Raw genomic sequence first — 57,214 nt, 5'->3', positions numbered from 1 at the left:
TGTGCCGTTCTGTGTGCAAAAGTGCCTGTATTGCGATTTTACTTCCTATGACAATATGACGGATCTCTTTTGGTCTTATACCGATGCATTGCTTCAGGAAATCGCCAAAGAAGGCGCGGCGCTGGCAAAAGATGGCGTTCAAGTGAGTACGGTTTATTTTGGCGGCGGTACGCCGACTGCTTTGCCGATCGAATGTTTGGAGCGTCTGCTGTTGCAGGTTAAGAAGTCCTTTTCATTGTTGCCTGAGGCGGAAGTCACGATGGAAGTTAACCCTGGTACGGCGGATGCGGAAAAATTGACGTTGTTGCACAGTTATGGCGTGAATAGACTGAGTTTCGGCGTGCAAAGCTTTGATGACGATGTTCTCGAGGCCTGTGGACGCATCCATCGCAGCAAAGAGGCGATTGCCGCATTGGATGCGGCAAAAGCGGCGGGCTTTAGCAATGTAAGTCTCGATTTAATGTACGGACTGCCTCGCCAGACGTTTGAATCATTGAAAGAAAGTTTGGCGCAGGCAGTGGAACTCGATGTGACGCATGTTTCGGTCTACGGCTTGAAAGTGGAAGAAAACACGCCGTTTTTCTATCTGGAAAAACAGGGGAAATTAGAATTGCCGGATGAAGACGTGGAAGCGCAGATGTATCAATTCGTGAATGAGTTTCTGCCAAACAAAGGATTTCGCCGTTATGAAATCTCTAATTATGCGAAGCGCGGCTACGAGAGCAGGCATAATCTTCGTTACTGGAGATACCAGTCTTATCTGGGATTGGGTGTGGCCGCACACTCGTTTTTGGAGGGGCGGCGCTTGGCGAATACGCAGGATGTGCACGAGTATATCGAAATCGTCTCACGCGGCGGATCGCCGCGCGTCGAATACGAAGAAAGTGATGTTTGGACGGCGATGGCAGAGTTTGTCTTCTTGGCGCTGCGCACGGCAGACGGATTGGAAACCGCCGAATTTACGCGCCGCTTCAGCGTTGTCTTCGACGATATTTACGGACAAGTGACCGCAGAGCTGATCGAAAAGGACTTGGTGCGTCACGCAGGCGGGCGAATCTGTCTTACTGAACGCGGAATGCAATTCGGCAATCAGGTGTTTGAAGAATTTTTGCCGGAATAGGTTTCGGCTTGACAGCGGCGGGCGGGAGTGGTATTTTGTTAGTAGGTGTTAGCACTCTATAACGAAGAGTGCTAACAACAGGAGGTGTTGTACGATGCTGGATAAACGGAAAAAGATCATTTTGCATGCGATTGTAGATGATTATATTTCTACGGCAGAACCTATCGGCTCACGGACCATTGCGCGAAAGTATGACTTGGGCGTCAGCCCGGCTACGATCCGCAACGAAATGGCTGACTTGGAACTATTGGGTTATCTCGAGCAGTTACACACCTCTTCGGGCCGGATTCCCTCCGGTAAGGGCTATCGCTTCTATGTCGATTCACTGCTGGCGCCCACGCAAATATCAGATAAAGAAGTCACGCTGGTCAAGAATTGGTATCAGGCGAAAGCAAGACGACTGGATGAGGTGTTTCAGGAAACCGCGCGTTTATTGTCGCGCATGACGCGAAACATATCCTTAGTTCTGGCGCCGCAGTTTGGGCAATGTAATTTTAAGTATTTACAGTTTATGCCGTTTGATGAGACTAGGGCCATCTTACTGATTGTTACCGATACCGGCATGGTTGAAAACAAAGTGATCGATTTACCACAAGGTATGCGGGTCGAAGACTTGCAACGCCTGGCCAATATGATGAACCAAAGGCTATCGGGTCTTTCTCTCGACCAAATTGAATCATCGATCCTACGTGAAATTAAGGAGGATCTGCTGGCGGAGGCCAAGGTCGTCGATGACGCGATGAAGGTTATCCGGCAAGCGCTGCGTGGCGAAAAGCAAGACCGCGTCTATCTGGGTGGGACGACGCAACTTTTGAATCAGCCCGAGTTTCGTAACCTCGAGAAGGTGCGGATGTTGCTTGACATGCTGGAAGAAGAACCTCTTCTCTGCGATTTGTTGCAGCAGCGTCAGCAAGAGACGGACAGCGGCGTAGTGGTTACCATTGGTGAAGAAAATAGTTACCGCGGCATCCAGGATTGCAGTATGGTGCAGGCTACATACCGTATTGGCGGACAGGTAGTCGGCTCGGTGGCGGTTCTTGGCCCGACACGGATGGATTATGGGAAAATTATGTCGATCATGGATTATGTGCATACGCATTTGGAAGAAATGCTAAAGGATTATAAAGCATAAGCAAGGAGGGATGTCCGTGAACCTGAAACAGGCAGGGGGGGGCGCCGACGTAGATGAACGTATGGCGGCTCTATTGACGAATGCGAATGCGGTCCGCGCGATTACGGCGGCTGTGGAAGGAACGATCGGCCCTAAAGGCTTGGATACGATGCTGGTGGATCGGTTTGGCGAAGTCGTCATTACCAACGACGGCGTTACGATCCTCGACAAGATGGATGTGAACCATCCGGCAGCCAGGATGTTGATTAATATCGCCAAGGCGCAACAGGCGGAAGTCGGTGACGGAACGACCACGGCGACGATCATGGCCGGCGGTCTGGTTTCCGAAGGTGTCAATCAGGTCTTGCGCGGCGTGCCGGTTGCAAAAGTGATTGAAGGGGTTCGCTACGGCGTGGCCAAGGCGCTCGAGCAAGTGAAGGAACGCGCGCGTCAGGTACACGATTTGACGGAGCCGGTTTTGCATAATATTGCGATGATTGCCGGGCGCGAATATCAGGACATTGCGGAGCTTGTCGTTAAAGCGGCGGAATTGATCGGTCGCGATAAGCTGGCGGAAGATCATTTTAAACTCTCGGATACGATTATTGCGCAGGAAGGCGCTGCGAATGAGGTCTTTATGGGTGTCATTGTCGACCGCGAGCGGATGAACCAGGAAATGCCGAAGCGGGTGACGCAGGCGAAGGTGCTGGTCATTGACGATGCGCTCGAGCCGGAAGAAATCGGCGGCGAAGCGCTCAGCACCGAAGCCGGATTTAAACGCTATGTGGATCTGCAGGATGAGTTCAAAACCAATCTGCAAAAGATTATCGAACTGGGTGTCAAAGTGGTTTTAGTGGATCGCGGTGTGCATGATTCGGCGGACGAATTGTTGGCGGATGCCGGCATTCTTGTCGTGCAGCGTGTAGCAAACAAGGATTTACGCCGCGCGGCGGAGCATGTTGGCGCAAGGATGATCAAGCGAACTGGCTTGAAGAAAGACGCCTGCGATATTGCAAGATATCTCGGTATGGCCGATGCGATCTTTGAAGATGAAAAGCTCAATCATATCCGTTTGCTGGGCGGTTCGGGAAAACCGATGGCGACGATTCTGGTCGGCGCATCGACGGCAGAGGTCGTCGGAGAACGGGAACGGATCGCTAAAGATGCGGCATCAAGCGTTCAGGCGGCGATAAAAGGCGGTTATGTGCCTGGTGGCGGTTCGCTTGAAATTGCCATCAGCCGTGAAGTGGCGGCTAGTCGTGACGGACTGAAAGGCATGTCTACTTACGGTGTCGATTGTGTGGCCAGTGCGTTGCGCTGTCCGCTGGAACAGATTGTTGAAAATGCAGGCTATAATCCGCTGGAAAAAGTCGAAGAAGTTGTGCTAGCGCAGCTTGAACAGCAGACGGATTCTCTAGGCATCGATTGCGACAGCGGGCTGGTCGTCGATATGCTGGAAAACGGCGTCGTTGATCCGGCGCTGGTTAAATTGCATGCGATTAAGGCGGCCGGTGAGGTGGCGATCGCGATCTTGCGCATCGATACGATCATCAAGAAGCGAGATGAGAATTCCGGAGCGAATACGGCCCCGAATACTGAGGCCGTCATACCGGATTTTTGATTGAGACAGTGAGTAGATAAGGGTGAAGGACCCATAAAACGAGGTGAAACAGTTGACGAAAAAGAAAATGGAAGAAGCGAAAGCGATGGAAGAAACAGTCGATTTAGTGGATGAAGAACAGGCGACGGTTGAAACAAAAACCGTTCCGGGCGTTGAAGAACTGACGTTGGAGGTCGCTGAAAAACAGCGTTTGCTTGATGAGCAGGTGAATCACTATAAACGCCTGCAAGCGGATTTTGAAAATTTCCGTCGCCGGACAAGACAAGAAAAAGAGGAAATGTCAGCTTTTGTGACGCAAAATCTGATCTTGGATCTCTTGCCGGTCGTTGATAATTTTGAAAGAGCGATGGCGGCGGCAGGCAATCAAGATGCGGCCAACCTGTTGACGGGAATCGAGATGATCTACCGTCAATTGGCGCAGACGCTTGAGAAGGCAGGGCTGACGCCAGTAGAAGCCGTGGGAACCGCGTTTGATCCGCAAAAACATGAAGCTGTTATGCAAGTTGCCGATGACAGTCAGGAAGCGGGGATCATTCTGGAAGAGTTTCAGAAAGGTTATGCCGTAGCCGGCAAAGTGATCCGTCCGAGCATGGTAAAAGTGGTAGGATAAGAATAAGGCGGTTGACAGTCTGCAAAAACTGTTCACAATAAATAGGCTTAATTTTGAGGAGGAATGAACATGGGTAAAGTAATTGGTATAGATTTGGGAACGACAAACTCCTGCGTAGCGGTGATGGAAGGCGGCGAACCGATTGTTATTGCTAATGCGGAAGGCAGCCGCATCACTCCGTCCGTTGTCGGTTTTTCGAAAACCGGCGAACGCCTAGTTGGCCAGCTGGCTAAACGACAAGCGGTTTCCAACACCGATGGTACTGTCAGCTCAATCAAACGTCATATGGGAACCGACTATAAAGTAACAATTGAAGGCAAGGGGTATAGCGCGCCGGAAATTTCGGCGATGATTCTGCAAAAACTGAAGACCGACGCCGAAGCATATCTGGGCGAGTCGGTAACGCAAGCGGTCATTACGGTTCCGGCTTATTTCAATGACAGTCAGCGTCAAGCTACGAAAGATGCCGGCGTCATTGCCGGACTTGAAGTCTTGCGCATCATCAATGAACCGACCGCGGCTTCGCTCGCCTATGGCATGGATAAGGGCGAAGATCACACGATTTTGGTATTTGACTTGGGCGGCGGCACGTTCGACGTTTCCATTTTGGAACTTGGCGACGGCGTATTCGAAGTAAAAGCGACCAGCGGCAACAATCGACTGGGCGGTGATGATTTCGACGAACGCATTATGAATTGGCTGGTAGCCGAATTTAAAAAAGAAAACGGTATCGATCTGTCCGGCGATCGTATGGCGATGCAGCGTCTGCGCGAAGCGGCTGAAAAAGCGAAGATCGAGTTATCGGGAGTTTTGACGACCAACATCAACCTGCCGTTCGTAACGGCAGACCAAACGGGACCAAAGCATTTGGACGTCACGTTGAGCCGGGCTAAATTCGACGAACTGACGGCCGATTTGGTCGAAGGTACGATGGGGCCGACTCGCCAAGCGATGAGTGATGCGGGACTGAGCCCGAAAGATATTGATAAAGTAATCCTGGTTGGCGGTTCGACCCGAATTCCGGCAGTACAGGAAGCAATCAAAAAAGCGATGGGCAAAGAGCCGCATCGCGGCGTGAATCCGGACGAATGCGTGGCGGTTGGTGCGGCGATTCAAGCCGGCGTATTAGTCGGTGAAGTCAAGGATGTTTTGTTGCTTGACGTAACGCCTCTGTCGCTGGGCATTGAAACCCTGGGCGGCGTGTGCACGAAGATCATTGAACGCAACACGACGATTCCGACCTCTAAGAGCCAGGTTTTTTCGACGGCTGCGGACAATCAAACTTCGGTGGACATTCACGTGCTGCAAGGCGAACGTGAAATGGCATCGTACAATAAGACGTTGGGACGGTTCCAGTTGAACGACATTCCTCCTGCACCGCGCGGTATTCCTAAGATCGAAGTCAGCTTTGACATTGACGCCAACGGCATCGTTCACGTTTCGGCTAAGGATCTGGGCACCGGTAAGGAACAGAAAATTACGATCACGTCTTCCGGCGGCATGAACAAGGACGACATTGAGCGCATGGTCAAGGATGCCGAAGCACATGCGGCGGAAGACAAGAAGCGCAAAGAAGAGGTAGAAGTACGAAATAATGCAGATTCGCTGGTCTACCAGGCCGAAAAAACCGTGAAAGACATGGGCGATAAAGCAGATGCTGCTTTGCTTGAAAAGGTGAAAGCAGGAATTGAAACCTTGAAAGAAAGCTTAAAAGGCACGGACAATGAAAAAATTAAGGCGGACACCGAAGCGCTGACGCAGCCTTTGTACGAAATGACCAGCGCGGTATACAACCAGCAAGGTGCCGAAGGACAGGCTGAGCATGGTGCGGAAGCGCATGCGCACGGCCAGGAATCGGGCACCAAGAAAGATGAAAAAGTGGTTGATGCCGAGTACAAAGTAGTGGACGAGGACAAGAAATAAGCGATAGTGCGCAGCGTTTGGCAGGGACGATACTCCCTGCCAAACCTTATTTTATGATTTATGTCTGGCGACTTGCTAAAAATATGATATTATCTTATTATTAGACAAGCTTAGGCATGAAGACTATTTCTGTAGGATGGTGCAGACGTGAGTAAACGTGATTATTATGAATTGCTTGGTGTGAGTAAGTCCGCCTCGGAAGATGAAATAAAAAAGGCGTTCCGCAAGCAGGCGCGTAAATATCATCCGGATATGAACCGCGAAAACCCAAAAGAAGCAGAAGAAAAATTTAAAGAAATCAATGAAGCGTATGAAGTGCTATCCAATGCGGATCGGCGCGCGCAATACGACCAGTTTGGCCATGCTGCCTTTGACGGCTCCAGCGGCGGTCAGGGCGGATTCAGCGGCGATTTTGGCGGTGGATTTAACGATATTTTCGACATGTTTTTTGGCGGCGGCGGTGGTTTTGGCGGTCGACGTCAACCAGGACCAGAACAGGGCTCTGATTTGCGCTTCGATATGGAAATCACTTTTGAGCAGGCTGCCTTTGGCGTTGAAACAGAAGTGCAAATTCCTCGGACGGAGGATTGCAAGACTTGTAGTGGCACAGGCGCTGCGGCTGGGACGCAGCCGGAAACTTGTCCGCAATGTAAAGGAACAGGACAGGTGCAGGTCGTGCAGAATACTCCGTTTGGCCGAATGGTCAATGCGCGGGTTTGCGACCGGTGCCATGGCGAAGGACGCATTGTACATACGCCGTGTAAGGATTGCAGCGGCCGCGGCAAGGTCAAGGTAAAACGCAAAATCAAGGTTAAAGTTCCTGCTGGTGTTGACAATGGCTCTCGTTTACGCATCTCGCGTGAAGGGGAGGCGGGGATGCGCGGCGGTCCGCCCGGCGATTTATATGTATATTTATATGTCAAGAAGCATGCGTTGTTTTCGCGTGAGGGCAATGAAGTCATTTGTGAAGTGCCGATCAGTTTTGTGCAGGCGACGCTTGGTGATGAAATCCAGGTGCCGACCCTTGATGGAAATGTTAGCCTAAAAGTGCCGGAAGCGACGCAGTCGGGAACCGTCTTTCGTTTGAAGGGCAAGGGGATTCCTTTCCTGCGCGGCAATGGGCGCGGTGACCAACATGTCAGAGTTAAGGTACTGACGCCGCAAAAGCTTACGGAGCGACAAAAAGAGTTGCTGAAAGAGTTTGCTCAGATCAGCGGTGAAAACGTCAACCCGGAGCAGAAAAACTTTTTCAAAAAAGTGAAGGATGCGTTCGGGGTATAAAGGGGCGATGAAAATGAAATGGGCAGAAATTAGCGTGCAAACGACTCATGAAGCCACGGAAGCGGTAGCGGACTTGTTTCATGATTTGGGAGCCAGCGGTGTGGTTATCGAAGATCCGGATTTGATCAATTCGTACCGGCAATCCGGCACCTGGGATTATTGTGATATTCCCGAGGAACTGGAAACGGAAGTCGTAACGGTATTGGCCTATTTGCCGGTCGATGAAGAACTGGAAGATAAGTTGCGTCGTTTTGAAGACTCCTTTATGGGCCTCGTTCACCATGGTATCGAACGCGGCCGCGGTCAGATCAAATGGAAGGAAGTCTTGGAGGAAGACTGGGAGTCATCCTGGAAAGACTACTTTCATCCGGTAAAAGTCGGTGAAATCATTGTTATTAAGCCCTCCTGGGAAGAATACCAAGCACAAGAGGGAGAGATCATCATTGAATTGGACCCGGGCATGGCTTTTGGTACGGGGACGCATCACACCACGGCGATGTGTTGCCGTTTGCTCGAAGAAGTGATTCACAAAGGCGAAACGGTCTTTGATGTTGGAACGGGTTCAGGAATTTTGGCGGTAGCTGCTGCAAAGCTCGGTGCTTCACATATCAGGGCGGTCGACTTTGACGGCGTTGCGGCAAGAGTGGCGCAGGAGAATGTCGATATCAACAAGGTGGGCGATGTTGTTACCGTGTCACAAGGCGATCTGCTGACGGGAATTGAAGGACAGGCGGATGTCGTGATTGCAAATATTGTAGCTGACATTATTATCCGTTTGTTGCCGGAGATCCCTAAACGTTTAAAAACCGGCGGTCGTTTCGTTGCCAGCGGTATCATCGAAGAGCGCTTGGCTGATGTCACGGCGGCGGTCTTGGCACAAGGCATGACGGTGGATAAAGTCGTCGAAGAAGGCGGCTGGGTTGCCATGGTCATGACTGTGGAGGCTTGATGACGTGAGACGGTTTTTTATTGCGCAACCAGTCGAACCGCGAGTGAGTATCAATGGTTCTGATGCGCGTCATATTGCGAAAGTGCTCAGACTCCAGCCGGAGTCTGAAGTCGATGTGGTCGGTAATGACGGTCGCGCCGCACGCATGATTATTACTGCGCTTACGTCGCAGCAGATTGAACTTGATTTTAAGCAGTGGTTGGTTGAAGAAAAAGAACCGCCGGTAAGGGTGATTCTGGCTCAGGGACTGGCTAAAGGCGATAAAATGGATTATATCGTACAGAAAGCGGTCGAACTTGGAGTGAGCGAAATCGTTCCTCTGGCGCTCGACCGCTGCGTCGTGCGCTATGAAGGAAAAAAGCAACAGGACAGGGTCGCGCGTTGGCAAAATATTGCCGTTGAGGCTGCAAAACAGTGTCGACGCAGCGCAATTCCTGAAGTGAGGGACATTATCGCTTTACGGGAATTATTGACGGAATTGCCGCCGGATACGGCGGCAATTATGCTGTACGAAGCGGAGAACAAACAAGGATTGAAAGACATGTTGCGCAGCTGCGCCGCTAAGGAGTATTTGTTGCTGATCGGTCCGGAGGGCGGTTTTACGCCGCGAGAGGCGGATTTATGCCGGGAATACGGCGTCTCGTCCGCGACGATGGGACCGCGTATTTTGCGGACGGAAACGGCCGCGTCGGCTGCTTTAGCAGTGCTTATGTATGAACATGGAGATCTGGGGGGCTGAATGTGCCACGCGTTGCATTTACAACATTAGGTTGCAAAGTGAATCAATTTGAGACCGATAGCATGGCGGGACTTTTTCGCCAGCGCGGTTATGAACTTGTCGATTTTGATGCGGATGCGGATGTCTATGTGATAAACACCTGCTCGGTCACACATTTGGGAGAAAAAAAATCACGCCAATTGATTCGCCGCGCTATTCGACGAAATCCGACGGCTGTTGTTGCGGCGGTAGGCTGCTATTCACAGATGTCGCCGGATCAGGTTGCGGCAATCGAAGGGGTCAGTGTTGTCATTGGAACGCAGGAACGGCAACGAATTGTCGAACTGGTTGAAGAAGCGGCGCGTGAACATGGCAAAATTACCGCAGTCGGCGACATCATGCAGTCGGATTTGTTTGAAGACATTCCACTCTTTTCGGCGCCTGGACGGACGCGCGCTTTTTTAAAGATCCAGGAAGGTTGCACGAACTTTTGCTCTTATTGCATCATTCCCTATGCAAGAGGACCACTCCGATCGAGACCGCTTGACAGCGTACGGCGTGAAGTCGCCAAGTTGGTGGAAGCCGGTTTTCAGGAAGTGGTGTTTACGGGTATCCATCTGGGGGCCTATGGCCGCGATTTAGCGGACGACCTTTCACTGACGGACGCGTTGGAAGCTGCGCTAGAGGAACCAGGTCTGCAGCGTTTGCGACTCAGTTCTTTGGAGTCGGTAGAAGTTTCTCCGAAATTGATTGAGCTAATGTGTAACGACAGCCGGCTTTGTGCGCACTTGCATCTACCTCTGCAGGCGGGGGAAGACGGGATTTTAAAAGCGATGAATCGCCATTATACGACCGCGGAATATCGAAGGTTGATCGACTGTATACGCAGCCAGGTACCAGGGATTGCGATCTCCACGGATTTGATCGTCGGTTTTCCGGGCGAAAGCGAAGCCAGTTTTGAACAGGCGTTGTCTTTTGTCTCTTCGATGGGCTTTGCTAAGATGCATGTTTTTCCCTATTCGCGTCGGAACGGTACGCCAGCGGCCACTCTTGGCGGACAGATTGAGGAAGAGGTTAAGCGTGCACGGGTGCAAAGCGTGCAGCAGCTTGCCGAGCGGATGGCGAAAGAATATCAAAATGCATTCATCGGCCAGCAGCTGGAAGTGCTGGTGGAATCGCAGAAGGATGGAATCGCCGAAGGGCTGACCAGCAACTATCTGCGCGTTTATTTTCCGGCAGAAGCGGATGTCTTGAAAAGACGCTGTCTGGTGCAGCTTGAAAAAACGTACAAGGATGGCTTATGGGGGAATTTGGCTTAAATTTTTTTGTGCGGCAGGATATCGAAAAAATAAGCCGAATAATCTTTTGTACAACCATTGCTGAGCGTGAAGCCTCGTAACGGTGATTCTATGTCTGGCAGCCGGATGGGATTTGGCTGCCGGTAAGAAGGGAGGTGCTGTAACGTGTCCCAGGAGTGCATATTTTGCAAAATCGCTGCGAAACAAATTCCGGCTCAGATTGTCTATGAAGATGAGCAGATGCTTGTTTTTCGTGACCTCAATCCCGTGGCGCCGGAACATGTACTGCTGATTCCCAAGCGGCACATTCCAAGCTTGCGCAAAATGGCGGCAGAGGATCAACCGGCTGTGAATGCAGTGATGGCGGCGGTTCCGCAGGTGGCGAATTTATTGGGGTTAACGGAAGCCGGGTTTCGTCTGGTGACAAATACCGGTGAGGACGGCGGACAGACTGTTGGTCATCTTCATTGGCATTTGATGGGCGGACGAAAGATGACTTGGCCTCCAGGCTAGGCATTGACAATGAGACGTACATAATGTATAATCATTGGGTGTATGTTCAACGAGGATACACTTCCCTATAACGGTGAGTGGAGGGAGGGATATTAGATGTCGGAAGTACGGGTTGGCAAAAATGAAACTATTGACAGTGCACTCCGCAGATTCAAGCGCACATGCCAGAAGGCGGGAACCCTGGCTGAAATAAGAAAACGCGAGCACTACGAAAAACCTAGCGTCAAGCGCAAAAAGAAATCCGAGGCTGCACGCAAACGCAGATTCAACTAACATCAGGCAAACATTGCCGGCAGTGGAGGGGTTTCTATGTTGCTGAAAGAGCGGCTGGCGGAAGATATGAAGCAAGCCATGAAGGAAAAAGAAGCCGGAAAACTCCGGCTGTCGGTTATTCGCATGGTGCGCGCCAGTATCAAAAATCTTGAGATTGACCGTAAGACAGAGTTGGATGAATCGGGCGTATTGGACGTTTTGGCGAGAGAAGTCAAGATGCGCCGAGATTCGCTTGAGGAATTCAAAAAGGCTAATCGGCCGGATCTGGTGGACAGCCTTGAACGGGAACTCGATGTATTAATGGCATACTTGCCGAAACAGTTGACGGAAGCCGAAGTTAGAAGCTTGGTGCAGGAAGCGGTCGCCGCTACCCAAGCCGTAGGTCCTAAGGACATGGGCAAGGTAATGGCTGCGTTGATGCCGAAAGTGAAAGGCTGTGCTGACGGAAAACTGGTTAATACTCTGGTGAAAGAACAACTGAACCAGTAAGATGAAAATCCGGTACTCTTGTAGTACCGGATTTTTTTATGCCGTGTCCAGTTTGAAGTTTTCAGCGAGTGTTATTCATTCTTGCGTTTAGCGAAACGGGCAAAGTTCTGTAAAATAGAAAACAGACAGGCTGGGGAAGCCTATCTGTTTTCGTGGGGTATAGGTGAAAGTGAAGACTGGGAGTTTTAAGGGAAAGAATATAATGTGTAGGGGTAATGGGAAGAGTGTTGGGAAAGAGAGTTTGTCTGACACAAAGAAACGCTTCACTTAAACCTCTGCATTCAAGATAACATGCAAAATTCGACAAGTCAAGACAAAAAACGATAAAATGATTGCCTTTAGCGTTTGCCGCGTCAGAAAAGGAATCCGATTGCTGGCGTCGAAATGATATAAGATTATCGCTGTGCATAAGGGGGCTGGGGTTTGCAAGAGGAGCAATTAATCGAAGTAGAATCTAACTTAGAAGCATTGGCGATTTTGGGACGCCATGATGAATATTTAACGCTTATTGATGCATGTTATCCGGTTCGGATTGCGATTCGCGGTACCGAGTTAAGCATCGCCGGAGAGGCGGAAGCTGTGGAAGCCGTGCGAGAGTTATTCCAGGAACTGCTTTTCTTATATCGTGCAGGAAATCCGATTACGACGCATGATGTGACGTACGGCTTACGCATGCTCAAAGCGGGACAGGGAAAACAATTGCATCAATTGTTTTCCGATGTCGTGTTGGTTACCGGGCGCGGACGGCAGATCAAACCGAAAACGCTGGGGCAGAGGGAGTACCTTGCGGCAATTCGGCAAAACGCAATCACTTTGGGCATTGGTCCTGCCGGAACGGGCAAAACGTATCTGGCCGTCGCAATGGCGGTAGAGGCGCTGCGCAACAAAGAAGTGGAGCGAATTATTTTAACGCGTCCGGCCGTAGAAGCGGGCGAGAAGTTGGGCTTTTTGCCGGGTGACTTGCAGGACAAAGTCGATCCCTATTTGCGTCCGTTATATGATGCGCTTCAGGATATCCTAGGAAGCGATACGTTTGCCAAGTATATGACGAAAGATGTGATTGAAGTAGCGCCGCTCGCGTATATGCGAGGGAGGACTTTGGAAGATTCTTTCATTATCTTGGATGAAGCGCAAAACACAACAATCCCGCAAATGAAAATGTTTTTAACGCGTCTTGGCTTTGGTTCAAAGATGGTGATAACGGGCGATGTGACGCAAGTTGATCTGCCGCAAGCGGGAATGTCGGGCTTACAGCATGCGAGTAGATTATTGGCTGGCGTAGCGGGGATTCAGGTCACGCATTTAGCGGAAACCGACGTCGTTCGCCATGAACTTGTCAGCCGGATCATCAAAGCATACGCTGCAGATGAAGCGGCGCGGGAAAAATAAGGAGGCTGCAATGGAAGTTATCATTCACAATAAACAGCAGGCGGTAATGCTTGAAAGCGCGATGAAGGATATGCTGCATCAGGTCGTAGCCCAGGTCGCGTTGGTATATGGACTGGCTGATGAAGCGGAAGTGGGCATCACATTGGTCGATGATGCTGCTATTCATGAAATGAACCGCCAGTATCGCGGCAAAGATAGAGCGACGGATGTTCTGTCTTTTGCGCTTAATGATGGCGAGGAACAGCTAGAGGGGAATCCGGCCGCACTTTTGTTGGGCGACATTATTCTTTCGCTGGAGACTGCCATGCGGCAGGCAGAGGAATATGGACACAGCTTGGAACGGGAAATGGCTTATTTAACGGTGCATGGGATGCTCCACTTGCTTGGTTATGACCATGAATGTGAGGCGGAAAAAGCCGAGATGCGTCAAGAGGAAGAACATGTCCTAATGCTTCTTGGTATTGGGCGAGATTAATATGGCAGAGGTGGAAAAGTTGCAACAGTTGGTTGAATGTGCGATCGAAGCACGACGCAAGGCGTATGTTCCCTATTCGAAGTTTCAGGTTGGCGCGGCGTTGCTGGGGAAAAGCGGTAAGGTTTATCAGGGCTGCAATGTCGAAAACGCATCGTATGGTTTATGCAATTGCGCAGAACGTACGGCGATTTTCAAAGCGGTCTCTGAAGGCGAAACCGAGTTTGCGGCATTGGCGGTGGTCGGCGATACGGTGGAACCGATTGCTCCCTGCGGCGCTTGTCGTCAAGTCATTGCTGAATTTAACATCCCCACGATTATTATGGCGAACTTGAAAGGTGACAGCCGACAAGTTTCGCTTAACGAATTGCTGCCGTTTTTCTTTTCGCCGGCAGATTTAGAAGGAGTGAAGTAAATATGAATAATGAAGATTTTAAATCCGGCTTTGTTGCCGTAATCGGGCGTCCTAATGTTGGGAAATCGACGTTGATCAATAGTCTGATCGGGCAAAAGGTTGTCATTATGTCGGACAAACCGCAGACGACGCGCAACCGAATTATGTGCGTATTAACGCAGGAAGATGCGCAGATCCTATTCCTTGATACGCCGGGCATTCATAAACCGAAACACCGTTTAGGCGAATACATGGTGAAAGCGGCAGAAAACACGCTGCGTGAAGTCGACCTGATCTTGTTTGTCGTTGATGCGAGCGAGGGCTTCGGAGCAGGCGAAGAATATATTCTCGAACGACTGGCGCAGGTCAAGACCCCGGTCTTTTTGGTGGTGAATAAGGTCGATAAAATGAGCAGAGAAGACCTTTTCCCGATTATCAAAGAGTATGCGGCGAAACGTGAGTTCAGTTCAGTTATCCCGATTTCTGCATTGAAAAAAGATAATTTGGAGTGCTTGGTAAAAGAAATAAAAGCGCTTCTACCGGAAGGGCCGCATTATTTCCCGGAAGATATGGTGACTGATCAACCGGAACGACTCGTTATCGCTGAACTGATTCGCGAAAAAGTGCTGCATGCAACGCGTGAGGAAATACCGCATGCCATTGCTGTTGACATCGAGGAGATTAAACAGCGCCCTAATGAAGACGTCTATGTCAGGGCCGTCATTTATGTGGAGCGGGATTCGCAAAAAGGCATTGTCATCGGCGCACGCGGCGCATTGCTGAAAGAGATTGGCAAGATGGCCCGGCTCGATATTGAACATTTACTGGGGTCGAAAATCTTCTTGGACCTTTGGGTCAAGGTAAAAAAAGACTGGCGCAACAAGGAAGGCAGTCTGCGGTCCTTTGGCTATGATTGAGTCATTTGGTTGACGCTGGCAGTCACCGATGATATGATTTGGAATAAAGAGGAATGTGACTATGAACTGGATGTCCAAGCGTTTTTTGAATGGCTTGATGGTGATTGTTCCGCTGGCGATTACGTATGCGGTCGTGGCACAGTTGTTTGTTTTCGCAGAAAAATTGCTGGGCCAATATCTGCCAATACAGTTTCCCGGTCTTAGCCTGGTGGTGGTCTTTGCCTTGATCATTTTGGTGGGCTGGTCGTCGAGTTATTGGCTGACGCGCCGGATACTGGCTTTAGGCGAACGAGTTTTGAGTTCGATTCCCGGTATCAAGTTTATCTACGGCAGCGTCAAGCAACTTTCAAGCGCCGTGTTTAAATCGGAAGATATGTTCCGTCAGGCGGTCTTGGTGCCTTATCCGCACTCAGAGAGCCGAGCCATTGGTTTTGTTGTGGCGGAACCGTCACAGCCGATTGCGACGGCTTTGCCGGAGCCCTATGTCTGTGTTTTTATTCCGATGAGTTTGAATCTGGCTTCGGGGTTCAATATTTTAGTGCCTAGCCGAAGCGTCACCAAACTGGATGTGACGAAGGAAAGCGTTCTGCAATACTTGTTGACGGCCGGAGCGGTCATGCCGAAGGCTAGTGAAGCAGCAAGCAATGCATCCTAGGCGGTGAAGACCAATAAAAGGAGAGATGAAATATCGACTCGCCCTTATATAGCTTGATTAAAGTGGCGGTAGCGCTGCTCTTAGTTTTGCTGAATGGATTTTTTGTTATTGCGGAGTTTTCCATGGTCAAGGTGCGGAAGACTCGCTTGGAAGAACTTGCACAGCAAGAAGACAGCCAGGCGCAGCTTACTTTGAAAATATTAAGCTCCTTTGACACGTATCTCGGTGCGACGCAATTGGGCATTACCCTGGCATCATTGGCGCTTGGCTGGCTGGGCGAACCGGCGATTGCTTCCTTACTGGAACCCGTTTTGCTTCAGATAATGCCGGACGCTGCGTGGCTTCTGGGCCCCTTGAGTATTGCGGTCGGCTTTACGATTATTACTTTTTTACATATCGTAATTGGCGAATTGGTGCCGAAGTCAATGGCGATACAACGTGCCGAAAAATTGGCGTTGTTTTGCAGTTGGCCGCTTTATGTTTTTCATAAAATTGGTTATCCTGTGATTCTTCTCTTTAATCGAACCGCGCGTGCTATCTTGTCTATCCTTGGAATTAAACCCGCCAATGAGGCGGAATTAGCACATTCGGAAGAGGAATTGCGCATGATTCTAAGCGCCAGCCAGCGCGGCGGCGTTTTAAATCAGATGGAAAGTGAATTGATCGATAATGTCTTTGATTTTGCCGATCGCCTGGCACGTGAAATCATGGTGCCGCGTCAAGATATGATTTGTTTGTATCTTGAAGATTCCTATGAGGAAAACATGAAAGTGGTCAGGGAGACGAATCATACCCGTTATCCGCTATGCCAAGGCGATAAGGACAATATTGTAGGGATGATCCATATTCGCGATTTAATGGATTTTGATCTGTGCAAGACGCAAGATGTGGACTTGCGTTTGGTGATGCGTGAAATTCTTGTTGTACCGGAAAGTATGTCGGTGGCCAAGCTGCTGCAGCTGATGCGCCGACGCCGCATCCATCTGGCGGTGGTTGCTGACGAATATGGCGGAACGGCCGGGTTGGTGGCTCTTGAAGACGTTTTGGAAGAAATCGTCGGCGACATTCAAGACGAGCATGATGAAGTGGTGGCGCCGGAAATCCAACGCATGCAAGACGGCGTTTATCAATTCGATGGCCGCGTCTTGCTAGATGAGGTTACCGATGTTTTGGCGATTCGTTTGGAAGAACATGAAGAGGATACGATTGGCGGTTACTTATTTGCGCTGATTGGACGCAAGCCGGAAATTAACGATGCAGTGATGATTGGCGAATATCAGTTTACCGTGTTGGAATCGAGCGGCTTTCGAATCATTCGCGTTAAAGCGGAACGGATTGAGCCGACTGTCGAGAAAGAAGAATGAAATGGGACGATATCAGGCGGAAGCCGTTGTAGTATCGGTCAAAGACTGGGGAGAAAGTGACCGCTTAGTGATGCTTTTTTCCCGTGATATGGGTAAGATCAGCGCGCTCGCGTATGGCGCTAAGCGCCCGCGTAGCCAGTTAGCGGGGGGCATGCAACTTTTTTCGCATGTTGAAGTATCCTTGTTGCCGGGCAAAGTGTTTGAACAGGTAAAACAATGTGAAATCAAAAATAGTTTTCGTAATATAAAAGAAGACCTTTCTCGGATGGCGTATGGAATGTTCATGTTGGAAGTGCTGAATGAACTTTGTCCGGAACGCCAGCCGGAAAGTGAATTGTTTGACAAGCTTCTGGCGGCGCTTACGCTTCTCGGCCGTAAAAATCCGCGTCTGGTTGCGCTGGCCTGGGCATGGCAGGTATTGGGTGAGATGGGGCTGAGTCCCCGACTTGACTACTGTGTTTTCTGTGGTAAGGACAGTGAGATTGCGCGCTTTGACAGTCGCAGCGGAGGCTGTTGCTGCCAAACGTGCGGCAATGAGAACAACATGGTAATGATCAATGCGGAAACCATTCTTTTTCTTCAAGTCCTGAGCAGATTGGATTGGATGTCGCCGCCGGAATTTAAGATCACCGGCAGTACGCTGGTGCAAGCAGAAAGACTGGTGTTGGACTATTTGATCCACTGTTTAGATAAACCTCTGAAATCCACCGAATTTATCCGGCAGGTGGGCAGATGAAAAATCAAAAGCATGGGAGGCGTTTGTATGGAAATCACCTTGGAAAAAATTGATGCCGTAAAAGAGCGTACCGGGGTATCCTATCGAGAAGCAAAGGCTGCACTAGAAGCTTGTCAGGGCAGTGTGATTGAAGCGCTAATCCACCTGGAAACGCATAAACCAAAGGGGTGGACCGAAGAATTCTCTTTGCGTAGCGGCGAAGTCGTCGACAAAGTAAAGGATCTTGTGCGCCAGGGGAATGTCAATCGCATTTGCGTTAAGAGCGAAGGCAAGGTGCTGGTTGAAATTCCGGTGACAATCGGCGCGATCGGCGCAGTTGTACTGCCGCAAATCGCGGCTCTTGGCATGTTGGCAGCTGTTTTCAAAAAATGTTCGATTGAAGTCGTGCGCACGGATGGCAGTCGCGAAGAAACAACCGTTGATGACGAGGATAAGACCAATTGACAATTACGCTTGTCTTTGGTATATTTGACAGTAGTTATCGAAGGCAATGATGAAAAACAGTAGTCGTCATAGCAAGCGAGCCGGGGAGGGTGTGAGTCCGGCAAAGACGATGAAGGCATTTCGGAGCCGCGGGAGGAAAACTGGAATGTGTAGGCAGGCCAGCTAGTAAAAACCGCTATAATCATGAAGGCGGGCCGCTGTTTGCGGTCAATCAGGGTGGAACCGCGGGAGTCTCAAGCCTCTCGTCCCTGTAACATGCAAGATGTGTTACAGTGGACGGGAGGCTTTTTTGTTTACCTGACATTTGACGCACTGCATTGCTTGGAAAAACAGGAATACAAGGAGGCGCGACCATGACTTTTCAAGAAATGATATTGACGCTCCAAACGTTTTGGGCGGAACAAAATTGCATCCTGATGCAGCCTTATGATGTGGAAAAAGGCGCGGGTACGATGAATCCGGCCACCTTTTTGCGAGCCTTAGGACCGGAACCTTGGAACGTGGCCTATGTGGAACCGTCTCGTCGTCCGGCAGACGGACGCTACGGCGATAATCCGAATCGTTTGTTTCAACATCATCAATACCAAGTCATCATGAAGCCATCGCCGGACAATATCCAGGAACTGTATCTGGAAAGTTTGGCGAGGCTCGGCGTTGATCCGGCAAAGCATGATATCCGCTTCGTTGAGGATAACTGGGAATCTCCGACGCTTGGCGCGTGGGGCTTGGGTTGGGAAGTGTGGCTCGACGGCATGGAAATTACTCAATTCACTTATTTTCAGCAAGTAGGCAGTATCGATGTTAAGCCGGTTGCCGTCGAAATTACGTATGGTCTGGAACGGTTAGCCATGTATATCCAAGGCAAGGAAAACGTCTACGACCTGGAATGGGTTAACGGCGTCAGCTATGGCGACGTTTTTCACCGCAACGAAGTGGAACATTCCACATATAATTTTGAAATTGCCGATACGGCACTCTTATTTCAACTCTTTGATATGTACGAAAAAGAAGCGATCCGAGTTTTGGATAAAGGGTTTGTTTTACCAGCATACGATTATGTTTTGAAGTGTTCACATACCTTCAACATGCTGGATGCGCGCGGCGCGATCAGCGTCAGCGAACGGACCGGCTTTATCGGCCGGGTGCGCAATATGGCACGACTTTGCGCGCAGGGGTATCTGGAACAGCGTGAAAAACTAGGCTATCCGATGTTGAAAGGGGGTAACTAATATTATGGCGCAAGAATTGCTGTTTGAAATAGGGACGGAAGAAATTCCGGCGCGTTTTATGCCAGGCGTGCTGAAACAGTTAGATAATCTGGCGCGTACGAAACTGGCGGAGCTTCGGATTGCACATGGCGAATTGAAAGCGCTTGGTACGCCGAGACGCATGGTCTTGACCGTAAGAGGGATCGCGGAACGTCAGGCGGATGTGGTCAAAGAGAGTAAGGGGCCGTCTTTGAAAATCGCCTATGATGAGGCTGGTAATCCGTCGAAAGCCTGTGCTGGTTTTGCGCGAGGGCAAGGCGTTAGCGTGGAAGAACTGGTGCAGCGTGACGGCTATGTATATGCGATTGTCGAAGAAAAAGGGCAGGCTACGGAAACGGTCATGGCGCAATTCTTGACAGACTTACTGTCTGGACTCGCTTTTCCTAAAAATATGCGCTGGGGCAACTGGGATGTCAAATTTGTCCGTCCGGTTCGCTGGATGTTGGCATTGCTGGATGGAAAGGTTGTCCCGGTGGAAATTACCGGCGTTCTTTCCGGCAATAAAACGAGGGGGCATCGCTTTCTTAGCAGCGGTGAGTTCGCCGTTGCTTCCATTGATCAATATTTACAGACAATGCGTGAGCAACATGTATTAGTGGACCAGGATGAACGGCGCAATCTGATCCGCCAACAGGTTCAGGAATTGGCGGTAGCTCAGGGCGGCGTCGCCAGCATTGATGAAGAGCTGCTGGAAGAAGTCGTCTATCTGGTCGAATATCCGACGCCGCTATGCGGCCGCTTTGAAGAGGAATATCTTGCATTGCCTCCGGAAGCGGTCATGACGCCGATGCGTGAGCATCAACGTTATTTCCCGGTGAAAAAGGTGGACGGCAGTTTGTTGCCGATGTTCATCACCGTGCGCAATGGCGGCAGCGAACATATCGACATCGTACGTCATGGCAATGAACGCGTTTTGCGCGCACGCCTTGCCGATGCAAAGTTCTTTTTTGAAGAAGACAAGAAAGTTTCGCTGGCTCAGCGGGTCGAAAAATTAAAGACGATTGTATTCCAGGATGGTCTGGGAACGATGCATGACAAGGTGGAACGCCTAGGGAAATTGTCGTTGGCGGTAGCCGATGCGGTTGGCATCGCCAAGACGGAAGCGAAAGATATTGCGCGCGGTGCCTTGTTGGCGAAGGCAGATCTTGTTACCGGTATGGTGTGTGAATTTACTGAACTGCAAGGCATCATGGGGCGTGAATATGCCAAATTAAACGGTGAATCGGACGCGGTCGCAGAAACGATTTTTGAACATTACCTGCCGCGTTTTGCCGGTGATGAGCTGCCGGCTACTCCCGCAGGACAAGCGGTCAGCATTGCTGACAAAATGGACAATATTGTGGCGACATTTAGTCGCGGACTGATTCCTACAGGCTCACAGGATCCGTATGCGTTACGACGGCAGGCTCTCGGCATTGTCAATATTCTCTTGGCTGGGCGTTACCATGTATCGCTGTTGAAACTCTGTCAGGCCAGTGCGGAACTCTTGCATGTCGCGCCGGACAAAAAGGAAAAACTGATGAACGAGCTGGCGGATTTTTTCCGTTTACGCTTGAAGAATGTTCTCTCCGAAGCGGGCATTCGTTATGATATTGTGGATGCCGTTATGGCCGTGGGCTGCGATGATGTCTATGATGCGTGGCTGCGTGCGCAAGCGGTTGCGGAGGCTGTTGACGGAAAGGATTGGCTGGCCATGGCGCAGTCGTTCACACGGGCGGCTAATTTGCTGAAGCATGGCGGTACGAGTCGCGTGAAGAAAGAATTGCTCAGCGATCCGGCGGAGGTTGTTTTGTTCGAGCGGGTTTCGGCTGTGCAAGACAAGGCTGCGGTGTTGCTTGAAGCGAAGAAGTTTGCTGAATTGCTTTCGACGCTGGGCGAATTGGCAGAGCCGATTGATGCTTTCTTTGATGCTGTAATGGTAATGGCGGACGATATTGCGGTGAAGGAAAATCGGTTGTCGTTGTTGCATGCTATTGTTTCGATGGCGACGCCAGTTGTCGATCTTAGCAAGATTGTCACTGCATAAGAGAAAAAAGAAAAAACTCTGCGCCGGATATCGTTCGGCGCAGAGTTTTTTCTTGGCTTTGCGTAAAGAGAAGGATTTTCCAGATGTGGGGCGTATATGTAAAGAAAGGCAGGTGATAGATAATGAGTCCTGTGACGGTGATTTATGCATTATCGGATTCCGTCGGTGAAACGGCCGAAATGATCGCGCGTGCAATGGCCAGCCAATTTGAAGAAGGTACCTTTGAAATTATGCGAGTGCCTAATATTAAGACGGTGCAACAGTTGGAACGCACGATGCGCGAAGCCGCCAGCCAGCGTAGCCTCATTTGCCATACGTTGGTCAATCCGGAGCTTCGGGCGGCGCTGAAAGATCAGGCGATTGCAATCGGAGTTCCTACTGTTGATATCATGGGGCCAATGCTGGAAGCCGGTCAGAAAATGTCAGGAATGTCGCCGAAATTGAGACCTGGTTTGATTCATCGTTTGGACGATGATTATTTCAAGCGGGTTGAAGCGATTGAGTTTGCTGTGAAATATGATGATGGAAAAAATCCGATGGGTTTGAAAAAAGCGGAAATTGTCTTGGTCGGCGTTTCACGCACATCGAAGACGCCGCTGAGCATGTTTCTGGCTCACAAGATGATTAAGGTGGCCAATGTACCGCTTGTTCCGGAGGTAGAACCGCCGGAGCAATTATTTGAAATCCCGACTTGCCGTATTGTCGGCCTAATCATTGACCCGAAGAAGCTGAATAATATCCGTATGGAAAGACTTCGTTCGATGGGACTCGATGCACAGTCCGCTTATGCCGATGATTTGCGTATCGAAGCGGAATTGGCTTATGCGAAAAAGATCATGGAGCGTTTGCAGTGCCCCGTGCTGGATGTGTCGAATAAGGCGATTGAAGAGACCGCGGGCAAGATTCTCCAATTGGTAAGGGAGAACGGCTGTGCGATTCGTAGCGTTGAAGCCTGAACGCTTAGACACGCGAAAAAACACCCCTGACCATTCGGACGGGGGTGCTTTGCGTGCTGAAATTTACAGTATGGTGTTTGTGACCACGTTATAATTCAGACTCTCAACCGTGTAGGGCGGAACGCCGTCTTGCGCCACCTGGACTTGCCCGGTAAAGGTAGCGACCTTGGTATCCCAATTGTATTCTGTTTGGAGCGCTTGGATTTTCAACCCGCTGCGAGACAAGGTGACGTTGCCGGTTATGTCGGCTCTGTTTTGCGTACCGTAAATATAAACAGTATCGCCGGTGAAGTAAATATCATCTTGGCGGAGGCTGACGCCTTCAGAGGCCCAGACTTCCATGCTGGACATATTTATCTTTGCCTGCCCGGCGGTGATGACGCGGTTGGCGCCTTCGATATAGACATGACCGTTTAGGACGTATAGCCCGGTATTGATATCAAGATATTGTTGATCGGCTTTAATGACGGGCTTAGCGGCAAATGCGCTGGAACAGAACAAAAGAAGCAGTACGAGCAAACTGATTGATATGCGAGATTTCATAGGGTTCACCTTCTTTCTGGCTATCATTATAGCAGAAAAATGTTTGTTTTCATAGGGCGGGAGGATGTGGCGACAGATGGACAAGACAATACGCGAACGCATTGAAGAACAGGAAGAGCAGTTGCTGGCGCCGACGGCGACGCGGAGTAAGGATGCCGTAAGAGCCGAAACGGAAACCGCGTGCGAATTTCGTACGACTTTTCAACGCGATCGCGACAGGATCATTCACTCGAAAGCTTTTCGGCGTCTAAAACATAAGACACAGGTCTATATATCGCCGGGGGATCATTATCGGACGCGTATGACGCACAGTCTCGAGGTGGCGCAAATTTGCCGGACGATTGCACGAGGATTGCAGCTGAATGAAGATTTGACGGAAGCTATTTCGTTGGCGCATGATGTCGGGCACACGCCTTTTGGCCATGCGGGCGAATATGCGTTACAGGATATCTTGGGACGTTATCGTCATAATGAACAAAGCTTGCGCGTCGTGGAATTCTTGGAGCGTTCAGGGCGAGGGCTGAATCTGACGCTCGAAGTGAAGGATGGCATTTTAAATCATACCGGCGAGAATAAACCATTCACGTTGGAAGGGAATATCGTGCGGATTGGCGACCGCATCGCCTATCTTTGTCATGACTATGACGACGGCATTCGCGCCGGACTTTTGAAAATCGAGGACCTGCCGAAGGAAGTAAGCACCGTACTGGGCATAAAACCATCCAGCATGATCATGATCATGGTGGCAGATATGATACAACAGTCGCAAGGTCGCACCGAAATACGGATGTCTGAACAAGTGACGGCGGCGATGGGGCTGTTTCGCGAATTTATGTTTCAGAGGATCTATCGTGCGTCTGAATTAGAAGTAGATCGAAAAAAAGCGCAGTATGTGATCCATAAATTATATGATTATTTTTTTGCGCAGCCGGATAAATTACCGCGTGAATATTTAGAGCGTGAAGATAGATGGGGACTGGAGACAACGATCGTCGATTATATTGCCGGCCTTACCGATGGCTATGCGGTGCAGTTGTTTGAAAAACTTTTTGTTCCCACGAAATGGATGAGTTATTAGGTTCTTAATAATCAGAATAATAAATTTGTCAATAGGGAAAGAGGAAAATCTGATTTAATGGGGAATACTATGTATTGCAATTTACACAGAGTGGTGAATTTTAACTGATTTTTGCTGAAATTCTGTTAAAGTGCTAAGGCAACGGGTTGTAGGTGATAAAGATGAAGGACATGGCTTTTGAGGAATGGATTGCCCGGTTGCGAGCAGAAGGCGACATTGTTGGTGTAATCGCAGAATATGTACCGCTGAAACGAAAAGGCAAAAACTATTGGGGATGCTGTCCGTTCCACCATGAAAAGACCCCCTCGTTTTCGGTTGCGGCGGACAAAGGCTTTTTCTACTGTTTTGGTTGCCAAGCCGGAGGGAATGTCATTAATTTTCTGATGAAAATTGAGAACCTGTCTTTTTTTGAAGCGGCGCGGTTGTTAGCTCAGAAACTAAATATTCCGGTGCCGGAAAAAGAAAAGACGGCGCAAGAGATGGCCAGAGAAAAGGAATTAGCGAAGTTATATAGGGCGAACGAATTAGCTAAGGAATTTTTCCAAGCCTGTCTGCTGAAGAGCGCATACGGTAAAGAACCCTTACAGTATTTGGAACAACGTGGTATTAGTGAGGAAATTATCCAGCGCTTTCAAATCGGTTTTTCACCGCCGGCCTGGGATAAGTTGTCCTTGGCGCTTAAACAACGAGGCTTGGCTGATGACGTGATGGTGAGAGCTGGACTGGCGCTGCAAAGAGAAAAGGGTGAAGGCGTCTATGACCGATTCCGCGGCCGCATCATGATTCCGATCAGCGATGCTCGGGGACGCGTCGTGGGATTTGGCGGACGGGTACTCGATGAGGGGCAGCCAAAGTATTTGAATTCTGCAGAAAGCCTTGTTTTTAACAAACGTCAACTCCTGTTTGGCTTTTCGGTGGCGCAGAAGACGATTCGTCAAATGGGGCAAGCCATTGTAATGGAAGGCTATATGGATGTCATTGCTGCGCATCAAGCTGGCGTCGAGAATGCAGTCGCGTCATTGGGGACGGCGTTTTCACCGGAGCAGGCCAAATTATTGCTGCGGGAAGCGAGTGAAATCGTGATTGCATACGACAGTGATGCGGCAGGGCAGTCGGCGACGCAGCGGGCGCTTGAAATTTTGCGTGGTATGGGCGCCAAAGTGAAAGTGCTGTCTGTACCGGAAGGCAAAGATCCGGATGGGTTTTTGCGCCGAAAAGGCGGCGAGGCGTTTCGGAAACTAATGGAAGAGGCGCCGAGTTCCTTGGAATATCAGGTCACGAAAGCGTTTGAAGCGGGTGATGCGGCAACGCTGGATGGTAAAGTTGCGATTGTGAATCGTGCGGTACAGGTGTTGGCCGCCAGCGATAATGCGGTCGAAATTAACGACTATGTGATTCGTCTGGCGCAGCGTTTACAAATTGATGAAAGTGCGGTGCGCAGCGAATTGCGTAAGGTAATGGGAAAGCATCGCAGCCTTCGTTCCAATACGCAGATTACGGGGCGAAATTGGAACAAACAGGCGCATCTGGCAATGGAACAGGCGGAGCGATACTTATTACGCTTGATGTGGGAAGACCATTCGTTGATTCCCTACGTCAGTGCACAAGTGGGCGCAGAGGACTTTTTAGATGAGAGACGGCGTGAAATTGCGGCCATGGTTTTGGCAGGAGGCCCAGAGGTGGAAAGCGATTGGCAGGTCGTTCTGACGGCTGGACGCGAGGAAAGTTTGCAGCAAGAACTTTCCTACATCATGCATCTCGATATTGCGCCGGAAGACGTGGTTCGCTTAGTCGATGATTGCGTAAAAACAATTAGAAATAATAGCTTGCAGGCCCGATTTGAAAGGCATAAACAGCAAGCGGAAGAATTAGAACGGATAGGAGATCGCACTTATCTGCAGGAATTAGCAGAAATGCAACGAATACAAGATGAGATTAACAAATTGCGTCAAGGATAAACCGTTAGTCCTCGTTGATACGAGGATTGGGGGAGGGGAGTAAGATGGCAGAAAAGAAACAACATTCGCCAGCAGTTGAACAGCATGTCGAGCAACTGCTGAATAAAAGTAAGAAGCATGGCAATGTACTGACCTACGGCGAGATCATGGATACTCTCCAGAGCGAAGACTTGTCGCCAGAAGAGATTGACGATATGTATGAAATGTTTTCAGAAAAAGGCGTTGAAATCTTAGATGAAATTCCGGAGGGGCAAGGCCCGATCGTAGCAAGGGTGGATAGTGAAGAAGCCGCTAGCGAGGATAATGATGTCGATCTGAGTATTCCGGAAGGCATCAGCATCGATGATCCGGTGCGGATGTATTTGAAGGAAATCGGTCGCGTGCCGCTGCTCTCGGCGGAAGAGGAAATCCGTCTCGCACAACTGATGGAGCAAGGCGATGAAGAGGCGAAACGCCGCTTAGCGGAAGCAAATCTTCGCTTGGTCGTCAGCATTGCCAAACGCTATGTTGGGCGTGGCATGCTGTTTTTGGACTTGATTCAAGAGGGTAATCTGGGCTTGATTAAAGCGGTAGAAAAGTTTGACTATAGCAAAGGCTATAAATTCAGTACCTATGCGACATGGTGGATCCGCCAGGCGATTACGCGGGCGATTGCGGATCAGGCTCGTACAATCCGTATTCCGGTGCATATGGTAGAGACCATCAATAAACTGATCCGGGTATCGAGACAACTTTTGCAGGAACTCGGGCGGGAGCCGCAGCCGGAAGAGATTGCCAAGGAAATGGATATCAGCGTAGAACGGGTAAGGGAAATCATGAAGATTGCTCAAGAACCCGTATCACTGGAAACGCCAATCGGTGAAGAAGAAGATTCCCATTTAGGGGATTTTATCGAAGACCAGGATGCACCGGCGCCGGCTGAAGCTGCCTCCTTTAGACTGCTTAAAGAACAGCTGGAAGAAGTTCTTGAAACGCTTACAGAACGCGAGAAGAAAGTCCTTCGCCTGCGTTTTGGCTTGGATGACGGACGTGCACGTACGCTTGAGGAAGTAGGGCAGTTCTTTGGTGTAACCCGTGAACGGATACGCCAGATTGAAGCAAAAGCGCTGCGTAAGCTGCGTCACCCTAGCCGAAGCAAGAAACTGAAAGACTTTTTAGAATAGAATATTGACATAACAACAAGTCTCGATTACAATATATACTGTTGAGTTAGTCTTTGGGCCTATAGCTCAGCGGTAGAGCAGCCGGCTCATAACCGGCTGGTCCCTGGTTCGATCCCAGGTGGGCCCACCACACTTTACATGGCCCGTTGGTCAAGCGGTTAAGACACGGCCCTTTCACGGCTGGAACAGGGGTTCGAGTCCCCTACGGGTCACCATACGAATAAGCATGGATGCAAAGCATAGGCTTTGCATCCTTTCATTTACTTTCAATGAAAATAAAAAGGTAAGGAGGGATTTCAATGAAGTTAGGAGATCGGTTGGCGACACTGGCTTCTTGTGTGCCGCAGGGCGCTGTTGTCGCGGATATCGGAACCGACCATGCCTATCTGCCGATTGCATTAGTTTTGGCGGGCCGAATCACAAAGGCGGTGGCAGGAGATGTGGTCAAGGGGCCGTATCAGGCTGCCTTGGCGGCAGTTGAAGCGGCCGGCTATACGAAAGAGATCTCAGTGCGGCTGGGAAATGGATTAGACGTGCTGACGCCGGGCGAGGTCGATACGGCTGTTATCGCGGGAATGGGCGGCGCTACGATCGTTGAAATTTTAAGTGCGGCGCCGGAAATAGTGGGTCAGATGAAGCGTCTGATCCTGCAACCTATGGTTGCAGGAGAGGCCGTGCGACGTTGGTTGGCGAAAGCGGGCTGGCATCTTCTGGAGGAACATTTAGTGGAAGATAACGGACGGATTTATGAAATTATTGTTGCGCAGCCGGGAATATGGTCGCCGATAGAGGATGTTCTTTATGAAGTAGGCCCCTTGCTTTGGCAACAGCGCCATCCATTGTTGCGTCGACAATTGGAACAGATGATAAGGCAGTTAACAGCGGTGACGCGCCAGATGGAAGAAAGCGACAAAGCGGTGAGAGAAGAAAAGTATGCGATTTGCAGCAAGCGATTGCAGGCGCTGAAGGAGAAGTTGACATGTCTGTAAAATGTCAGGTTATCATCGAGGCTCTTGAACGATTGGCGCCGCGGCGGTTGGCGGAGGATTGGGATCAGGTCGGATTGCAAATCGGCAGTCCGGCGCAAGATATCAATGGCATTTTAGTGACGCTTGACCTGACGGAAGCGGTTTTGGAAGAGGCAAAAGAGAAAGGCGCAAATTTAATTGTTTGTCATCATCCGCTTATCTTCAAACCGGTTGCGCAAATCCGTACCGACTTGCCGCAAGGAAGATTGTTGACATGCTTGTTGAAAGAAGAAATCGCGGTATATGTCGCCCATACGAACTTGGATATAGCGGCAGGCGGGGTTAACGATGTATTGGCGCAGCGGCTCGGATTGAAAGAAGTGAAAGGTCTGTCGGTGACGGGGCGAGAAAAGTTGCTTAAGATCGTTGTATTCGTGCCGAAGACGCATGAGGAAAAAGTGGCGGAGGCGATGACGAAAGCGGGCGCCGGACATATCGGCAATTATAGCTGCTGTACGTTTCGTGCAGCGGGCGTAGGCTCTTTCTTAGCTCATGAAGGTGCAAAGCCGTATATAGGAAGACCTGGGAAGATGGAAGAAGTTGAAGAAATCAGACTCGAGACGATCATGCCGGAGTCGATAAGCCGACGTGTTGTTCGGGCGATGCTGGCTGTGCATCCGTATGAGGAAGTCGCATATGACTTGTATTCGCTTGAAAATGAAGGACAGGCCTATGCGCTGGGACGGATCGGCTCTCTGCCCGAAGCGATGGAGATGGAGCAATTTCTTTCTTCAGTAAAGACGGCGCTGCAGGTTAACAGATTGCGTTTTGCGGGCGGACAGAACGGAAAAATGATTCGTAAAGTTGCGGTTTGCGGCGGCAGCGGAGCTTCACTGATCGGTAAGGCCGCATTTGCCGGCGCGGATGCCTTTATCACCGGTGACGTAAAATATCATGAAGCGCAAAGTGCTGAAGCGGCGGGCATCCTGGTCGTTGATGCGGGACATTTTGTTACGGAGTGGCCGGTGGTTGCGAGTCTTTCCGATTATTTAACAGACTTTGCGCGGCAGGCGAAGTGGCGGCTCGAGGTCACGGCAGGGAAACAGAAAGATGTGTTTGACTGGATTTAATGTTTGACGGCAGCGTATTTTTCGTCCATAATGTATAGGTGCGTATGGGAGTACGAAAGGCAATCGCGGACGGGCCAGACCCGTTCGAGGAAAGTCCGAGCTCCAAAGAGCAGGGTGCTGGATAACGTCCAGCGGGGGCGACCCTAGGGATAGTGCCATAGAAAAGTAAACCGCCGCTCGCTAGAGCGGTAAGGATGGAACGGTGCGGTAAGAGCGCACCAGCGGTCAGGTGACTGGCCGGCTTGGTAAACCCCACTCGGAGCAAGACCAAATAGGGAAGGTGTGAAGCTGCTCGCTGACCTTCCGGGTGCGTCGCTAGAGATGCCGGGCAACCGGCAGACCAGATAGATGATTGCCGCCGTCTACGGATGGAACAAAACTCGGCTTATTGATTGCTCCCATGCCATGTAAAAAGCCCAGGAGATTTTAGATCTCCTGGGCTTTTTACATGGCATGCTGTCTGGGTTAAATAGAAATGGATAACTTCTATCATTAAAAAATTATTTCTATATAGAGGAGAATGCTGATTGACTTATGAAGCTTTATTTCTTACAATGGTGATACAGATAATGAGAGGTAAAGGAGGCTACTACTATGGCAATCGTTTCGATTAAAAGCAAAGAAGAATTTCAGGAAGTTGTATTGCAGGCTGCGCAGCCTGTTTTGGTAGATTTTTGGGCGCCTTGGTGCGGTCCGTGCAAAATGGTAGCGCCGGAGTTAGAGGCCCTGGATGAAGAGATGGCAGGAAAAGCGCTCATCGTCAAAGTCAATGTGGATGATAATCAAAAACTGGCAGGCGACTATAATGTAATGGGAATTCCTACGCTGCTCGTTTTTAAGCAAGGCGCTGAAGTGAACCGTCTGGTTGGCTTTCGCCCCCGTCAGGATTTGCAAGCCGCGCTCGAATCAGTCTAAAGGCGGCTGAACGTAAACCAGTCTTCTATTGTCTAAATGAACGGATTCTGCGATAATGTAACTATTGAAAAGGAGGCTGGCGAATGTTCAATTTTAGCATGTCTGAACTGATTATCATTCTTGTCATTGCATTGGTCGTCTTTGGCCCGGCTAAATTACCGGAGATTGGCAAGGCGATCGGTAAAAGTATGCGTGATTTTAAAGAAGCCGCATCGGGAACTGATTCGAAGGAACATAAGTCGTAATAACTGCGAAATGAGTCGTAATCGAAGACTGCTTTCTGCTGTGTCGGGAAAGCAGTCTTTTTTGCTAAATGAGGAGGAGTTTTTTAGTTATGATTATTTCTTGGAATACTACCCAAGCTTGCAATATGAGTTGTGTGCATTGTTATCGGGATGCCGGAACACGGCGCGAAGACGAGCTGACAACAGAAGAAGGAAAGAAGCTGCTCGACGAAATGGCCAAGGCGGGTTTTAAGATTGTTATCTTAAGTGGTGGAGAGCCATTAATGCGTGAGGATATTTATGAATTGATCACGCATGCGACCAAGGTTGGTTTGCGTCCGGTACTCGGCACCAACGGCGTTTTAATTACGCCGGATGTGGCCAGGCGCTTGAAGGAAGCCGGACTTGGCGCTGCAGGCATCAGCGTCGACAGCTGCGATAAGGAAAAGCATAACTGGTTCCGTCAGGCGGAAGGCGTATGGGAGAAGACGATGGCAGGGATTGCGGCTTGCAAAGAGGCCGGTTTGCGTTTTCAAATCCATACGACGGTAATGAATTGGAATGAACCGGAAATTACCGATATTACCGATCTGGCAGTAGAGCTCGGCGCGATGGCGCATCATGTATTTTTCCTCGTTCCGACCGGACGCGGGAAGGATATTGAAGAGACGACGTTGAAGACGGAGCAATATGAGGCGTTGTTAAATCGAATCTTAGACAAACAGTTGGAGGTGTCGATTGAATTAAAGCCGACCTGTGCGCCGCAATTCATGCGCATTGCCAAGGAAAGAAACATGCCGATGCGCTTCACGCGCGGTTGTCTGGCGGGAACCGGCTATTGCGTCGTATTGCCGAATGGCGATATTCATCCTTGTCCGTATATGCCGATGACGGTGGGCAATGTAAGAGAGACCGATTTTGACGTGATTTGGCGTGACAGCGACGTGTTCCAGCGCTTGCGGCATGAAAAGCTGAAAGGGGGCTGCGGCACGTGCGGCTATGACAATATTTGCGGCGGCTGCCGGGCCCGAGCTTACTACTATGCGGATGGCGACTATATGGCCGAAGAGCCTTGGTGTGATCGGGGACAACGCAATAAATAAAAGCTAAGCGATAAGGGGGTAACAGTGTGGATCAACTGGGAACTACCTTGCGGGAACTTTTTGAAAAACGCAACCTGAGTCGACGAACTTTTTTGAAAACCTGTGCTACGTTGACGGCAATTTTAGGATTAGCTCCGGAAATGTTGCAAGATGTTGTGGCGGCGGCGGAACGCAAGTTGCTCGTCCCGGTCATTTGGCTGCATGGTCACGAATGTACCGGTTGCGATGAAACGTTACTGCGTTCGCAGACGCCTTTGGCATCGGATGTGTTGTTGAATATGATTTCACTCGAATATATGGATGTGCTGGCCGCGGCGGCAGGTGAACCCTTGGAGGAGCATTTGCAGCAAGTGATGCAGGCCTATAAGGGACGTTACATTTTAGCCGTGGAAGGTGCGGTGCCACTGGAGGCAGATGGAATTTACTGCATGGTTGGCGGCAAACCGTTTGTGGAAAACCTGCGTCAGGCGGCGGCTGGCGCAGCGGTTATACTCGAAGTCGGTTCTTGCGCTGCCTGGGGTGGAATTCAAGCGGCTAAACCGAATCCAACAAAATCGGTCTCGGTTAGCGATGTAATTCATGGGAAGACAATCGTCAAGATTCCCGGCTGTCCGCCAATCCCTGAGGTTTTGACAGGGGTCATTATGCACTATACGTTGTTTGGCAAGCTGCCGCCGCTAGATAGCGTAGGTCGACCGAAACAGTTTTATGGGAATCGAATCCATGACACTTGTTATCGTCGGCCTTTTTTCGATTCGGGCATGTTCGTGGAAAAGTTTGATGACGCCGGCAGTAAAGCGGGCTGGTGCTTATACAAAATGGGCTGCAGAGCGCCTGAGGCGTATAACTCATGCGGTAACATGCGCTGGTGGAATGGACTTTCGTATCCTGTCCAATCAGGGGCGCCTTGCGTTGCCTGTGGTGCGAATAATTTTTGGGATCAGGATCCGTTTTACGAGCGATTGCCGGGAATTCCGGTGCCGCAGACCGTGGCGAATGCCGATAAGGTCGGCTTGATAACGGCGGGTGTTCTGACGCTTGGCGTTGCAGCACATGGTGCGGCTTCGCTCATTCAAAGTAAAAAGCATGCCGCAGAGGAAGAAGAAAAAGCAAAAGAGGATGAGAAATAGTAGGGGGGATGAGCATGAAACGTATTGTCGTAGACCCCGTCAATCGAATAGAAGGTCATTTGCGAGTTGAAGTTGTGGTGGATGAAGCCACTGGCAAGGTTACGGAAGCTCTATCGAGCGGCACTGCCTGGCGCGGCATCGAATTGATTGTCAAGGATCGCGATCCTCGTGATGCATGGCTTTATACGCAGCGTATTTGCGGCGTTTGTACGACGGTTCATGCTCTCGGTTGCTTGCGGGCTGTTGAAGATGCACTGGGCATCGAGATACCTAAAAACGCCAACTATATACGCAATATCATGGCCGCGACGCAATGCCTGCAGGATCACATTATTCATTTTTATCATTTGCACGCATTGGACTGGGTGAGTCCGCTGGCGGCTCTTAAAGCAGATCCTGCGGCGACGGCTGCGTTGCAAAATACAGTGCTGGAGACGTATCATCTCGATTTGAAGGGCCCGCGCAGTTATGATTTGGACGCGTATCCGAAGGAGTTTCCGAAAGGCTCTGCTGTATATTTCAAAGCGATCCAAGATAAGGTTCGGCAAATTGTAGACAGTGGTCAATTAGGCATTTTTGCGGCGCAGTGGTGGGATCATCCTGATTATGATATTTTGCCGCCGGAGGTTCATTTAATGGCGGTTGCGCACTATTTAAATATGCTGGACAAACAGCGCGAGCTTGTCACGTCGCACGTTGTGTTTGGCGGAAAGAATCCGCATCCGCATTATGTGGTTGGCGGCATGCCCTGTTCGATTTCAATGCAGGACATGAACGCGCCGATTAACAGCGCGCGTTTGGCAGTTGTTGAAAACTCTCTCGGTGTCGGAGTGGCGGCGGCCGAATTGTTTTATGTTCCAGACGTCTTGGCCATTGGCGCCATTTATGCACAAAAAGGGTTGCTTGACGGCGGCGGTTTGGCTGGAAAACGCGTATTGGGCTTTGGTGATTATCCGGAAGATCGTTATACAGGAACGACAAACGGAGATTTTCATAAAAACTTGCTGCTGCGCAGCAACGGCGTGGTGGAAGGCTTTGCCGGCGGGGTTGACAAAGCGGTCTACCATGAGCTAAGCCCAGAGGATTTGTCTGATCAAGAGGTGTTGACGGAAGGCGTTGAACACTCTTGGTATTCGTATGCGAATGCGCAAAAGGAAAAGCATCCCTGGCAGGGGGAAACGACACCGCAGTATACGGCACCGAAAGAGGGCGACCGAACGCACTGGCAGCAGCTAAACGAGGACGGAAAATATTCTTGGATTAAAACGCCGAAGTGGCGGGGGCAGACTGCGGAAGTCGGTCCGTTGGCCAGGTATATTATCGTCTATACGAAAGTTAAAAAAGGCGTAATCGAACCAACGTGGGTCGAAAAAATGATGGTTGAACAAATTGAGGCGGTTTCAAAACATTTTAAACTTGCAGCGCAGGTTTGGATGGTATCGACGCTAGGTAGAACGGTGATTAGAGCATTGGAAGGGCAGCTAATGGCTCATATTAGTCAATACTATTTTGATAAGTTGGTAAAAAACATTGATGCGGGCGATACTGCAGTCGCCAATATGGAAAAATGGGAACCGGCAACTTGGCCAGCCAAGGCTCGCGGCGTAGGCTTGCATGAAGCGCCGCGTGGCGCGCTCAGCCATTGGGTAGTGATCCGAAACGGAAAAGTGGACAATTATCAAGCGATTGTTCCGTCAACATGGAATGCGTGTCCGAGAGATGGACAAGCTGGACGCGGAGCATATGAACAGACAATGTTAGAAACAAAGGTTAAAATTGCCGAGAAACCGTTGGAAATTCTCAAAGCAATTCATTCCTTCGATCCTTGCCTGGCTTGCGCCACGCATCTTTATGATGTAACCGGCAAACCGATAACGGTGGTGCATACAGACCCCTACCTGCGAAATTAGGAGGGATGGCGATGAAAACAAAACCGATTATGCACGGTTACTATGTTTTTAGTCCGGCGACCCGTTTATTTCATTGGAATTTGGTGATTTGCATCTTCTTGTTGTTTTTTACCGGACTGTACATTGGCAACCCCTTTTTTATTGGTTCGTCAGGTGTTGAACCAACGTATGCGGTCAATAATTTGTTGTCGATGGAAAATATCCGTTATGTTCATTTTCTTGCCGGGTATATTTTGATGGCGTCCTTGATTTTGCGTTTGTACGGTTTTATCACGCATAAAGGTGACCGATTATTCCCTAAGTTTTGGACGAGAGGCTATTGGGATGGCTTGATTGATACCCAGTTGCACTATATGTTTTTGCGAACGAAACATAAACCTTATTTGCGCAATTCACTGGCTCGAACGGGGTATGCTTCGGTCTATGGCATGATTTTGCTTGAAGGCGTTACCGGATTTGCTATGTATGCGATGATCCGCCCGAATGGGGCAGGAGCGCAAATGATTAATCCCGTCAATCATTGGCTGGTGGACGAATATATGGTGCATGTAATTCATCATTATGTTGCGTGGATGATCATGCTGTTTGTGATTGTACATGTGTATATGGTCTTTCGGGCTGATGTTATGGAAAAAGGCGGCGAAACATCAGGCATGATATCCGGCAGGAAGTTTTATGAGGAAGAACCTGTCGATCATCGGGATTTGGGGGAATGATATGACCGAAAACATGGTTTTGGGCGTCGGCAATATTTTGCTGTCCGATGAAGGCTTTGGCGTTAGGGTCGTAGAAGAACTGCAAAGGAGTGGTAAGGTTGCGGCGCATATCCAAGTGGTCGACGGCGGTACGCTCGGGTTTGGGTTGCTGCAGTATCTTGACGGCGTGAAACGTTTGCTGCTTATTGACGCAATTGAAGGTGACCGTGAGCCCGGAACGCTTTATGAATTGCGCGGCGCTAAAATACAGGAATATTTTCAAACGAAATTATCGGTTCACCAGCTAGGGATGCAAGAAGTTTTGGCGGCGCTGGGTTTGTTGGGGCGGCCGATCGAAGATGTCATCGTGCTTGGCGTGCAGCCGCAATCGCTGGAAGTTGGCCTAGAACTCAGTCCTCTTGTACAAAGTATGCTTGAACCGGTGCTGAATCGTGTTCTGGCGCTTTTAGGCGAGTGGTGAAAAGGAGTGCATAAATAAAAAAACGGTGACCGAATGGTCGGCGTTTTTTTATTTATAACGTTGTTATTATCTTTATAGGGCAGAGTAGGCGAAGGAACCCGAATATCTTTTGCTTTGTGAGGATAAATGATTCGGTAGACGGATTTTGCTATAATCAGGTTATGGATAATGGAAAGCGGCGAATGAGAAAGGGGTACGCGTATGATGCAGCAGGAAGCGTTACCGGTCAAAGGGATTTTTGGTGCGGCGTGGGTCAAGTTTAAAAAAGAAATGGCCATGTTGGAAAATGAAAATAAGAGTATTTTTTTGCGTGCCCGTTATAATGGACAGGTTGACTTGCCGGAACTTAGGAAGGCGGCGCAGCATATTTATGAACAGATCCTGCCGATACCGGGTCTGGTCGGCTGGTTGCATGAACCGGGACGTTCGCAATACTATTTATATCGACATGGGATTGATGTGGCTGTGCTTGCCGGATTGGCAGGGATGTGGCTGGAATATGAAACGGACGCGATCCAGGAACTGGTGTTTGCTGGTTTGATCCACGATATCGGAAAGGCGCGCGTGCCGTTTTCGATTATCAGCAAACCATCGCGTCTGAACGGAGCGGAACAAACGGATGCTCATGATCATGTCAGTCGAAGTTGGGAGATGCTGAGGGAAACTGGAGCAGTTAATGAACGCGTGCTCGAAGCGGTCAGCCAGCATCATGAACGTTTGGACGGCAGCGGATATCCGTTGGGGAATAAAGGCGATACCGTTTCGCTCTGGGCGAGGATCATAGGGATTGCCGACGTATATGACGCACTGGTAAGCAATCGATACTACCGTAGGGGAATATCGCCGTTTGAAGCATTCCAGCTGATGAAAGAAGAAATGGAGACCACGCTTGATGAGGCGTTGATGGATTTGATGTTTAAGCGCTTGGCGGAAGGTTTGGTCGGCCAGCAGGTCAAGCTGCATGATGGAAAAAAAGGCATCATCCGCTTATATGAATATGGCAAAGAGAACCAACCCATATTAGAAATGGAAGACGGAGATCTATTGCAACTTGGTTTGAAGGCGCAATTTTCCGTTGCAGAATTAGTTTATTGAGGCGGGATTTCCCGCCTCGTCTTTTTTCCGGTGAAGACTTTTGTCGCTTGAGAAAGTCTGCTATAATGAAAAGTATGTTTTAGAAGTAGTGAATGGAGCTGATGCATGATGATACGGGGAGTCAGAGGAGCGACGACGGTAGAGAATAATTGCGCCGAAGAGATTATTTCTCGTGTGGAAGAATTGCTAACGGCTCTCATAAAAGCCAATGCAATAGAGACGGAGGACATTGGCGCACTTATTTTCAGCTCGACGCCGGATCTGAATGCGGCATTTCCTGCGGTAGCAGCGCGTCGACTCGGCTGGAATGAGGTGCCGCTTTTTGGAACGCAGGAAATTGAACAGCCGGATGGCGTTAAACAGTGCGTTAGGGTGTTGGCGTTGCTGAATACGGAGCGCAGTCAAAAGGAAATCAAGCATATTTATTTACACGGAGCAACGGTGTTGCGCCAGGATGTAAAACAATAACAGGAGGGTGCAATACCCGTCGGAGACAGGGAGTTGAATCAATGAAACGGTTGTCTATCGTTGTGCCGGTGTTCAATGAAGAAGAGAACATCGAATTTTTTTATCAAGAAGTGTGTAAACATATGACTCCATTGTCGTATGTGTTTGAAGTTATTTTTGTTGACGATGGGTCGACGGATGCGACGCCGGCTATACTCGCACGTTTGGCAGAAGAAGACTGTCGCGTACGCGCCATTATTATGGCGCGTAATTATGGACATCAGTTGGCGCTGACTTGCGGACTCGACCACGCGGACGGCGATGCGGTCGTCACAATGGACGGGGACATGCAGCATCCGCCGGAGCTAATACCTCGGCTGCTCGAACATTGGGAAAACGGTTATGAAATCGTCCAAACGATCAGGGCAAAAACGGAAGGTGTTTCTTGGTTTAAGACGAAAACATCGGAATTGTTTTACAAACTGATCAATTCGTTGTCTAAGGTTCACATCCGTGAAGGCGGTTCTGACTTTCGTCTGCTTGATCGCAAGGCTGTAATGAGCTTTCGCTTGTTTCGTGAAAAGGCACGCTTTATTCGCGGCCTGATTGGCGCTATCGGATATCGTCAAACGACTGTCGAATTTGTCGCGCCGCGCCGCCATGCAGGAACCTCCAAATTTTCGCTGAAGAAAATGATTAATTTTGCACTGGACGGCATTACCGGTTATTCTACGCTGCCGTTGCGCTTTGCTTTTTATGTCGGATTGGTCTTCGCCGCGATCAGTTTTATCGTGACGATGCATGTTATCTATATAAAGCTGTTCACGCAAGAAGCCGTGCCAGGCTGGGCTACGACAACGGCCAGCATTGCGCTGCTTGGCGGTTTGCAGCTTTTAGGTCTTGGCATCATCGGCGAGTATGTTGGTCGTATCTTTGAAGAGGTAAAGCAGCGACCACTTTATCTTGTTCGAGCGGATTTACAAACAAAAGATAACAAATTGATAACAAAAAACGACCATTGGGCAGGAAAATAGTCCTAGACGTCGAATAACTATAAGTGTAAAGCCATTCGGGTAACTAAAAAAGCCTAATCCTAGCCCAGGAGCGGGGGAACCAAACTTTGGGGTGAAACGTTATTGTCAGCATTTATGTTGGCAAAGTGGGGTGCTTCTCGACCCTAACCCGTCAGCTAACCTCGCAGGCTCATGAGAGGAGTAGTAATTTGCGTATCTTTTCCCGTGCAATCTTGCTGGGATGTCTGTTGACCGCAGCGATGTTTAGTGTTTGCGGCGCAGAATCTTATCGGCAAGGAGACCAAGGTCAAGACGTGGCAGCGATTCAGAATCAGTTGGGGGCGCTTGGCTATGATGCCGGAGCTGCAGATGGTGATTTCGGCAGTTCGACAGCGAATGCGGTAAGAGCGTTCCAACGCGACAAAGGATTGGAAGTCGACGGCATTTTAGGGGAACAAACCTATCGGATGCTGATGGGGCGGGATATTCCTGCCAGTCGTAGCGACGGATCCACATCTGCGGTCAGAAGAATCGTGCAAACTGCCATGCGCTATCAAGGTGTGCCTTATGCATTTGGTGGAACCGGCCCTGGTGGATTTGATTGTTCCGGCTATGTTCGTTATGTTTATGCTCAGGCTGGCGTTTATCTGCCGCGGGCAGCCGACGAACAGTTTGAAGTGGGGCAGTCAGTTTCGTACAGCCGTCTGCAACCTGGCGACTTGGTGTTTTTCCAGACGTATGCGCCAGGTGCATCGCATGTCGGCATTTATGTAGGAAGCGGACAATTTATTCATGCCAGTACTAGCAACGGAGTTATGGTATCCAGTTTGGATAGCGGTTACTGGGGGCCACGTTACATTGGTGCTCGTAAGGTGTTGTAGTGTTTTTGTGTGTGGAGGCCGTCGTTGGCCTCCATCTTTATTTTAAAAATGAAGCCGGATACTTCTAAAGTAACGCGGCTACGGATGCAAGCCAACTTTTCTTTTGAAAAAAAGAGGGTTTTACGTGTTAGACCAATAATTAATACAATCAGCATCAGTATTTTAGAATGCTCCGTTGGAGGCTTCGCATGTTATTCTATTGGAATCTTTTCATACGTCCTTACTGCTCGCTAATCATGACCGCATTGGCTGGTTTTGTAATAGCGAGTTTAGCTGGTTTATCGGCGCCGCTGGTTATTCGACGCTTGATTGACGACGCCTTAATGAAGAACAGTTTATCTTTATTGCATGGCATCATAGGGGTTATTGTCGGTCTCTATGTAATTAGGGGCTTGTTTTCTTTTCTTCACGGCTATCTGATTGCTAAAGCAGGCAACCAGATGGTGACAACGCAGCGACTGGAATTATTCAAAAAATTGCAGGCCAAAGATTATGCTTTTTTTGTCAATGTACCGGCAGGTGAAATTATATCCTTATTCACAAATGACTTGTTGTTGGTTCAGCAGGCAGTGATGCTTGCGTTGCCGGATTTACTGGTGGAAAGTCTTAACTTGCTGCTCATATTGGGCATCATGATTTATTTCGACTGGCAATTGGCGTTGGTCACATTTGCGGTTCTGCCGTTCATTGTCTTAGCAATCAAGGGATTCAATAAACGGATCGCGACGCTCGGAACGATGGTCGAAGATGCTCTTAGCCGTCTTACGGGCAGTCTGCACGAAGCCTTGTCGACAATACCGGTGATTCAAAGTTATGTCCGGCAGGAGTATGAGTGTGAAAAATTCAATCGTGATGTACAAAAAGCGCAGGGCGATCTGATGCGCGTACAGCGGTTGAATGCATTGTTGCTCTCGCTGGTTGAATTCTTAGCGGCCATCGGCTTAACGGTAATCATCTGGTATGGCGGCTATCAGGTTATCAGTGGCCATTTGAGCATGGGAGGCATGTTTGCCTTTTTGATCTATATTATCAATATTCCGGTACCGTTGAAAAAAATCAGCATGGCGATGTCGCGCCTCAAGCTGGGTGAAGTGGCATGGCAACGCTTGGAACGACTCGGGGAAGGGAATGAAAACGGTGTTAGCGATGGTCCGCAGGAGCTCTTGAATGTCACGCCGCAGTCGGTTTCATTCGAAAGCGTTTCGTTTGCTTACCAGCCGGAAGTGCCGACTCTGAGCAACATCAGTCTATTGGCCAAACCGGGTGAAATGATTGCGATTGTCGGGCCGAGCGGCGCGGGTAAATCTTCTTTTGCCAACCTGTTGCTGCGTTTTTACGATCCGGTGCACGGCGCGATTTTATATAATGGCGTCGATATTCGACAGTTCAGAGTCGCAAATTGGCGGCGGCAGATCGGATTTATCCAGCAGGAACCGATTTTGTTCAATACGACGATCCTGGATAATATCCGCTACGGATCCCCGCAGGCTACAGAAGAGGAAGTGCGGGCGGCAGCCCGCATGGCGAATGCAGATGAATTTATTGCCAGACTGCCAGGGGAGTATCAGTATGTGGTCGGCGATTTGGGCGGCAATCTTTCGGGCGGACAGCGCCAACGCATTGCGATTGCCCGCGCAGTCTTATTGAATCCTGCGATCTTGGTGCTCGATGAACCGACAGCGGCGCTTGACCCGCAGGCGGAAAAACAGGTGCTTGAGACATTGCGCCAGGTCAGTGGGGCGCGCATTACCTTTATGATTACGCATCGCTTGAATACGTTGCAGGCTAGTGACCGGGTGCTGTACATGGAACATGGACGTATTCTCGAACAGGGTACGCATGCAGAACTGATGCTGCATAGCGTGCAATATGCGAAAGCCGTTCACGAAGGTGCGCCCGGATAAAAGGAGTTTTCCTGATGTTGCAAGAAATACTAGGCGAACTTAAGAGACGGGGTTGTCGGATCACAGAGCAGCGCCAAACGATTATTGAGGCTGTCTTAGCAGTTGCGGGCAGCCGTTTTACGGCATACGATGTTTGGGAAAGGGTGAAGGCGATACAACCAGAACTGGGCCTGGACACCATTTACCGAAATATCAAGCTGCTGGAAGAATTGGGCTTTTTAGCGTCGATCGGCGGCGTTGGCAAAGAGGGAAACCGCTATGAAGTAGCCGGGCGAGATCATCATCATCATCTGGTTTGTCTGCGTTGTGGAAAGACAGAATGCATCGATTATTGCCCGATTGATGATGTGCTAGTGAATTTAGTACAGGAGCGAGGCTATGATTTGGTTCGCCATCAATTAGAACTGATGGGGATCTGCCGGACATGCCGGCAGTAAAGGAGACAGGATATGGGGCATATATGCTTAGAAACAGTGGATTTTTCGTATGATGAACAAGTCGTTCTTTCAGATATTAGCCTGACGATTGAGGCGGGCGATTTTGTTGTGGTCGTCGGGCCGAATGGTGCAGGCAAGAGCACTTTGTTAAAGATTATGGCCGGTCTGCTGGAACCGCAGGCTGGCCGTATCGTTATTAGTGGTGAGGAAATGCGCGCGGCGCAACGGCAGGGACAGATTGCTTATGTGCCGCAGCAATACAGTGCGCATACGCCTGGATTTCCGGCGACGGTTGAAGAAATTGTCGAGCTGGGCACAGTGAAAGGTCATCATACGCGCCAAGGAAAACGCCATATTGTCAGTCATATGCTTGAATTGGTTGGTGCTACGGCGTTGCGGACGCGCCGAATCGGTGAATTGTCAGGCGGGCAGCAACAGCGCGTAATGGTGGCGATGGCGCTCGCGGCAAATCCGCAGATTCTCCTGCTCGATGAGCCGACCAGCGGAATCGATTACGAGGCAAGCGGGCGTATTTATGAATTGTTGAAGGATTTAAATCAAAACTTGGGTATTACAGTGGTGATGATTTCACATGATATGGAGAAAGCCTTACAGTATGCAAAAAAAGTCGCCTGCATTAATCGTGGCCTTTGTTTTTACGGCAAGAGCGAGAATTTTGATTTCAGCCATATTCAGACAAAACATTCCTGGTATTATACTGGGAGATGAGGTGGTCGCATGGAGTTTTTTCAATATGATTTTTTGCAGCGGGCGTTGGTTGCCGGCATATTAATTGCGCTGGCCTGCCCTTTGATTGGCAATTTTGTCGTGCTTCGGCGTCAATCGATGATTGGCGATGGGCTTGGTCACATTGCGTTTGCCGGAGTGACCGGCGGATATATGGTAGGCTGGTACCCGGCTTTTGGCGCTTTTCTGCTTACCTTGGCGGGGGCGCTGGGGATTGAGTGGCTCAGACGGCGCCATCGGAATTTGGCAGATATGGGCTTAGCCGTCTTTTTTTATGCGGGCATTGCGCTGGCTATTATTTTCAGTACGATGACGCGCATGCCCAGTGCAGGGTTGTTGAACTTTTTGTTTGGCAGCATACTGACGGTAACGAATACGGATTTGGCGTTAATCAGCGCTTGTACATGTGTGGTGATGCTGCTGATGTACAGATATACTCAGTCTCTGCTTTTAATGTCGCTTGACGAAGATGTGGCAAAAGTCGCCGGCGTTCCGATTGACAAGATCAATTTGGTTTTCAGCGTACTTACCGCTGTTGTCGTTGTAAGTGGGATGATGGTCGTGGGAATCTTATTGGTAAGTGCATTGATGATTGTACCGGTTGCAGCCGCGCATGCGTTGGGTCTCGGCTTCAGGCGAACAATCGCGGCCTCCGTATTGATTTCATTGGCTTCCGTATTTATCGGTCTGACGGCTGCGTTTCAGTTTAACATCGCACCGGGCGGCACGATTGTTATGACGGGCGTCGCGTTGTATATTGCTGCATCGCTTTGGGGTCGAATCGGGCGCAGCAAACTAAAAAACAGCGGCAAAGCGTGAGGCTTTGCCGCTGTTTTTTAGTTAATCGGTAAAACGATCCCAAAAGAGATAAGCTATAATCAAGAAGATGGCTGCGAGAATTCCGATATCGCCTACGTACATGTGCGCGGCTCCTTTGTTATGATTTTAATAGGCCGGACAATTCCGCGAGTTGCTGGCCGATCATGTCTGAAAATGTGTCCAAGGTGGAGAGTGAGGTCGCATCCGGCGGGGAGACGGTTTTATTGACGATAAACATATTCTCGGAAGTATTGAATGCTTTGACATCCAACTCCATGCTAAGCGGACGCACGGTCAATAGAACGACATTATTGACATGTGCGGTAGAGCCGTAAGTGGTTAAAGCTTCCGTCGTCGCATCCTGGCCGCTTGTGATGCCGGCACGGTTTAAGCCGCGTAAAACCTCATTGCCGGAGAGGACTTCGCTGCCGAGAAACAGGAGATTTAACTTATAGCGGATGACTTCATTCAAACCTTTTGTCAATAATTCGCTGCCGGGGACATAGTGTCCGCCGCTATCGACGTAGAGCGCTACCGACATAAGAGCATTTTCACTGGAGGCGGCCAGCGCGCCGGATGTCATGCTAAAAAATAGGCAAAGTACGATAAGGATGGTCTTTTTAAACAAAATAATCACCTCAAGAAGTAGTTTGAGAAACGAACGTGTCTGTCCTTTAAAAGGGATGACGCTTGTTTCCATATGCAATATTATAGCACAATTATGGTATAATAGGTGGCAAGGGGACAAAGGAGCGGGGACAGGCTATGGAAAATGTATATTCGCTCGTAGAGCGTTTTTATGATGAAGAAGAAGCCGAAATATTTTTGCCTCAGGAATGGGTAGAGGGTTTCTTGCGTCATCGGGCATGGCAGGGCGACAATGATGCGGCGTTACAGCAAACATGGAAGCAGTTACAGTGGTTGATCTTGTATTTGCTGCATGCCGATTTGACGGAAGTAGATGAGATGACGAGCCAAGATTTCAGTATGGCGGTACGGTGGCTTACGAATCAGGCGAAAGGAATTAAATCGGACATTAAGGCTGTACGTAAATTTTTTTCCGTCCTGAAAGATTTTTTTCGCTATGCCGAATTGAGAGAGTGGCTTGTATATCCTGAAGCACTGGAAGAGGCAGCGGAAAAAATTGCCGGCGGCAATAAATTACGTTTTTTACAGATCAGCGATATCTTGGAAGAATTGACTTTTCCGACAAACGGCTTGGAAGAGCGCCTTTTATCAGCGGATGATGTAGGTCGCTTGGTCGGTGAAGCGCTTGAAGTATTAATGCTTAAAATTGGCGGATTTTTTCAAAAAGAATCCTTTGCCGATGATTTTGATCGGGCATTGTATCTTTATACGGGGCCGTTCGATACGATGCCGGAAGAACAGGAAGAGGAATTTTGGCTAGGCTTTTGGGATTATTTCATTTTTGATTATCATTTGCTAAGCGATGACATGACGCCACTGCAGCGTTTTCAAAAAGAATATCGCGAGCGGATTAGCGAAGATGAAGCACATATTTTGCAAGATTTACTCAGCTCGAAGTTCACGGTCTTTTATGTGGACCGTTCCCTAGACGGTGAAATGGTGCAGTGCGTGAATTTGTTTACGGAAGAAAAATTTGAATTGCCCATGCCGGAATTTCCCTTGCATCAATTGAAACGGCAGTTGTTTTTCGGTCATGTCTTTGCACGCGGCATGTTAATGATTAATTATGTAACAAATTTGGAAGTCAGTGAATCGTTACGGCGTCGGATCAAAGAAGAAGTGATCAAGCTGGCGGACATCTTTTCCAAGCAACAGGCAGGCAATGATTTAGCAGCTTTTTTGCGCAGGCATTCCCTTGTCATACGGCATGCGATTACAGCGCTTACCGGAATGGCGCGTGTAACAGTCAGCTGCGCGATCCATACTCGTCCGGCCGATGAATTGCCGACCGCGGCGAAGTGTGAACGTGAGCCGGAGCCGGTGGTCGTAAGCTTGCTTGATGAGCGCGGGCCGGAATATGGGTTTTCGCGCCATGACATTATGCTTTTGCAAAATTTATGGCGGGATTTCAACCATTATTACGATAGGGAAATCAAGGAACCGGAAGCCTGGGCGGCGGCTGTGATTTGTACTTATGCGCAAATCAACGGCTTATCGCATTTTGTCGTCAGTGAACTGGCGGATGATTTTGCAGCGAATGTTGCGCGCGTGTATAGAAATCGAATGCGTCTGGCGCAGCGTTTGAAATTGAAGGCTTTTGATCCACGCTATTTGGGCGAAGAAGGCTTCATCTTATCATTGTTTCTCTAAGGAGGCATTTTATGCGTTGTGAACAATGCGGTAATTTACTTTCGGAATGCCAGTGTGTTCGTACGCTGACGCAAGAAGAGCATCAGGCTTTTCATGGAATTACTCTCGATACAACGGAAAACGCCAGAGAAAGAACGCAGCGATCAAGACCGAGCGGCGTTCATTTTGTCTGGCGTCCGTCAGGTTGGGCCGGTGTGCTTGTAATTGCAACGGTTGCTGTGGCTGCCTTGCTTGTCGCCTTGCCGTTAGCGCTTATGCTGGGCGCGGCAGCGTTGCTTTGGCAATGGCGTCGCCGCTGAAAAAAAGGGAATCGCTCGATAAATGAGCGATTCCCTTTTCTTTACTAGGAAAGAGCAAGAATACTGTTTTTTAAGCGGTGATATTCTTGTGTGAAGTAGACTCCATTTTGCGCTTCGCGGTGATCGAAGCCGAAAGCGCGGCGGCTGACGGCCATGACGGGCGGCGCCTGGATGCGTTTGGCAACGCCCATGCCGCAGTATTGCTTCCACCAACGTTCAAGATCGGCGATGAAATCTTGCGGTGTTGCGAACAGACTAGCGACGATACCGGGCTGGCAACCCAGTTCTTTTTCAAGCGAGCCGTTTTGGTACCAAAGCAGAATGTCTTCCGGTGTAGCCCGTTGCCAGCGTTCGACGAAAGCGCGAAAGAGATAATCGTGGTAAGGATAACAAAGAGGATCCCCTTTTCCTTCATCCACAGCCTGGGCCATCGATAACTCCGCACTGGGAATCAAATCCAAGATGCCTTGCGGGATGATCTTGCGCTGCCAGACAACGTCATTTAGATAATTGGCCAGAGCGTAAACCTGGTGTTTCCACAAATCGGCCAACAGAGCAAGAAAACCGGATTGATCGCCATACAAGGTAGAATAGCCGACTGTTGTTTCGCTTTTATTGGCGTTGCAGCTAAACGCTCCACCAAAAGCTGCTGCCGCGGCGGATAGTATTCGGGCGCTGCGGTCGCGCGCCTGTATGTTTTCTTGCATGAAGGAGGAGAGCGAAAGATGTTGCGCCTCGCTTCGTCCGACTTGGCGAATCGGCGTTTGCGAAAGCTGATCTATGGTGTGCGCCACCGAATCTTCGATTGGCACGATCATATAAGGACAGGCAAGATTATTGGCTAACTCGGCCGATAAGTTTTTAGTCGTTACCGAATTGAAACGGCTTGGCATGTTTATAAGCAGTACGTTGTCAGGACCAAGAACGAGCTGATAAAAGGCGGCGCTAAGCGCGGAATCGATGCCCCCGGATAAGCCGACAACGACGCGTTTAATGCCAAGGCTGGTTGTGAAGCGCTCCACTCCGTAACGCAGCGCCTGATAGATTTCGGCAGTCGGAGTCTCTTTTGGCAGTTGGCAAGGTTTCGTCGGAATACCGAACGGAAAATAAGCGATGTCGCAGCTGAAGGCGGGGACGTATGCGGCAATTTCGCCATCCACCTGATAAGCGGTGCTGCAGCCGTCAAAGGTATATACGGTTTTGCCGTTGTTTTGAATGCCGGTGCTATTGACGTAAAGGAGCGGAGCATTGAAACGGCGGGCGTGAGCGGAAAAAACGCGGTTGCGTTTTTGATTTTTATTTTGCGTATAGGGAGAGCTCGATAAATTTAAAAATAAGTCGATCGGTCCGTTTGTCGCTAACGCTTCTAATGGGTGGAAGGCATAATCGTCGGTCCAGGCGTCTTCACAGAGCAGACAACCGAGCGAGAGGCGGCGGTCTCCCAGAGACACGTAGACCGGCTGACTCAGTTCGGCGACGGTCTTATTTTGCTCCAAGGCAAGCTTGCGTAAACTGTAAAAGTGTCTCGAATCTTCAAATTCGCGATAATCCGGTTGCAGCGTTTTGATGCGATATGGATAGGGAAAGTTATCGGCGCCGATAAAAGTTCCCTGATGTGCGATGAAGCAGGCGTTATATTTGCGCGGCCGACCGTCGTCATTATGCTTTTGCCAATCAATTGCGACATTGCCGAAAACAATGCAGATATCGTTGGAGGCGGCTGCCAGGCGTTTACCCATGGCTTCGCATTCACGTAAAAAAGCAGGTTGTTCCCAGGTATCGCCGAGCAGGTAACCGGGGATTGACATTTCAGGGAAAACAATGATTTGGGCATTAGCGGAACGGGCTGTTTCGACCATAGACAACATGACGTTTGTATTGTGGAATGGCTGGCCGGGAATTACTTCGAGTTGCGCCAAAGCGATGCGAATTGTCAAAAGAAGTCACCTCTGCTTATAAAAAGAATAATAAATCTTAAAAGTTCGCCTTGAGCATTCAATATCCTGCTGATGGTAATAAATGAAACTTTTATTCGTTGAAGTAGACAGTTTAAATATTTTTATGATATTATAATGCAATGAGAGAGAACGAATGTCTCTTGTGAGCGATTGAAAAATGCTGAAGGATTGATTGGCGGAGAGAAAAGAAATGCAGCCTGATATTTGCAGAGGAAAGCAGGAATTTAACAGTACTGGTAGTATTTATCCAGTAGTGAAGAAATTTTGCTGGAGGGATTATTATGGAGAATTGTTCGAGTATCATGGCGATCGCGCAAGAACGTCGTACCGAATCAGCGACGCGCGTACAGGATGTCCTGACGCGTTACGGCTGCAATATCAAAGTGCGTTTAGGGTTGCATGACGTACAACCGGATGGCGGCGTGTGCTCCAACACTGGAATGATCATGTTGCAGTTGGTCGGCTCTGCGGCAGAGATCACTCAACTGGAAAAAGACCTTCAGGGAATCCCGAACGTCAAAGTAAAACAAATGATGCTTGATTTTTGAAAAGGTGCGCGGGCGACCGCGCATTTTCATTACAAAGCATGGCTACTTGAGGAGGACGCATTTTTATGAAAAAAACAAATGCAGCGCGTATATTGGATAGCATGAATATTTTGTACGAATTAAAGGAATATCCGGTCGATGAAGAGGATTTAGGCGCGGAAAATGTGGCTGCTAAAGTAGGCCTGCCTCTGGAACAGGTGTTTAAGACGCTCGTCGTCGAAGGCGATAAAAGCGGTGTCCTTATGGCGGTCATTCCTGGGGGACGGGAACTCGATCTTAAAGCGCTGGCCTCTTATAGCGGAAATAAGAAGGTGGACATGGTTCCTTTAAAAGATGTACAAAAATTAACTGGCTATATTCGAGGCGGCGTTTCGCCCTTAGGGGCGAAAAAAGCATATCCGGTATATGTGGATGAGAGTCTTGATGAATGGCCTTTCATTGCGGTTAGTGCCGGAATCCGCGGTTGTCAAATTTTAATCCATCCAAGCGATCTAACGAAATCTGTGCAGGCCCGGGTGTATGGCATATGTCGTTAAATGAATTTTGCATCGAAAAAAGCATTAAGGAAAGGGTGCCCGCTTGCCGACTTGGTTATCTGCTACTAAATGACTTACATATTCAGAGCGAGTCTGCTGCGCTGCAGAGTGAGTTTTCTCTCTTGCGACAGGCGATTTCAGAGCAATACACGCTGGATGGCTTGAGCCAGGTTACGCGCATTGCGGCTGTGCGGAGCATGTACAAGAAAATGTCATGGGATCCGTCCCGCTATCGTCCGTCAGCAGAAGCTTTAGTTAGGCGAATCCTGCAAAAAAAGGAGTTATATCAGATTAACAGTGCAGTCGATGCGTCGAATTATTGTTCGATTAAATTTCTCTTGCCGTTTGGTTTGTATGATGCAGATAAATTACATGGTTCCATTCGCTATCAGGTTGCGACAGAAGGCGAATATAGCAATATTGGTGGTAAAACGGCGAAGACGGAGGGAAAGCCGTTTTTAAGCGATGAAAATGGAGTTTTTGGCAATCCGACATCGGATGCAAAACGTACAGCGGTCACACTGCTGACGAAAAACGTATTGTCGATCGTGTATGCGGATGAAGAAATAACGACGCGTGAATTGAGTGAAATATTATCGTATACGGCGGAAAAAATCCGCTTTCACAATGGGGGACGTTTAATAAAACATGGCATTGTGACGGCGTGTGACGATAAGTGAGAGTATAATAAAAGGAGCGGCAGCATGAATTATATCAGTACTAGAGGCAGCAAAGAACGAGTATCTTCGGCGGAAGCGATTAAAAGAGGTCTGGCGGAGGATGGAGGACTCTTTATCCCGGAGGCGCTGCCGGAGTTTAGTTTAACGATGCTAACACGTTGGAAAAACATGGATTACCGACAACGGGCTGCGGATTTACTAAAACTTTTTCTTACCGATTATAGTGAAGATGAACTAAAAGCCTGCACGGCGGCTGCTTACAGTGAAGAGAAATTTTCCGAGGCTGCTATCGCGCCGATTCGTTCGTTGGATCGGCAGCATCATATCTTGGAACTTTGGCATGGCCCGACAAGCGCCTTTAAAGATATGGCATTGCAGTTGCTGCCGCAATTGCTGACGAAAGCACTGCTTAAGACTGGAGAAAATTCGCAGATCGCAATTTTAGTCGCAACCTCAGGTGATACAGGCAAGGCGGCACTTGAAGGTTTTCGCGATGTAGAGCAAACGAAGGTCGTCGTTTTCTACCCGAAAGACGGGGTGAGCGAGATTCAGCGGATGCAGATGCTGAGCCAAGGCGGGAGCAATGTTGCGGTGGTTGCAGTGGAAGGGAACTTTGACGATGCGCAAAGCGGCGTTAAGGAGATCTTTTCCGACGCAGGCGTCAAACAGCGCCTGCAAGCGAAGCAAATAAGACTCTCTTCGGCAAACTCAATCAATTGGGGGCGCTTGGCACCGCAAATCGTTTATTATTTCAGTGCTTATATCGACTTGGTTGCAGCTGGGCAACTTACTTTGGGCGAAAAAGTAAACTTTGTCGTGCCTACCGGAAATTTCGGCAATATTTTAGCCGGATATTATGCAAAGCAAATGGGGCTACCTATTGGACGCCTGATTTGCGCCGCCAACCCCAACAATGTGCTGACTGATTTTATTAGGACAGGAAAATATGATCGCAGTCGAGCCTTTCATAAAACAATATCGCCGTCGATGGATATTTTAATCTCCAGCAATCTGGAGCGGATGTTATATTATATCGCCGATGGGCGTTGCGAGCTGGTTGAAGGCTGGATGAAGTCGTTGAAAGAAAAAGGCGGCTATGATATTGGCGCGAAGTTGCTGCAAAAGGTACAGGATATCTTTTGGAGTGAATGGGTCAGCGATGAACTGACGCAGGAAACGATTCGCAAAGTATACGAGGAGCGAAATTATCTCTTGGATCCGCATACGGCAGTGGCTTGGCAGGCCGGTGAAGCGTATCGAAAAACGGGCGATGAAACGCCGCAGATTATTTTATCTACGGCTAGCCCGTTCAAATTCAATGACAGCGTTTTAAAGGCGCTAGGTGTTGCTGCGACTGAGACGGAGTTTGCGATGCTAAAAACGTTGGCGGCAAAAACCGGCTGGACGATTCCAACTCAACTGGCGGAACTGGAAAATTTGCCGATTCTTCACAAGGACATCTGTACTCCGAAAGGAATGCAGCAATGCGTTGAAGACATCTTGCAATAAAAAATCGCGTACCACCGAAGAGATAAGGTGGTACGCGATTTTTTATTTTTTTTCTGCAGCGAGCAACATTTCAAATTCGTCTAGTCGTTCGGCGAATTTTTTCAAAGTAAGTTCAATAGGCTGCGGTGCGCTCATATCGACGCCTGCATTACGCAGCAAGGTGATCGGATAGTCTGAACCGCCGCTGGAGAGAAAAGCGAGATAGCGTTTTTGCGCCTCCGGTCCTTGTGTGCGCAGACCTTCGGCTAAAGCGGTGGCGGCTGAATAACCGGTGACATATTGGTAAACGTAGAAATTGTAATAGAAATGAGGGATGCGGGCCCATTCCATATCGATCTCTTTGTCAACGACGATGTTCTGGCCATAATATTTGATGTTCAACTGACGCCAGATGCTTGAGAGAAGATCCGCGGTGAGCGTCTCGCCTGTCTGCGATTTTTCGTGGATTTCTTTTTCAAATTCGGCAAACAGCGTTTGGCGATATACGGTAGTGCGGACTTGTTCAAGATATTGGTTCAACAGATAGAGGCGGACTTTTGGGTCTTTATTGGTAGCGAGCATATGCTCGAGTAAAAGTATCTCATTGGTGGTTGAAGCGACTTCAGCGCAAAACGTAGTGTAAGAAGAGGTGGCAAACGGTTGTCGGTCGTTGCTGTAGTAACTGTGCAGCGCGTGTCCCATCTCATGTGCCAGAGTGGAGACGTCTTCATAGCGTTCTTGATAATTTAGCAGGACATAAGGATGTACGCCATAGACACCCCACGAATAGGCGCCGGTCTGTTTGCCTTTTGTTTCATATACATCAACCCAACCGGAATCAAGGCCGTGCGACAAAGCGGTTCCATAGGCGTCGCCAAGTGGAAAGAGGGCTTGCTGGACGAGTTTTCTTCCTTCTGCATAGGAGTAATGAAGGGAAACATCGGAGACAAGCGGTGCATATAAATCATACATATGCATTTGCTCAACACCTAAGGCGCGCCCTTTGATGTTGACGTAGCGATGCAGAGGGGCCAGGTTGTTTGTCACGGTGTCAATCAAATTATCATACACCGAAAGTGGGATATTATCATTGAAGAGGGAAGCGGCACGCGCCGATGGATAATGGCGGCTGTCAGCATAAAAGATATTTTTCTTGACGTTACTGTTTAGCGTAGCGGCAAAGGTATTGCGGTATTGGCGATAGGTGTCGAACAGCCCGGTAAAAGCCTTCTGCCGTACCTCGCGCTGTGGTGAACGAATAAAGAGACTGTAACGTCCTTCACTTAACTGAGTAAGATGACCTTTTTCATCTTTTATAGGAGGAAATGTCATGTCGGCATGGGCTAACATATTAAAAATCGTTTCTGGCGCTTGTGCGATTTCTGCGCTGCGTGCCAGCAATGCTTCTTCCTGCGGTGACAAGACATGCTGCTTTTGGCGCAGTAAATTATCAAAGTAGAAATCATAGCGAGCCAGTTGCGTTTCCTGATTACGAAGTGATTGCAAAGCGGCATCCGGTATCGATAAGATTTCAGGATCGATGAACGATAAGGCGGCGCTGCTTTCAGCCAGCAAGCCCTCCATTTTGCCGGTGAGCGCTTGTGCGTTATTGTCGGCGGTGTTCTCATCGCGCTGCATTCGGGCGTAGGCGAATAACTTGCCGCTGCGTTGGCCGATTTCATCACGCAACTGCAAGCAGTTCAGCAGTTGTTGCGGTGAAGAGGACAAAGTACCACGATAAGCGGCGGCTTGTTCAAGCAGCGGTTTAAGATTGTCAACGTCTTGCTGCCACGCTGCCAACGAAGGGTACATATCATCCAAATGCCATTTGGCTTCGGAAGGGATTTGACTGCGATCCGGTAGGGAGGTCGTATTGGTTCCGCTGGCTTCGCTCCGGCCGTAAACGGGAGCCAGGATCATTGCACCTACCATCCAAGGAACTAACTGTTTAATCATGCTAAGACCACTCCTTTAAAAAGATAAGCTATCTTTTGTATCTATTAGCCTGAAAAGGAGAGAATCCTCTTTGCGTCAGGCATTTTTGTTGACAGAATTAAGGAACGGGTCTATGATAATTGCAGTTTTAAATGAATGAGGTGCCTAGATGAAGATTGTCCTAACGACATTAAATGCCAAATATGTCCACTCGGCGTTGGCTTTATACAGCTTAAAAAGTTCTTTGAAGGCGCAGGGGATATTAAGTGAAATAAAAGAATACAGCATCAATCAGCACCTGAGTGATTTGGTCGGCGACTTGTTCCGGCAGAATCCGGACGTGTTGGCGTTGGCCTGTTATATCTGGAACCGCCAGGAGATCCTCCAGCTTTCGCAAGCGATCAAGGCGATTTTACCGAAATGCAAAATCATCATTGGAGGACCGGAGGCGACCTATAACGCCGCTTCCTTATTGCAAAATGCGCCTTGGGTGGATTATGTAATTTTAGGCGAAGGCGAAGAAACGTTGCCTGCGTTACTAAAAGCGCTACGAAATGATGATGAAGGCATAGCGAGAATTAAGGGGATTGCCTGGCGTAGCCCAGAAGGGATTGTGGCTGGTGAGGCGCAGGTTGTGAATGAACTGGACAGCTTGCCTTTTCCTTATGAAGAAACGGATTTAGAACAACTAACAGGAAAGATTCTCTATTATGAAACTTCGCGCGGTTGCCCTTATTCTTGCCAATATTGTCTTTCCAGTGCTACGCAAGGCGTGCGTTTTCGTAGTTTTGATAAGGTGAAAGCTGAACTGGATGTTTTTTTGCGTAGGCAAGTCCGTCAGGTGAAATTAGTGGATCGGACGTTCAATGCAAAACCGGAACATTATCAGAGCATTTGGCGTTATCTGGCGCAAGCGGAGGCGGAAACGTTATTTCATTTTGAAGTGTCGGCCGATATTTTACAGCAAACAGATTTGGAACTGTTGACTGCATTGCCTTCCGGTCGCTTTCAGTTGGAAATCGGTGTTCAGTCGACGAATGAAAAAACGCTGCGTCAAATCCAGCGGATAAATCAATGGGAGCGTCTAACGGACAATGTGAACTGCCTGCGCAAAGCGGATAATGTACATTTGCATCTCGATTTAATCGCGGGCCTGCCTTATGAAGACTATGCTAGTTTTGCAAATTCCTTTAATGAAGTGTATGCGCTCAAGCCGCATATGCTTCAGCTTGGCTTTTTGAAATTGCTGCCGGGATCAGGGATCCGTCGCGAAGCGGAAAAACATGAATATGTTTTTCTCGATATTCCGCCGTATGAAGTGATGGGCAATCGATGGCTACACTATGCGGAACTTTTAAAGTTAAAAGAAGTGGAAGATGTCGTCGAACGCTTTTACAATAGCGGACTGTTTGCACATTCGGTTGACTATCTGGTTCGTCAGACACAGGGTGGCGCATTTGTCTTTTATGAAAGATTGGCGGAGTATTGGGCAGGGCAAGGCTTTCAGATGATTGCGCACAGTTCCAAGGGTTTGGCGGAGATTTTACTGCGATTCGCGCGAGAAGAATATGCCATGGCGATGGAGCTGTTTGAAGAGCTTCTCAAACTGGATATGCTGCTCGTGCCTAAGGGCGGTTTGCGGATTAGCGGCTTAAGCTGGGACGGCGAACAGTGGGATGAGGAAAAAACCGCTTTTTGGCGTGATGAGGAGAGAGTGCGCCAATATCTTCCGAACTATACGTTTCTTTCCTGGCGGGAATTGAAAAAAAGGTATCAAATGGAACAGATGTCGTTCGATGTCTTGCAATATCTTGCAAGTGGAACAATTAACAGGCTCAGCCAAACGATTCTCATTGACTACAGCGGTAAACGTGTTCAATTGCATGCCGTGTCTGAGATGGAGCAGGAGTCAGTTCGATGAAGAAAGCGGGTTTACGCTGATGCTGACAGAACGTTATAATGCCTATTCGGATTACCTGCGCCGTCGTTTTGGCGTCAAGGTATATAAACTGCCGGTCAGTTTACCGGTTACATGTCCCAATCGCGATGGAACTTGCGGCTCAGACGGCTGTGTATTTTGCGGCGAAATTGGCGCCGGCTATGAAAACTTACCTGCATCGATCACGGTTGCGGAGCAGATCGCAACCAATATGGCGCATATCAAGCCGAAGTATAAGGCGGAAAAGTTTATCGCGTATTTTCAAAACTTTAGCAACACTTACTTGCCGCCTGAAGATTTACGTGCTCATATAGTAGAAGCGTGCCAGCCGGATATAGTCGGCGTCGCACTTGCCACCAGGCCGGACTGCATCCATGAGACGTATCTGGCGATGCTGGCGGAAGTAGCGCAGGAGAAAGAGATTGAGATCAGCATTGAGTTGGGGTTGCAAACGGTAAATTATCATACGTTGAAAAAAATTAATCGGGGCCATGGTTTGGCGGAATTTATTGAGGCTGTACAACGGATCAAACGATATGGTTTTTCCATTTGCGCACATTTAATATTAAACCTGCCATGGGATGATGAGCTTGACGTTAAAGAAGGCGCTCGAATCTTATCGGCGCTCGGCGTAACGGAAGTCAAACTCCATGCGCTATATGTAGTCAAAGGAACGTTATTGGCGAAGTGGTATCAAGAAGGGCAGATTGATTTGATCAGCAAAGAAGAGTATATGGAAAGGGTGATTCTGTTTTTAGAACACCTGCATCCGGATATCACCGTACAAAGGCTGATTGGACGTGCGCCGGAAAGCAATACTCTATTCAGCAATTGGCAGACTGGTTGGTGGAAGATTCGCGATACGATTGTTGCACAGATGACAGAACGAAATACATGGCAGGGGCGGAAATGCGATTACCTGCATGGTGCCGCTGTGCGAAAATTTTTGCAGGAAACCGTTTGAACATCGCGTATATATACGTAGATGACAGTAATGACGTTTGCATGTCAATCGATAAAATGGAGGGACAAGGCTATGGAGGTACGGAAGATTTTCAAAGCCGGCAATAGTTGCGTGATCTCGTTGCCGCTAACCATGATGAAGGCATTGGAACTGACAGAAGGATCGCACGTGACTATGGAAGTGAATCGTGAACAACAAGAATTGGTTTTAAAGCCGGTCGTCGTTAAGAAAAAACAGTTCTCCGTAGATTTTGTTCGGATGGTGGACAAGTTGCTGGTCGACTATGAATATACGCTGAGGGGGTTGCGGTAAATGCGTTACCTTCATATGGAGGAAATCATCTATCTGTATACGGAAATGATTCGTCGTACAGGCGGCACAGCAGGGCTTCAAGATGAAAATGCCTTAGAGGAAATTTTAAACAAGCCGATGGTCGCATTTGAAGGCGAAGACTTATATCCGGATGTTTTTACAAAAGTAGCTGTTTTGCTATATGCGATGATAAACAATAAACCTTTTCAAGACGGCAACAAACGAATTGCCGTTCTGGCAGCTTTATTTTCCTTGCGAATTAACGGGTATCATGTAATTGCCGCCCAGGATAAGATCATTGATATGGTAAAAGACGTTGCGGCTGGGCGGAGCAAAGTCGATCATTTGGTGACCTGGTTTAAGAAGAACACGTTGCCAGTGTAAAATAAACTTATTTTTCTGTGTTTTCAATACCGCCTTTACAAGGAAAAAAAAGGATGATAATATAGGCGGCGTGTGAATTTGAAAAATAAGTGAGGTAATAAGTCGTGGAAAAATTAGAACTGTTAGCGAGCATTCGTAAATTATCGTCGGTCGTACATTGTGATAACCTGGCGCAAGCTTTACCGGAAGAAAGCATGCTTGAAATGAGAGCGACGCTTGACCAATTAAGCGAAAAATATGTTTCGATTTACTGCTAAAAAAAGAAAAAAAGTATTGACGAAAAACAAAAGGTTATGTTAATATATAAAAGTCGCCGAACGGTGACGGTGCTCCTTGAAAACTGAACAATGTGGAAAAGAATGAAAAGCCAGATGTGCGGAGATGTCATCGCTTTGGTGATGATGACTCAACAAACAATATGTTTTTGTTATAAAGAGCTGATGAAGCTTCTTCATAATTTTATGGAGAGTTTGATCCTGGCTCAGGACGAACGCTGGCGGCGTGCCTAACACATGCAAGTCGAACGGTTTGTTGTTTAACACCGAATCTTTGCGGAGGCGTTACCGATGAGCGAAAGCGAAGAGGGAACGCGTTATCAAAGAGGATAACACTTCAGTTGAAGGTTGGGTGTTGAACAACAAATAGTGGCGAACGGGTGAGTAACGCGTAGATAACCTGCCTCTAAGATGGGGACAACAACTCGAA

58 protein-coding genes, 2 tRNA genes, 1 rRNA gene, 1 other RNA gene and 1 riboswitch (1 of these 63 cut by a window edge) are annotated in these 57,214 nt (G+C 49.0%); of the genes, 58 read left to right on the top strand and 4 right to left on the bottom strand.

The annotated features are described in order from the left end of the window. The 23 genes from hemW to QTL79_RS15125 all read left to right on the top strand — a co-directional run. Positions 1-1,120, top strand: the 3' portion of a protein-coding gene (gene hemW, locus QTL79_RS15235; protein ID WP_346355821.1) for a radical SAM family heme chaperone HemW. Its footprint begins 23 nt before the window's first position; the window shows 1,120 of its 1,143 coding nt (coding positions 24-1,143); the start codon falls outside the window, past its left edge; it ends in the stop codon at positions 1,118-1,120. A gap of 94 nt (positions 1,121-1,214) precedes the next feature. Beyond that, positions 1,215-2,252 (top strand): heat-inducible transcriptional repressor HrcA, encoded by a 1,038-nt coding sequence (gene hrcA, locus QTL79_RS15230; protein ID WP_346355820.1) that lies wholly within the window; start codon positions 1,215-1,217, stop codon positions 2,250-2,252. Between the two features lie 16 nt (positions 2,253-2,268). Continuing rightward, a complete protein-coding gene (locus tag QTL79_RS15225; RefSeq protein ID WP_346355819.1) occupies positions 2,269-3,852 on the top strand; it encodes a TCP-1/cpn60 chaperonin family protein in 1,584 nt (527 codons plus the stop codon). Positions 3,853-3,895: 43 nt separating this feature from the next. Next, positions 3,896-4,462: a nucleotide exchange factor GrpE gene (grpE, locus tag QTL79_RS15220; protein WP_346355818.1), complete on the top strand. Its 567-nt coding sequence runs from the start codon at positions 3,896-3,898 to the stop codon at positions 4,460-4,462. Between the two features lie 69 nt (positions 4,463-4,531). Continuing rightward, on the top strand, positions 4,532-6,385 hold the full coding sequence (gene dnaK, locus QTL79_RS15215) for a molecular chaperone DnaK (protein WP_346355817.1): 1,854 nt from the start codon (positions 4,532-4,534) through the stop codon (positions 6,383-6,385). 147 nt (positions 6,386-6,532) lie between these two features. After that, positions 6,533-7,666, top strand: coding sequence for a molecular chaperone DnaJ (dnaJ, locus tag QTL79_RS15210; protein ID WP_346355816.1), 1,134 nt, complete (start codon positions 6,533-6,535; stop codon positions 7,664-7,666). A gap of 13 nt (positions 7,667-7,679) precedes the next feature. Beyond that, entirely contained in the window at positions 7,680-8,615 is a 936-nt protein-coding gene (prmA, locus tag QTL79_RS15205; RefSeq protein ID WP_346355815.1) for a 50S ribosomal protein L11 methyltransferase, read from the top strand. 4 nt (positions 8,616-8,619) lie between these two features. After that, entirely contained in the window at positions 8,620-9,354 is a 735-nt protein-coding gene (locus QTL79_RS15200) for a 16S rRNA (uracil(1498)-N(3))-methyltransferase (protein WP_346355814.1), read from the top strand. A gap of 2 nt (positions 9,355-9,356) precedes the next feature. After that, positions 9,357-10,652, top strand: a complete 1,296-nt coding sequence (mtaB, locus tag QTL79_RS15195; protein ID WP_346355813.1) for a tRNA (N(6)-L-threonylcarbamoyladenosine(37)-C(2))-methylthiotransferase MtaB — start codon at positions 9,357-9,359, stop codon at positions 10,650-10,652. 144 nt (positions 10,653-10,796) lie between these two features. After that, the gene (locus QTL79_RS15190) at positions 10,797-11,144 is read left to right on the top strand and encodes a histidine triad nucleotide-binding protein (protein WP_346355812.1); all 348 of its coding nucleotides are present in this window, start codon (positions 10,797-10,799) and stop codon (positions 11,142-11,144) included. Positions 11,145-11,240: 96 nt separating this feature from the next. Further along, positions 11,241-11,417 (top strand): 30S ribosomal protein S21, encoded by a 177-nt coding sequence (gene rpsU, locus QTL79_RS15185; protein WP_346355811.1) that lies wholly within the window; start codon positions 11,241-11,243, stop codon positions 11,415-11,417. Between the two features lie 36 nt (positions 11,418-11,453). Next, a complete protein-coding gene (locus QTL79_RS15180) occupies positions 11,454-11,906 on the top strand; it encodes a GatB/YqeY domain-containing protein (protein WP_346355810.1) in 453 nt (150 codons plus the stop codon). Between the two features lie 423 nt (positions 11,907-12,329). Beyond that, entirely contained in the window at positions 12,330-13,295 is a 966-nt protein-coding gene (locus QTL79_RS15175) for a PhoH family protein (protein ID WP_346355809.1), read from the top strand. A 10-nt stretch (positions 13,296-13,305) separates the two neighbouring features. Then, positions 13,306-13,770 (top strand): rRNA maturation RNase YbeY, encoded by a 465-nt coding sequence (gene ybeY, locus QTL79_RS15170; protein WP_346355808.1) that lies wholly within the window; start codon positions 13,306-13,308, stop codon positions 13,768-13,770. A gap of 1 nt (position 13,771) precedes the next feature. Beyond that, a complete protein-coding gene (locus QTL79_RS15165; RefSeq protein ID WP_346355807.1) occupies positions 13,772-14,182 on the top strand; it encodes a cytidine deaminase in 411 nt (136 codons plus the stop codon). Positions 14,183-14,184: 2 nt separating this feature from the next. Further along, the gene (gene era / locus QTL79_RS15160; RefSeq protein ID WP_346355806.1) at positions 14,185-15,078 is read left to right on the top strand and encodes a GTPase Era; all 894 of its coding nucleotides are present in this window, start codon (positions 14,185-14,187) and stop codon (positions 15,076-15,078) included. A gap of 61 nt (positions 15,079-15,139) precedes the next feature. Continuing rightward, positions 15,140-15,733: a DUF502 domain-containing protein gene (locus QTL79_RS15155; RefSeq protein WP_346355805.1), complete on the top strand. Its 594-nt coding sequence runs from the start codon at positions 15,140-15,142 to the stop codon at positions 15,731-15,733. A gap of 62 nt (positions 15,734-15,795) precedes the next feature. Continuing rightward, positions 15,796-17,097: a hemolysin family protein gene (locus QTL79_RS15150; RefSeq protein ID WP_346355804.1), complete on the top strand. Its 1,302-nt coding sequence runs from the start codon at positions 15,796-15,798 to the stop codon at positions 17,095-17,097. A 1-nt stretch (position 17,098) separates the two neighbouring features. Further along, positions 17,099-17,833, top strand: a complete 735-nt coding sequence (gene recO, locus QTL79_RS15145) for a DNA repair protein RecO (RefSeq protein WP_346355803.1) — start codon at positions 17,099-17,101, stop codon at positions 17,831-17,833. A 27-nt stretch (positions 17,834-17,860) separates the two neighbouring features. Further along, positions 17,861-18,277: a DUF4342 domain-containing protein gene (locus QTL79_RS15140; protein ID WP_346355802.1), complete on the top strand. Its 417-nt coding sequence runs from the start codon at positions 17,861-17,863 to the stop codon at positions 18,275-18,277. A gap of 353 nt (positions 18,278-18,630) precedes the next feature. Beyond that, entirely contained in the window at positions 18,631-19,506 is an 876-nt protein-coding gene (glyQ, locus tag QTL79_RS15135; RefSeq protein ID WP_346355801.1) for a glycine--tRNA ligase subunit alpha, read from the top strand. Positions 19,507-19,510: 4 nt separating this feature from the next. Next, on the top strand, positions 19,511-21,571 hold the full coding sequence (glyS, locus tag QTL79_RS15130; protein ID WP_346355800.1) for a glycine--tRNA ligase subunit beta: 2,061 nt from the start codon (positions 19,511-19,513) through the stop codon (positions 21,569-21,571). A 122-nt stretch (positions 21,572-21,693) separates the two neighbouring features. After that, positions 21,694-22,527, top strand: coding sequence for a pyruvate, water dikinase regulatory protein (locus QTL79_RS15125; RefSeq protein ID WP_346355799.1), 834 nt, complete (start codon positions 21,694-21,696; stop codon positions 22,525-22,527). A gap of 63 nt (positions 22,528-22,590) precedes the next feature. Here the strand turns inward: QTL79_RS15125 and QTL79_RS15120 are convergent, their stop codons facing one another. Next, positions 22,591-23,070, bottom strand: coding sequence for an LptA/OstA family protein (locus tag QTL79_RS15120; RefSeq protein ID WP_346355798.1), 480 nt, complete (start codon positions 23,068-23,070; stop codon positions 22,591-22,593). A gap of 76 nt (positions 23,071-23,146) precedes the next feature. On the opposite strand from QTL79_RS15120, the gene QTL79_RS15115 reads away from it, so the two are divergent. From QTL79_RS15115 to QTL79_RS15005, 23 genes are all read left to right on the top strand, one after another. Further along, complete coding sequence (locus QTL79_RS15115) at positions 23,147-24,148, top strand: deoxyguanosinetriphosphate triphosphohydrolase (RefSeq protein WP_346355797.1); 1,002 nt, start codon at positions 23,147-23,149, stop codon at positions 24,146-24,148. Between the two features lie 161 nt (positions 24,149-24,309). Next, positions 24,310-26,106 (top strand): DNA primase, encoded by a 1,797-nt coding sequence (dnaG, locus tag QTL79_RS15110; protein ID WP_346355796.1) that lies wholly within the window; start codon positions 24,310-24,312, stop codon positions 26,104-26,106. Positions 26,107-26,150: 44 nt separating this feature from the next. Then, complete coding sequence (rpoD, locus tag QTL79_RS15105) at positions 26,151-27,269, top strand: RNA polymerase sigma factor RpoD (RefSeq protein ID WP_346355795.1); 1,119 nt, start codon at positions 26,151-26,153, stop codon at positions 27,267-27,269. Positions 27,270-27,324: 55 nt separating this feature from the next. After that, positions 27,325-27,399 (top strand) — tRNA-Ile (locus QTL79_RS15100). Between the two features lie 10 nt (positions 27,400-27,409). Then, positions 27,410-27,484: transfer RNA gene (locus QTL79_RS15095), tRNA-Glu, on the top strand. An 84-nt stretch (positions 27,485-27,568) separates the two neighbouring features. Continuing rightward, complete coding sequence (locus QTL79_RS15090) at positions 27,569-28,258, top strand: tRNA (adenine(22)-N(1))-methyltransferase (RefSeq protein ID WP_346355794.1); 690 nt, start codon at positions 27,569-27,571, stop codon at positions 28,256-28,258. After that, positions 28,249-29,367, top strand: coding sequence for a Nif3-like dinuclear metal center hexameric protein (locus QTL79_RS15085; RefSeq protein ID WP_346355793.1), 1,119 nt, complete (start codon positions 28,249-28,251; stop codon positions 29,365-29,367). Before QTL79_RS15090 ends, QTL79_RS15085 begins: the two co-directional genes overlap by 10 nt. A gap of 47 nt (positions 29,368-29,414) precedes the next feature. Further along, an RNA gene (rnpB, locus tag QTL79_RS15080) (RNase P RNA component class A) lies at positions 29,415-29,770 on the top strand. A 191-nt stretch (positions 29,771-29,961) separates the two neighbouring features. Continuing rightward, the gene (gene trxA, locus QTL79_RS15075; protein WP_346355792.1) at positions 29,962-30,282 is read left to right on the top strand and encodes a thioredoxin; all 321 of its coding nucleotides are present in this window, start codon (positions 29,962-29,964) and stop codon (positions 30,280-30,282) included. Positions 30,283-30,365: 83 nt separating this feature from the next. Next, the gene (locus QTL79_RS15070; protein ID WP_346355791.1) at positions 30,366-30,527 is read left to right on the top strand and encodes a twin-arginine translocase TatA/TatE family subunit; all 162 of its coding nucleotides are present in this window, start codon (positions 30,366-30,368) and stop codon (positions 30,525-30,527) included. An 89-nt stretch (positions 30,528-30,616) separates the two neighbouring features. Continuing rightward, a complete protein-coding gene (gene nirJ2 / locus QTL79_RS15065) occupies positions 30,617-31,609 on the top strand; it encodes a putative heme d1 biosynthesis radical SAM protein NirJ2 (protein WP_346355790.1) in 993 nt (330 codons plus the stop codon). Between the two features lie 26 nt (positions 31,610-31,635). Then, entirely contained in the window at positions 31,636-32,739 is a 1,104-nt protein-coding gene (locus QTL79_RS15060) for a hydrogenase small subunit (RefSeq protein WP_346355789.1), read from the top strand. 14 nt (positions 32,740-32,753) lie between these two features. Beyond that, positions 32,754-34,649: a nickel-dependent hydrogenase large subunit gene (locus QTL79_RS15055; RefSeq protein WP_346355788.1), complete on the top strand. Its 1,896-nt coding sequence runs from the start codon at positions 32,754-32,756 to the stop codon at positions 34,647-34,649. 11 nt (positions 34,650-34,660) lie between these two features. After that, positions 34,661-35,365, top strand: coding sequence for a Ni/Fe-hydrogenase, b-type cytochrome subunit (cybH, locus tag QTL79_RS15050; protein WP_346355787.1), 705 nt, complete (start codon positions 34,661-34,663; stop codon positions 35,363-35,365). Next, positions 35,325-35,825 (top strand): HyaD/HybD family hydrogenase maturation endopeptidase, encoded by a 501-nt coding sequence (locus QTL79_RS15045; RefSeq protein WP_346355786.1) that lies wholly within the window; start codon positions 35,325-35,327, stop codon positions 35,823-35,825. Before cybH ends, QTL79_RS15045 begins: the two co-directional genes overlap by 41 nt. Positions 35,826-36,026: 201 nt before the next feature. Beyond that, complete coding sequence (locus QTL79_RS15040; RefSeq protein WP_346355785.1) at positions 36,027-36,920, top strand: HD-GYP domain-containing protein; 894 nt, start codon at positions 36,027-36,029, stop codon at positions 36,918-36,920. 105 nt (positions 36,921-37,025) lie between these two features. Further along, positions 37,026-37,388, top strand: a complete 363-nt coding sequence (gene aroH / locus QTL79_RS15035; protein WP_346355784.1) for a chorismate mutase — start codon at positions 37,026-37,028, stop codon at positions 37,386-37,388. A gap of 41 nt (positions 37,389-37,429) precedes the next feature. Then, positions 37,430-38,401, top strand: a complete 972-nt coding sequence (locus QTL79_RS15030; protein ID WP_346355783.1) for a glycosyltransferase family 2 protein — start codon at positions 37,430-37,432, stop codon at positions 38,399-38,401. Between the two features lie 40 nt (positions 38,402-38,441). Next, positions 38,442-38,586, top strand: a riboswitch (cyclic di-AMP (ydaO/yuaA leader). A 54-nt stretch (positions 38,587-38,640) separates the two neighbouring features. Then, positions 38,641-39,261, top strand: coding sequence for a C40 family peptidase (locus tag QTL79_RS15025; RefSeq protein ID WP_346355831.1), 621 nt, complete (start codon positions 38,641-38,643; stop codon positions 39,259-39,261). 188 nt (positions 39,262-39,449) lie between these two features. Then, positions 39,450-41,165, top strand: coding sequence for an ABC transporter ATP-binding protein (locus QTL79_RS15020; protein WP_346355782.1), 1,716 nt, complete (start codon positions 39,450-39,452; stop codon positions 41,163-41,165). 14 nt (positions 41,166-41,179) lie between these two features. Beyond that, complete coding sequence (locus QTL79_RS15015) at positions 41,180-41,602, top strand: Fur family transcriptional regulator (RefSeq protein WP_346355781.1); 423 nt, start codon at positions 41,180-41,182, stop codon at positions 41,600-41,602. A gap of 12 nt (positions 41,603-41,614) precedes the next feature. Beyond that, positions 41,615-42,331 (top strand): metal ABC transporter ATP-binding protein, encoded by a 717-nt coding sequence (locus QTL79_RS15010; RefSeq protein ID WP_346355780.1) that lies wholly within the window; start codon positions 41,615-41,617, stop codon positions 42,329-42,331. Between the two features lie 9 nt (positions 42,332-42,340). After that, complete coding sequence (locus QTL79_RS15005; protein ID WP_346355779.1) at positions 42,341-43,168, top strand: metal ABC transporter permease; 828 nt, start codon at positions 42,341-42,343, stop codon at positions 43,166-43,168. Between the two features lie 118 nt (positions 43,169-43,286). Here QTL79_RS15005 and QTL79_RS15000 read toward each other — a convergent pair whose 3' ends face one another. Continuing rightward, on the bottom strand, positions 43,287-43,796 hold the full coding sequence (locus tag QTL79_RS15000) for a hypothetical protein (protein WP_346355778.1): 510 nt from the start codon (positions 43,794-43,796) through the stop codon (positions 43,287-43,289). Between the two features lie 137 nt (positions 43,797-43,933). Between QTL79_RS15000 and QTL79_RS14995 the strand changes: the two genes are divergently transcribed. Continuing rightward, positions 43,934-45,466, top strand: a complete 1,533-nt coding sequence (locus QTL79_RS14995) for a hypothetical protein (RefSeq protein ID WP_346355777.1) — start codon at positions 43,934-43,936, stop codon at positions 45,464-45,466. Between the two features lie 11 nt (positions 45,467-45,477). Then, positions 45,478-45,765 (top strand): hypothetical protein, encoded by a 288-nt coding sequence (locus tag QTL79_RS14990; protein ID WP_346355776.1) that lies wholly within the window; start codon positions 45,478-45,480, stop codon positions 45,763-45,765. Between the two features lie 44 nt (positions 45,766-45,809). Here the strand turns inward: QTL79_RS14990 and nadE are convergent, their stop codons facing one another. Then, positions 45,810-47,702, bottom strand: a complete 1,893-nt coding sequence (gene nadE, locus QTL79_RS14985) for an NAD(+) synthase (RefSeq protein ID WP_346355775.1) — start codon at positions 47,700-47,702, stop codon at positions 45,810-45,812. A gap of 302 nt (positions 47,703-48,004) precedes the next feature. On the opposite strand from nadE, the gene QTL79_RS14980 reads away from it, so the two are divergent. The 4 genes from QTL79_RS14980 (at position 48,005) to thrC (ending at position 50,996) form a co-directional block, all read left to right on the top strand. Further along, positions 48,005-48,271: a CPF_0552 family protein gene (locus QTL79_RS14980; protein ID WP_346355774.1), complete on the top strand. Its 267-nt coding sequence runs from the start codon at positions 48,005-48,007 to the stop codon at positions 48,269-48,271. A 65-nt stretch (positions 48,272-48,336) separates the two neighbouring features. Then, positions 48,337-48,807, top strand: coding sequence for a Cys-tRNA(Pro) deacylase (gene ybaK / locus QTL79_RS14975; RefSeq protein WP_346355773.1), 471 nt, complete (start codon positions 48,337-48,339; stop codon positions 48,805-48,807). Next, positions 48,798-49,487 (top strand): B3/B4 domain-containing protein, encoded by a 690-nt coding sequence (locus QTL79_RS14970; RefSeq protein ID WP_346355772.1) that lies wholly within the window; start codon positions 48,798-48,800, stop codon positions 49,485-49,487. The genes ybaK and QTL79_RS14970 overlap by 10 nt, the downstream gene beginning before the upstream one ends. Before the next feature lie 24 nt (positions 49,488-49,511). Further along, the gene (gene thrC / locus QTL79_RS14965; RefSeq protein ID WP_346355771.1) at positions 49,512-50,996 is read left to right on the top strand and encodes a threonine synthase; all 1,485 of its coding nucleotides are present in this window, start codon (positions 49,512-49,514) and stop codon (positions 50,994-50,996) included. 42 nt (positions 50,997-51,038) lie between these two features. Here the strand turns inward: thrC and pepF are convergent, their stop codons facing one another. Continuing rightward, positions 51,039-52,907: an oligoendopeptidase F gene (gene pepF / locus QTL79_RS14960; RefSeq protein ID WP_428845485.1), complete on the bottom strand. Its 1,869-nt coding sequence runs from the start codon at positions 52,905-52,907 to the stop codon at positions 51,039-51,041. 172 nt (positions 52,908-53,079) lie between these two features. Between pepF and QTL79_RS14955 the strand changes: the two genes are divergently transcribed. The 6 genes from QTL79_RS14955 to QTL79_RS14930 all read left to right on the top strand — a co-directional run. Beyond that, positions 53,080-54,831, top strand: coding sequence for a B12-binding domain-containing radical SAM protein (locus tag QTL79_RS14955; RefSeq protein WP_346355770.1), 1,752 nt, complete (start codon positions 53,080-53,082; stop codon positions 54,829-54,831). A gap of 19 nt (positions 54,832-54,850) precedes the next feature. Continuing rightward, on the top strand, positions 54,851-55,813 hold the full coding sequence (gene mnmL / locus QTL79_RS14950; protein ID WP_346355769.1) for a tRNA modification radical SAM protein MnmL/YtqA: 963 nt from the start codon (positions 54,851-54,853) through the stop codon (positions 55,811-55,813). 72 nt (positions 55,814-55,885) lie between these two features. After that, complete coding sequence (locus QTL79_RS14945) at positions 55,886-56,125, top strand: AbrB/MazE/SpoVT family DNA-binding domain-containing protein (RefSeq protein WP_346355768.1); 240 nt, start codon at positions 55,886-55,888, stop codon at positions 56,123-56,125. Continuing rightward, positions 56,126-56,509, top strand: a complete 384-nt coding sequence (locus QTL79_RS14940) for a type II toxin-antitoxin system death-on-curing family toxin (protein ID WP_346355767.1) — start codon at positions 56,126-56,128, stop codon at positions 56,507-56,509. A gap of 104 nt (positions 56,510-56,613) precedes the next feature. After that, positions 56,614-56,766 (top strand): hypothetical protein, encoded by a 153-nt coding sequence (locus QTL79_RS14935; protein WP_346355766.1) that lies wholly within the window; start codon positions 56,614-56,616, stop codon positions 56,764-56,766. A 201-nt stretch (positions 56,767-56,967) separates the two neighbouring features. Further along, positions 56,968-57,214 (top strand): 16S ribosomal RNA (locus QTL79_RS14930); the annotation flags it as partial.

The organism is Azotosporobacter soli, assembly GCF_030542965.1.
In the GTDB taxonomy this organism is placed as follows: Bacteria; Bacillota; Negativicutes; order SG130; family SG130; genus Azotosporobacter; species Azotosporobacter soli.
Note: the sequence above shows the minus strand (reverse complement) of the source record. Positions and strands in the feature narration are given on the sequence as shown.

What these genes read in the sequence shown, in the direction of transcription:
- hrcA (WP_346355820.1), top strand. Translation starts at nt 1,215, where the DNA reads ATGCTGGATAAACGGAAAAAGATCATTTTGCATGCGATTGTAGATGAT.
- dnaK (WP_346355817.1), top strand. Translation starts at nt 4,532, where the DNA reads ATGGGTAAAGTAATTGGTATAGATTTGGGAACGACAAACTCCTGCGTA.
- prmA (WP_346355815.1), top strand. Translation starts at nt 7,680, where the DNA reads ATGAAATGGGCAGAAATTAGCGTGCAAACGACTCATGAAGCCACGGAA.
- rpsU (WP_346355811.1), top strand. Translation starts at nt 11,241, where the DNA reads ATGTCGGAAGTACGGGTTGGCAAAAATGAAACTATTGACAGTGCACTC.
- QTL79_RS15180 (WP_346355810.1), top strand. Translation starts at nt 11,454, where the DNA reads ATGTTGCTGAAAGAGCGGCTGGCGGAAGATATGAAGCAAGCCATGAAG.
- ybeY (WP_346355808.1), top strand. Translation starts at nt 13,306, where the DNA reads ATGGAAGTTATCATTCACAATAAACAGCAGGCGGTAATGCTTGAAAGC.
- QTL79_RS15165 (WP_346355807.1), top strand. Translation starts at nt 13,772, where the DNA reads ATGGCAGAGGTGGAAAAGTTGCAACAGTTGGTTGAATGTGCGATCGAA.
- era (WP_346355806.1), top strand. Translation starts at nt 14,185, where the DNA reads ATGAATAATGAAGATTTTAAATCCGGCTTTGTTGCCGTAATCGGGCGT.
- QTL79_RS15155 (WP_346355805.1), top strand. Translation starts at nt 15,140, where the DNA reads ATGAACTGGATGTCCAAGCGTTTTTTGAATGGCTTGATGGTGATTGTT.
- recO (WP_346355803.1), top strand. Translation starts at nt 17,099, where the DNA reads ATGGGACGATATCAGGCGGAAGCCGTTGTAGTATCGGTCAAAGACTGG.
- QTL79_RS15140 (WP_346355802.1), top strand. Translation starts at nt 17,861, where the DNA reads ATGGAAATCACCTTGGAAAAAATTGATGCCGTAAAAGAGCGTACCGGG.
- glyQ (WP_346355801.1), top strand. Translation starts at nt 18,631, where the DNA reads ATGACTTTTCAAGAAATGATATTGACGCTCCAAACGTTTTGGGCGGAA.
- glyS (WP_346355800.1), top strand. Translation starts at nt 19,511, where the DNA reads ATGGCGCAAGAATTGCTGTTTGAAATAGGGACGGAAGAAATTCCGGCG.
- QTL79_RS15125 (WP_346355799.1), top strand. Translation starts at nt 21,694, where the DNA reads ATGAGTCCTGTGACGGTGATTTATGCATTATCGGATTCCGTCGGTGAA.
- QTL79_RS15120 (WP_346355798.1), bottom strand. Translation starts at nt 23,070, where the DNA reads ATGAAATCTCGCATATCAATCAGTTTGCTCGTACTGCTTCTTTTGTTC.
- QTL79_RS15115 (WP_346355797.1), top strand. Translation starts at nt 23,147, where the DNA reads ATGGACAAGACAATACGCGAACGCATTGAAGAACAGGAAGAGCAGTTG.
- dnaG (WP_346355796.1), top strand. Translation starts at nt 24,310, where the DNA reads ATGAAGGACATGGCTTTTGAGGAATGGATTGCCCGGTTGCGAGCAGAA.
- rpoD (WP_346355795.1), top strand. Translation starts at nt 26,151, where the DNA reads ATGGCAGAAAAGAAACAACATTCGCCAGCAGTTGAACAGCATGTCGAG.
- QTL79_RS15090 (WP_346355794.1), top strand. Translation starts at nt 27,569, where the DNA reads ATGAAGTTAGGAGATCGGTTGGCGACACTGGCTTCTTGTGTGCCGCAG.
- QTL79_RS15085 (WP_346355793.1), top strand. Translation starts at nt 28,249, where the DNA reads ATGTCTGTAAAATGTCAGGTTATCATCGAGGCTCTTGAACGATTGGCG.
- trxA (WP_346355792.1), top strand. Translation starts at nt 29,962, where the DNA reads ATGGCAATCGTTTCGATTAAAAGCAAAGAAGAATTTCAGGAAGTTGTA.
- QTL79_RS15070 (WP_346355791.1), top strand. Translation starts at nt 30,366, where the DNA reads ATGTTCAATTTTAGCATGTCTGAACTGATTATCATTCTTGTCATTGCA.
- nirJ2 (WP_346355790.1), top strand. Translation starts at nt 30,617, where the DNA reads ATGATTATTTCTTGGAATACTACCCAAGCTTGCAATATGAGTTGTGTG.
- QTL79_RS15055 (WP_346355788.1), top strand. Translation starts at nt 32,754, where the DNA reads ATGAAACGTATTGTCGTAGACCCCGTCAATCGAATAGAAGGTCATTTG.
- cybH (WP_346355787.1), top strand. Translation starts at nt 34,661, where the DNA reads ATGAAAACAAAACCGATTATGCACGGTTACTATGTTTTTAGTCCGGCG.
- QTL79_RS15045 (WP_346355786.1), top strand. Translation starts at nt 35,325, where the DNA reads ATGAGGAAGAACCTGTCGATCATCGGGATTTGGGGGAATGATATGACC.
- QTL79_RS15040 (WP_346355785.1), top strand. Translation starts at nt 36,027, where the DNA reads ATGATGCAGCAGGAAGCGTTACCGGTCAAAGGGATTTTTGGTGCGGCG.
- aroH (WP_346355784.1), top strand. Translation starts at nt 37,026, where the DNA reads ATGATGATACGGGGAGTCAGAGGAGCGACGACGGTAGAGAATAATTGC.
- QTL79_RS15030 (WP_346355783.1), top strand. Translation starts at nt 37,430, where the DNA reads ATGAAACGGTTGTCTATCGTTGTGCCGGTGTTCAATGAAGAAGAGAAC.
- QTL79_RS15025 (WP_346355831.1), top strand. Translation starts at nt 38,641, where the DNA reads ATGTTTAGTGTTTGCGGCGCAGAATCTTATCGGCAAGGAGACCAAGGT.
- QTL79_RS15020 (WP_346355782.1), top strand. Translation starts at nt 39,450, where the DNA reads ATGTTATTCTATTGGAATCTTTTCATACGTCCTTACTGCTCGCTAATC.
- QTL79_RS15015 (WP_346355781.1), top strand. Translation starts at nt 41,180, where the DNA reads ATGTTGCAAGAAATACTAGGCGAACTTAAGAGACGGGGTTGTCGGATC.
- QTL79_RS15010 (WP_346355780.1), top strand. Translation starts at nt 41,615, where the DNA reads ATGGGGCATATATGCTTAGAAACAGTGGATTTTTCGTATGATGAACAA.
- QTL79_RS15005 (WP_346355779.1), top strand. Translation starts at nt 42,341, where the DNA reads ATGGAGTTTTTTCAATATGATTTTTTGCAGCGGGCGTTGGTTGCCGGC.
- QTL79_RS14995 (WP_346355777.1), top strand. Translation starts at nt 43,934, where the DNA reads ATGGAAAATGTATATTCGCTCGTAGAGCGTTTTTATGATGAAGAAGAA.
- QTL79_RS14990 (WP_346355776.1), top strand. Translation starts at nt 45,478, where the DNA reads ATGCGTTGTGAACAATGCGGTAATTTACTTTCGGAATGCCAGTGTGTT.
- QTL79_RS14980 (WP_346355774.1), top strand. Translation starts at nt 48,005, where the DNA reads ATGGAGAATTGTTCGAGTATCATGGCGATCGCGCAAGAACGTCGTACC.
- ybaK (WP_346355773.1), top strand. Translation starts at nt 48,337, where the DNA reads ATGAAAAAAACAAATGCAGCGCGTATATTGGATAGCATGAATATTTTG.
- QTL79_RS14970 (WP_346355772.1), top strand. Translation starts at nt 48,798, where the DNA reads ATGTCGTTAAATGAATTTTGCATCGAAAAAAGCATTAAGGAAAGGGTG.
- thrC (WP_346355771.1), top strand. Translation starts at nt 49,512, where the DNA reads ATGAATTATATCAGTACTAGAGGCAGCAAAGAACGAGTATCTTCGGCG.
- pepF (WP_428845485.1), bottom strand. Translation starts at nt 52,907, where the DNA reads ATGGTAGGTGCAATGATCCTGGCTCCCGTTTACGGCCGGAGCGAAGCC.
- QTL79_RS14955 (WP_346355770.1), top strand. Translation starts at nt 53,080, where the DNA reads ATGAAGATTGTCCTAACGACATTAAATGCCAAATATGTCCACTCGGCG.
- mnmL (WP_346355769.1), top strand. Translation starts at nt 54,851, where the DNA reads ATGCTGACAGAACGTTATAATGCCTATTCGGATTACCTGCGCCGTCGT.
- QTL79_RS14945 (WP_346355768.1), top strand. Translation starts at nt 55,886, where the DNA reads ATGGAGGTACGGAAGATTTTCAAAGCCGGCAATAGTTGCGTGATCTCG.
- QTL79_RS14940 (WP_346355767.1), top strand. Translation starts at nt 56,126, where the DNA reads ATGCGTTACCTTCATATGGAGGAAATCATCTATCTGTATACGGAAATG.